Source organism: Salmonella sp. 32070601201500089SM (assembly GCF_017573605.1).
Taxonomy (GTDB): domain Bacteria; phylum Pseudomonadota; class Gammaproteobacteria; order Enterobacterales; family Enterobacteriaceae; genus Salmonella; species Salmonella enterica.
This window is the reverse complement of sequence record NZ_JAGETK010000017.1, coordinates 1-54693: the sequence shown is the minus strand read 5'-3', so window position 1 is coordinate 54693 and position 54693 is coordinate 1. Positions and strand designations below refer to the sequence as shown.

Here is a 54693-nt window from a genome sequence, read left to right as displayed (position 1 = left end):
CCTTCCACGCTGGCTTACCCTACATCTCAGGAATGGAGAGCTGAACCAGTAACCGACACAGAGACACCACGCCCACATACGGAACATCATGTTAACAGCATCCCGGCCCGCCCGGCTCCCACACAGCAGGAACCTTCTTCTGCCCCCGCTCCGACGGCAGTGACGGAAGAACAACACGTTCAGGCCGCTGAGGCCCGCCGTAATCTGGCCACAGTACTTAAACGCAACGCAGACCGGGGGATGTTCACCATTAACCTGTCCACTGGTCATGAACGCACGCTGTACGCCTTCCTTGACCCCGCATGCATCAACTGCCGTCTGCTGGAACCCGCGCTTAAGCAACTGGCCCGGGAATTCAGCGTGGTGATTTATCCGGTCTCCGTGATTGGCGGGGAGTCCAGTACAAAGCGGACTGCTCCGCTGCTGTGTGAACCGGACTCACAAAAACGGGCGACCGGATGGCATCAGCTGTATTCCGCTGACAGTGGTATGGCCCCCACCGGCGATGCACCGGCCGCACAGGATGGACAGTGTCTGACCGCCGCACGTGCTGCCATCGATGTCAATAACCAGGCTTTCCGCCAGTTCGGTTTTGGCGGAACCCCCTGGGTGTTATCAGATACCGGCTGGCACCTGCCGTCCGGTATCCTGAAAGACGCCACTTCCGTTCGCCTCTTCCTGAAAGCAACAGATAGCGAGGAGTATCACAATGAGCCAGCACCACGTTAATCCTGACCTCATACACCGCACGGCCTGGGGAAACCCGTTGTGGAATGCACTGCATAACCTGAACATCACTGGTCTGTGTCTGGCCGGCAGTATCATTACGGCGCTGATATGGCCACTGGCCCTTCCTGTCTGCCTGCTGTTCACCCTGGTCACCTCCGTGATATTCATGCTGCAACGCTGGCGATGCCCCCTGCGTATGCCCATGACACTCAGCCTTGATGACCCCTCCCAGGACAGAAAGGTCAGGAGAAGCCTCTTCAGCTTCTGGCCCACCCTGTTTCAGTATGAAGCGGATGAAACATTCCCCGCCCGGGGGATTTTTTATGTCGGTTACCGCCGTATCAACGATATCGGTCGTGAGCTCTGGCTGAGCATGGATGACCTCACCCGGCATGTCATGTTTTTTGCCACCACCGGTGGCGGTAAAACAGAAACCACCTTTGCCTGGCTGCTCAACCCGCTCTGCTGGGGAAGAGGCTTTACCTTTGTTGACGGAAAGGCACAGAACGATACCACGAGGACAATCTGGTATCTCTCCCGACGTTTTGGCAGGGAGGATGATATCGAAGTCATCAACTTCATGAACGGCGGAAAATCCCGCAGTGAAATCATTCAGAGCGGCGAAAAATCCCGCCCACAGTCAAACACCTGGAACCCGTTCGCATTCAGCACCGAAGCCTTCACCGCCGAAACCATGCAGTCCATGCTGCCCCAGAACGTTCAGGGCGGTGAATGGCAGTCACGGGCGATAGCCATGAACAAGGCCCTGGTCTTTGGCACAAAATTCTGGTGCGTCCGGGAAGGTAAAACCATGTCCCTGCAGATGTTACGGGAACATATGACGCTGGAAGGGATGGCAAAACTCTATTGCCGTGGCCTTGATGACCAGTGGCCGGAAGAAGCTATCGCACCACTGCGAAACTACCTGCAGGATGTCCCGGGATTCGATATGTCACTGGTGAGAACGCCGTCAGCCTGGACTGAGGAGCCCCGTAAACAGCATGCTTATCTCTCCGGTCAGTTCTCGGAAACGTTCACAACCTTTGCCGAAACCTTCGGGGACGTCTTTGCGGCAGATGCCGGCGACATCGATATTCGCGACAGTATTCACAGCGACCGCATTCTGATTGTGATGATCCCTGCACTGGACACATCGGCTCATACCACGTCGGCACTCGGTCGTATGTTCGTCACCCAGCAGAGCATGCTCCTCGCCCGTGACCTGGGCTACCGGCTGGAAGGCACAGATGCACAGACCCTGGAAGTCAAAAAATACAAAGGCAGCTTCCCCTATATCTGTATCCTTGACGAAGTCGGTGCCTACTACACAGACCGCATTGCTGTGGAGGCCACCCAGGTACGTTCACTGGAGTTTTCCCTGATAATGACGGCGCAGGATCAGGAGCGAATTGAAGGGCAGACCTCCGCCACCAACACCGCCACACTGATGCAGAACGCCGGCACCAAATTCGCCGGACGCATTGTCAGTGACGACAAAACGGCAAGAACGGTGAAAAATGCCGCCGGTGAAGAGGCACGGGCCAGAATGGGCAGCCTGCAGCGCCACGATGGTGTGATGGGTGAGTCCTGGGTGGACGGTAACCAGATCACCATCCAGATGGAAAGCAAAATCGACGTGCAGGATTTGATCAGACTGAATGCCGGTGAGTTCTTTACCGTTTTCCAGGGGGATGTGGTGCCGTCAGCCTCTGTGTATATTCCGGACAGCGAGAAAAGTTGCGACAGTGATCCGGTGGTCATCAACCGCTATATTTCCGTTGAAGCCCCCCGGCTGGAGCGTCTCCGCCGTCTCGTCCCCAGGACAGTGCAGCGCAGGCTCCCCACACCGGAGCATGTCAGCAGCATCATCGGTGTACTGACAGCAAAACCATCCCGTAAACGTCGTAAAAACCGTACAGAGCCTTACCGTATCATTGATACATTCCAGCGCCGGTTGGCAACAGCGCAGACATCACTGGATCTGCTTCCGCAATATGATACAGATATCGAATCCCGGGCAAACGAACTGTGGAAAAAGGCTGTGCACACTATCAATAACACAACCAGGGAAGAACGCCGGGTATGTTATATCACACTGAATCGTCCGGAAGAGGAACACTCTGGTCCTGAAGATATACCTTCAGTGAAGGCGATTCTGAATACTCTGCTCCCCCTGGAGATGCTGTTACCTGTACCGGATCTAACTGCATCCCCGCCCCATAAAAAAAATGTCGCTCAGACACCATCAGGTGGAAAACAAGAGAGTCGTAAAAAAAGATTCTGATAACACCTGTATGGCTGATTTTAATAACAACCTTTACGCGATTATTAATCTCCTCCGCTCACCATAGTAAGCGGAGGATTCAGGATTTCAATCCATCACCAGAGGTACAATAAATGTGTATTAGTAGCCCGGAAGAAAACTCATGGTCTGTTATTTATCGTAAAAATTCCGGAGAAGATATCAATATCACTTCCCTGACGTTTAAAAATAGTCTTCTGGCAGCCCGGACACTGATGGTGCCCGAAAACTATATGATATGCATACTCAGAAACGGGGAGAGGGTCAGACGATGGGACAGAGAAATACTTGCAGGCTCAAACAGATGGTACAAGTGTTCTCCCGATAATTTCGAAATACTGGGTAAGCTCCCCATAATAAATAAAGTCACAACACTGATAAAATCATAATCTACGGATTTTAATCAGTTAAGCTAAATCAGGATGAACGCTTTGATTATGAATTATACATGAAAACAAATATGGGCAGCACAAAAAATGGTGCCAGGGTTCCCCACGTTCGTAATAGATTCACTTCTATGGATATTGGTATGAATTCCCAGATCCTGCCAGACATGCTGATTAATTTTGCCCTTATTAACATCACAGACAGAAAGAACGAGGGTACCAATACCATTGATGGTAACTGGCAGGCCGATGAAGGACGCCGTTACCGGGATAATGTAAGAATCTATTTTTGAGTATGTCAACATAACCTGAGGCAAAGTACCTCAGGTTCCAGTGTAGTAATCAGCCAACCTGACAGTCTTCTGTTAGCCCTACAGATATGTCGTGGAGCTAACCGCGCATGTCAAAGCCGGATTTTTGAAAATCTCTATAAACTTCCGGATTGTTGAAGGCCGGAAATTTAGCTTTATGGGCTGCTGACTTTATCGCTTCGCAATAGGCTTTATCGCCATTACTGGTTGATATTTTTAACGCCGTGCCATCCCGGGAGAATTCCATATGCAACCTGCATTTTTTCCTTTTCCATTTTTGCGGATCATCAAGTTTAGCATTAATTGCATCCCTGATTCCCCGTGCCTGCTCCCCCCATTCATCCTGATCATCCCAACGTCCTGAACTGCAACTACCCAGGGCTGTAGTTTTATGGCAATTTGAAGGATGTAATGGCGCACATCCCGCCACAAAGCTGACTAAAATAGCCAGCATAACGATTTTCTTTACCCCCATATATTGCTCCTCAATCCATATAGATCTCAGTACCATAGCTCTGTCAGAGCAAAGAAAATCTTAACTAATACAAGTTAAGATTTTTAATATCCACTCCTCATCCCTACATTCCAGGTGATGGTGGCGTCCACTCATTATCCTGAACTGGAGCATAAGATGCGCCATGCCCCCCGGATATGCTTTTCTGTTGCCTGATATATTCGTGGTAGTACTGTTCACTACGCTGACGATGTAAATCCACATCCGGGCGGCTGATTACAAAGTGTCCATTTCCGGTTATTCCAGCTGCATTATGCCAGGCCACCATTTCCGCAAATACATCATTAAACTGTTGATATGAGCCTTCCGGTTCAAAACCCATTCCTGGCTCACGATCAAACAATACAGGAGCAATCAGATTCAGCTTATCCACCAGTTCATTTCTGTCCTGATGATGGTAGAACACCACACGGTCCCCATAATCCACACAGACTAACTCGCCATTCCTCCGATCACGAAAACGCACACTGCCATCTTTCTGCAGACGGGCTTCGAGAACGCCAGTGTCTTCATAAAGTGGAGTTCCTCCCGGTTCACAGAGAATCACGCAGCGGTCGGCATTCGTTGTTCGTCGCTTGTCTTTGCGACGATCACGATAATCCCAGCCACGTAACTGTGATAATGCAGCTCTGTCTCCCTGTACCGCCTGTTGCTCCACCCACTGCCGGTAGGACAAAGGATACCACTTACCCTCCGCAATCAGTGACAACCGCTCTTCCTTCACACTCTCCTTCAGCCTGATCAGCGCCTGCATACGCTGCACTTCCGCAATATGGTAATGCAGCTTACGCAATTGTGGATCCCGGAACTGCACACGGATATACGCCTTGCGCCGACGGCAGGCAGCATGAATTTCCCGTAACCGTTCTCCGTAACGTAAGTCGGGTTTACGCCAGTGCTCCTTCCATGCAAGATAACGCGCGCGCAAATCTTCCCGCGCAGCTGCACGGGCTTCACGGCGTTCACGACGCAGTACAGGATCGCGCCGGAAGCCGGGTTCCACTTCATCGCTGGCAGCAAGTTCCGGATTGTAGCGACATTCAGGCTTCACCCGTTCAAATATATCTGCACCTGCAATCTCAAATGGCCCTGCCTGCAGCTCAGCCCTGGATAACGTCAAATCCGGGTGGATACTGCTGGCCTTCACTGGTGTGAGCTCATGATTAAACGCATCCACAATCACAAGACCATGATGCTGTTTCTGCAACATAAGCCCTTTACGCGCAAACATCTCATGGCACGCCTGCCAGCTGAAATTCCCGCCCGCGATCATATCTTCAATCAACGACTCACACTGAACAGTCGTGTACCCCCACAGACTTTCCTTATCAGAAAACAGTTCGCGCTTTATTGCTCCCTGTGGACCTGTCCCCATCCGCATACGATACCATTCGTAATCACTGACAGCCTGAGTACCAAGATTACGTCCCCGGAATCGTTCTCCGGGTATAACCTGAGTAAAAATATCCTTCGGTACAGGCTGCCATCCACCATCCAGATCCTGCATATAATCCAGCGTCATTAACGGCCACACACTGTCTGCACGTACTGGTGTCTGTTGTTTATCAAATCCATCATGCAGTACCAGATGCCCGTGCTGGATCCCCATCCATAATCCAGCCTTTGCCAGAGTTCTGTGCACATCCAGGCAACTTTCCAGCTCACCATTTCTCGCCATTTCCGGTAAGCGTTCGGCAAAATAACGGCAGGCGTACTGTTTCAGACTCTCCGTTTCTGCCACTTTTTCCGGCCGGATATCAACGTTTATGGCTTCCGGATCATAACGACCGGGTGTCCCCACCTGACTGAAAATATCTGTCGGTACAGGCTGATATTCCCCCAGTTTCCGCCCCAGTTTTTCAGCTGTCCATGACGGTCCGAACGAACTGAGTGCAACACCTTCCCGCGCTCTGTCCCAGCCATCCTTCACCACCAGTTCCCCTTCCTGCATCGTGATATACAGACCATCACTGGCCAGCCGTTTATGCAAAGATAACCAGTCCTGTGCTGGCTCTTCACGCAGCCCGGCAATCGACATCTGCGCAATATATTCCCTGAACGTCTGCTTTTTCCCGCGTCGCCAGGCATTACGGCGCTCACGTACCAGCGCTGTTTTGCGCACAATACGGTTGCCGGGTGCATGCACAAAGCAGCCATTATCAGGCGCGAATCCGTGCTTAAGTTCAAGTTCACGACATGCACGGCTGAGTTTTTCCTGGCTCCAGGAAAGCCAGTTAATATAACCAGTTTCAGGATGTACACGATTCACGGCAACATGCACATGCAGATTATCCGTGTCCGTATGAACGGCAGCCACGTACTGATGTTTTGAGAGTTCAAGAGATTTCAGTGTGTGACGCACACAGTCAAAAAGCTGCTCAGGACGCGGGCTTTCATGCGCAGGCCAGGAAAGAATGTAGTGGAAAACGGGGTCTGTATCATTACGGGAAAAAACAGCTTTGTCCGCCTTGTACTGCATCTCTTCAGCAGCTGTTTCCAGTGAATTGCAGTTATGGAAACAGGTTACGCCATAGAAATTTACCCACTGACTGCCGTCTTTCATCACATCAATCAGGGAGACAAATTTTTCGTTACGCAGGCGTGTTGCATAATCAACAAGCCGTCTGAAACGGTTGCGGTGAGGGACATCACTCTTGATTTCGCTGTCTTCTGTGAGCTCATTTTCCTGCACATCATCCCGCACAGACGTGTACGCAATCAGGTCTTCAAAGGAAGACCTGCCGTCACGTCTTTTGTGCGGAATAATGGCATTCATCAGCAGTTATCTCAGCGTCCCATTAAGTCTCTTCGCAGAGCATTGACATATTCAGTAATGGCAACAAGAACCTCTGCATACTCCTTATCACCAGTGCGTTTTCCCTCCACAAACAGATGCTTCTGAAGGCGGCCAAGACGCATAATCTCATCAATCATACGGTCGTCAGTACGGCAGTTAACCACCTTATCCAGTGAAGAGCTTCGTATAAATGTTGAAACCGTCTGTCCACTTGACTCCGCTTTTTCTCTTACGATTTCAGCCTCATCCTCCGTGAATCTCGCCGTGAATTTTACAATTCTCTTCCTGTTCTCACTGCCCGTTCGGGTTTTCTTCTCACTCATGGTCTGCTCCTTACCGGGGTGTCGGGGCAAAGCCCTGACCAGGTGGGGAATGTCTGAGTGCGCGTGCGCGGTCCGACATTCCCACATCCTGTCCCGTTTTTCAGGCCATTATAGCCTGTTATTTTTGTGCATCATAGTCTTATGCAGACGGCAGAGGCAGGGCGCAGCCCTGCCAGGAGTCAGTTTTTGATGATAAAATCAGACTTCAACATGAAACGGAGAGACAGTGCCAATGGCTTCTAAAAAATTTTACTCAGATGATGACATCCAGCTGGCAAAAGCTGCCTTATCGGAATTGCCGGACCTCACCGCTCAACGGAAAACATTGCGTGATTTTCTTGATGCCATTCGTGATGACATCATTATCCTGGTAAGGACAAAGGGTTATACACTGACAGATGTTCGTGACACGCTCAAAAATGCAGGGTATGAAGTAGGAGAGAAAGCACTTCGTGACATTATTCGGGAAGCAGAATCGAAAAAACCATCCCGCCGTTCTTCCTCTAAAACAGCACCTAAAAAGACAGATTCAGGCAGGAAAGATGGCATCGATATGAACAACAATTGATGTGACAATGTCACATTGTGTTCTGAGATTATGATGATTACAGAAAAAAAAGCCCCGGCATAAATACCTGGGCTTTTCTGTTTAATCAGACTCGTGGCGGCAATGCACCAGGATAATGCCGTGCAATAATATCATTCAGTTTTTCAACAAGGTCAGGACGCTTAAAGACAATGTGTACGGTCCCTTTCTGGTAGCCACGCACCGTAAAATATTCCCCTTCTAACAGCTTACCGACATTGTCACCGTTCCCGAGAAATTCACCATACTGCGCCCCGATGCTGCTCCGGAAGTCAGGAACGTTGCGCCCCTCCAGCAGATAAAAAGGACGTACAAGGTCATCCAGTGCCTCCCGTCCGCTGCAGTCCAGCGTCACACGCCCGTTACTCCAGCGGTACAGCAGGTTTTCAATAATGATTTTCTTGCCCAGACGGCAGGGATTATTGGTTCTGTAATCCCATGACAATTTCCGGTAGACATCAATCAGTCCCTGTTCAAATGTCTGCATCTTGCTGGCATTCAGATGGCGAAAAGTTGCCAGTACATTGTCCAGGGTGATTTCAGGACAGGTGTCGCTCATCAGCTGGCTGTTCCACTCATCACGCTGGCATGAACTCATGAAGGTGTACATCCCCGTATCCGCCATCAGGCGGTCCCAGATTTTACGGTCGGCAAGACGGGTGATATTCCTTTTCGCTTCTTCCGGTTTATCCATGCATCGAACGGAGTCAGTCACACAGTCTTCAAACCCGTAGAGAAAAATGTCACCGGAAGCATCGAGCAGAATCCTGCGCGCTGTCGCCAGGCATTCCATCGCCTGCATGAACAGTGCAATACCTTCGTTACGCTGCGCGATGATGCGGTCGATAGCTACAGACGGAATAACATCTGTCGTGCCGGCAGTATTCAGGTCAGCAGTGGGTAAAGTCTGATTCATCACATTGTCTCCTCATCGTCACGACTGCCGGGTCAGCCAGGTCATTTCCCGGAGGAGCGAAGCTCCTTCTGCCGTCCGGGTCTTCGGGGATTTCCCCGCAGTGGACCTTTCCGACGGGGGATGCTCACCACGTCACGGGGCAGTTGTCCGGGGGCAGACGCAAAAGTTTTTGACGCCTGCGGCAAAAAGTTTTGTGGCTGGTACATCTCTCCCCTGGATAACTGAAACGGGATGTGGTCGTGTATGTTCCCCGGAAAGTCCGTCTGCGGAGAACAGGCCGCAGTGCGGCGGCAGACAGGCAGAGATAGCAGCGCCATCAGGCGCAGTGGCCTTACACACCGTCAGGTGTGCAGGGAGCGCCGCATCCGGCGCGACCGGAGAAAACCGACGGCACAACAACGGCATGCGGTGGTCACTGGTACACCACTCCCGCACAGGTGAAAACAGAGAAAACAGCACGACATCAACAATCAAAAAAAGTGAAATTTCTTCACTTTTTCACACTTATTTTTCGCGCTGATTTGGTGATTATGGTGATAAAATAAAGTGAAGTTTTTTCACTTTTTCAAAGGTATTTTATGACCGGCTGGGAACTGCGAATCTGGCGAAAAAGCATGCTCTGGTCACGCGAAAAAGCGGCCAGAGAATTTGGCGTGACACAGAGAACATGGCACGCCTGGGAAAATGCGGAGCAGGTGGATGTCACCGTCTGGAGGACCACCCAGGCACTTTCAGTCCGTGACCTGCTGCCTCACATGCAGGGGATGCACAAGGCAGATATCATCAGGCGACTGGAAAATGAACTGGGGGAAACGGCAGAGGATGTGTGAGCGTAATTCACAGCCTGGCTGAATGCCAGGCTACTGCTCATCAGGAAACAGTTTTTTCAGTTCTTCACCGGAAAGTCCCGTGACCTCCTGAATCCGTTCCGGCGGCCAGCCTATATCCCGAAGCCGGCAGGCTATTTCCCGCGCCACTTCAAGAGCCCCTTGTTTAAAACCCTCGTCGAAACCTTTCTGTATAAGACGTTCTGCAATCGTCATGCTGTTTGCTCTGCTCCTGCTGACCACAAAGCCCGGCATTTTGCCGGGCTTTGTGGTTCTCATCAGTGAGTGATTTTCTTCAGTTCGTCATCGGAAAGTCCGGTAGCCTGCTTAATCTGCTCCGGCGTCATCCCCATTTTCTGAAGCTGGCACGCAATAGCCAGGGCTTTTTCAAGCGCTCCTTCCATGCGTCCTTCCATCCTGCCTTCCTGGCGACCTTTTTGCTCAAGACGTTCAGCGATAGTCATCAGTTTATCCTCATGCTGCGGCAGACGCTCAGCCAGCGCCCGCATAAATTCCGGTGATACAGAGTCCCCTGCGTTAACGATGTAATGAATCAGAACACGCACCTGCTCATCTGAAATTTCCACCATGACCTGCGGGAGTTTGTCCAGCAGCTCCATCATGTCACGATGGCGGATATGCTTCATCAGCAGCGTCAGTGCGGCCATCCGGCGATGGTTCATGATTTCATTGTCATCAACGACAGTGATATCAACCAGCGGAAACGGCTTTGTGTATATTTTAGCCGCAAGTGCCGGATTCTCAAAACAGTCCAGCCAGTTCATGCTGTACGGGTACGGGCTGCGCTCACCATGATAGAACAGTACAGGAATCACCAGTGGCAACGTTTTGTGCTGCTCCAGATGTCTCTGCATCGCCGCCACACTGTAACGTAACATGCGGAAAGGCATGTACAGATTTTCGGTGCTCTGGTGCTCGATGAGCGTATAAACATAGCCATCTTCACCCCCGGTGGTTTTCACGCTCCAGAGGATATCGCTGGCGTACTGATGCAGGTCCGGCTCAACAAAGGTGGCGGGTTCCAGCTTCAGCGTGGACAGGTCGCACAACTGCCGGTACTCCGCCGGAAGATGCAGTTCCAGAAAATCTCTGGCGACGTCGGGATTCGCCAGGAACGACCGGAACGCAGCATCATGCGGCGTGGGCGTCGTGGTGTTTTTCTTCTTACTCACGGTTCCTCCATCAAATCAGCAGCATCGCAGCAATCATCGCCCAAATCCCCACAACCGAGAGGACAGCAATTGCGTTCAAAGCCATGACAACAATAGCCGCGTTCTGAGTCACGGCGTATTTCTTCAGCAATCTCTTCTGCGGAAAGGTAATCAAACTCCTCACGGGCCAGTTCCAGGACCAGTAGATGTTGTTCTGTCGGCAATGTGGCCACAAAATTATCAATAGCAGCACTCAAACGTCGCTGATATAGCTCATAAACAAGACCACAACGGGGCATTAGTTCTTCGGATAATAGTTCCAGTTTTGAGCGAATTCTGTCAGCGTTGAAAGTGACTTCATCAAAAGACATATGAAAAGCTTTGTCAGTATCAAAACAAGACTTCATTGTTATCTCCAGCCCTCCCGGGCCCTGAATGAAAGAGAATCTGTTTCCCTTTTCTGTTTTTTGTGGAGACACCATGCAACACAGACGTCGTGATGTTTTTCATCTTGCTCACGGTTCCTCCTGGTAAAGTACCTGAACACATCCTGCCACCTGCACAGGCAGACGGCAGGGGTTAATCAGTGACAGACCCGTTCAATTTCAAGCGCGCGGAGCAGGTGGCCCCATTCGCTGACTTTCATAGCGGGGATACGTACCCGCTTCTGCTCACTGCAGCGTCTGGCGATATGACCGCCCATCGCCAGGACGTCCGGGTTAATCTCATCCGGTGCCAGTTCCTGGCGTCTGAAGCGGGTATGGCGGTGCAGGGGTTTGTTCTCCCGCAGGCACTCTTCACGCAGACGCTTTACATACTCGGCGGTTGCGAAGATAATTGATGGTCTCATGGCATAATCTCCATAGATAGTGATTGAGATGCCGGGCTTCCTGGCGGGGAAGCGCCGGCGGAGAGAGGCAGGGTTTATCGCCCTGCTTTTTTTCATTCCGGACAGCGACGCAGTGCCAGCGCGAGCGCTTTCATCTTCCAGCCTTCCGGCGTGCGGTACATCACCTTCCAGTAGCCGTCGATGAACACATAATGGAAGCGCACCTCTTCAGTGCTTTCAGTGGCAATAGCCTCCCTGAAAGAACGGTACTCACGCGCCTCACTGTCCATCCGGAAACCACTGTCACGTCCGTAATAAGCCGTCACACCGTCCACCGGGTTCTGAAGCGTATGCCCGGCGGGTTTGTCGCAACGGGGACCAAGGCAACGGATATCACCGTGTTCAACCAGGGCTTCGGCCTGCTGACCGGTGGCATAGTGGGTATGCAGGATGCGACCGTTCCAGGTCGGCTCACCGTGCAGGTGGCAGTAAACGGTACGGAACACCCCGTCGCGGCAAAAAACGGAAATCGTGCTGCTGACTGTCATGAAAACGTCTCCTTCTGCTGAATCAGGTCGCCGGGCCGACCGGTTGCTCCCCCGGAGGGGCGAAAGCCCCTTCTGCCGTCCACTTCTTCGGGGTTTCTCCCCGCAGTGGACCTTTCCGATGGGGCAGCGACAGCCACGGCACGGGGCAGTTGTCCGGGGGCAGACGCAAAAGTTTTTGACGCTTGCGGCAAAAAGTTTTGTGGCTGGTACATCTCTCCCCTGGACGGCTGAAACGTGTTGTGGCCGCTTCAGCCCCCGGAAAGTCCACAGCGGGGAAACAGGCCGCAGGGGGGGCGGCGGAAGGGCAGACAACTGCGCCATCAGGCGCAGTTTCCTTACACACCGTCAGGTGTGCAGGGAGCGCAGGTCACGGCGCGACAGAGGCGGCGCGACCGGAACGGTCGCTGCAAGCCTGGTTTTTCAGACATCGGACCGTAGCGGCAGCCCGAAACCGCGCCAGCGGGTTCGGCGGAGACTGGCGGGTGCGCCAGCAGCTGCCTGTCGGAGTCGGGCCTGACGACCGGATGCCGCCAGGCAGCCGGGAGCCGAAGGTGTCCCCGCCTCCGGAAATCAGAACAACAGAAACGACATAACAGAAAAATGCCTCACACCATGACGGGCAGGAAGGGCAGCGCCGCAGGCGCGGCCCTCCTGCATTTCAGGCAGGCGTAAGCCTGCCAGGGTTTTCCGGCGGCCTGGCAGGCCATACCCCCGCCGGAGCGGGGGAGTAAATCACCGACGGAACACATGACCGTCAATAAAGGTGAAGGAGTCCAGGAATAAATCCCGCGCATACGCCTCATAGTCAAAATAGAGCGCCACCGTCTCCGGCACGTCAGCCAGCAGGCCGGTATCACTGGCGAACTCAACCGCAAAAGCCTCCTCACTGTCAGCCTCGCCCCACCAGGCATCGCGGAAGGTGTCAAAATCCGTCTCACCGGTATCATCCACCCAGAGACGATAAGCCTCTTCGCAGCCTTCATCCCGTGCCCGGCGGAAGCCTTCAACCCAGGCCCAGTTGATATGGCATTCAGAGGCCATATTCCCCGGGAATCCCTCATAATCCTGAAACATCAGTTCCGGGTCGGTTTCATCCTGGTGAAGGGCACGGCAGGCGGCGAAAAAGTCGCGTTCATCATCAAACGTTGTCAGGTCAAACCAGCGGCCAGCGATGCTTCCACAGTTGTATTTGTGCCAGGTTCCAACGTATACAGCAGGTGCAACAACAGACATTCCCGAATCCTCCATAGTCACATGTTCTGCGACACCGGGCGGTGCCGTGCCTCCATCTTTGCCGGGCCTGCAGGGTTGCAAGGGCGCAAGGGAAGCCGCAGCCTGACGCACACGGCTGGCGGGAGTTGGAGGGTGAGACCGCGAAATCTGAGCGGGTGAACGACCGGAAAATCACGGCAGACGGGAAGGAGGGACCGGGTGACCGCAGCGGTTCACCTTACCTTGCAACCCGCCCGCAGAAGCCCGGCTACGATGGAGGCACGGCACAGCCCGCACACGATGCTGAGGCCACATAACTGAAAACCCACAAGGCCATGCCCCGCATGGCCGGGTAAAAGCGGAGCCGGCGGCGACGTCCTTATTCCGGCGAGAGCAGGGAGCACACCGCATGATCTCCAGACCACCCCTGGAACGAAACGATCATGACCGGCATGTCCCTGCGTAAAATATACATGCCTGGTTCACCGGAGAATATCTGTGATATCCACAAGTTTTCTGTCGCGCAGCCAGTCCTGCGCTTCACGCACCACACAACTGTCCGGTTTCACCGCTTTCAGCGATGATGCCAGTCGCTTGATCAACATCACCAGTTCCCGTGTCTGTATGTCCGGCATTGTCTCTGGCGGAGCAGGGGGACTCTCATTTCCGACGCTCATCCCATGCGCTTCCAGTGTGGCACGGACAAACCAGGCGGCATCGACCAGTTGCTGTCTAATCCAGGCCAGATCGGCATTTCTGTCACGGGCTGCCATTCGCTCGCCCGACAGCGCCTTGCTGATATGGCTGCGCACCAGATTATCCAGGAGTGCCTGCGCTTCTTCCGGTGAAAAGCCACCTGGTATCTCTGTGCGCAACAGCCCTTTCCTGTACAGAAGCTGCAGCAGATCAACCTGCGACCGCACAGCAACTATCAGTACATAACGGACAACATTCGCACTGGCAGTGGTTTCTGTATCATTCAGCAGTTCTTCCGGATCGTTCCCCCCGGTGTTGCAGAGCAACGGCAACAGAGGTCGCATCCACGCGGGAACCTGGTATTTTTCGTCTGATTTCATCATATTACGTTCTCCAGCTTGTTCGGGATCATCCACTGCTCAAGTGCACGTACCTGTACCGGTGCACCACGACCGGCCTCACCGGCTTCAAAAATCAGCCGCCAGAGTGGTTCCTCCTGCCAGAAAAACCGGTCAAATGATGACAGTGATGGAAAACGCCCGCACCACCCCCAGAAAATCGTTTCCAGATCATGCTCCTCAACAACACCAGACCAGCGGGACAACCAGCTTCCGACCGTGGCGGGAGTATGAAACGCAAGGTCAATCTGCGCCTGAGCAAAACATGTCTGGTATTCCAGTTCCCGTCGTTCTGCCTCACGTTCCCGCTGGCGGCTGTATTTCTGCTCTGTCAGCGTGGTTTTCTGACGACGACGCTCACCTTCACGAAAAGGCACGGACGGGAACAGACGGTGCCCCGCATCGGATGGCAGGGGAAGAACACAGACTTCCCCAAAACTTTCAATCAGTTTATCCACGGCAGCCAGCCACAGGAGACGGTTGCCATGAAATTCCTCCTTCGTCAGCGCAGGGGCAAAAAAGCGGAGATCGGTCAGCGAAATCCGGCGACTGCCATTCAGGCAGCGAAAGAAAGCGGTGGCATAAGGCCATGCTGAAAGTGTGCGTCCCTGACGACGACGTTGTTCTGTGACAGCCACCGCCTGCATGGCGGCCTGTTGTTCTGCGCTGAGGGGGATCAGTGCCCGTGAACGTGCGCTCATGCCTGACCTCCTTCTGCCATCAGGATATGGATGATGTCGTTAACACTGTATCCCTGCGCATCCAGTGTCGCGGCAAGCGCCAGCGTGTGACTGATCGCGACAGGCGTGAAGATATGTTGCACCTGAACGACGGCGAAAGGCTGTCCACCACCATTCACCAGAACCAGCATCCAGAGCTGAGAGACGTCTCCCGGCGAACATAATGCCAGGTGGAAACGTTCGTGGGCTGGCGTGAAACGAACCTGGACGGGGAAAAAGCCCCCGAACTCGCTGCCATACTCTCCGTTCATCATCCAGTTAGCCGGTGCGTCCACTTCACGCATCACCTCGTGAGTGAGATTACGGCGCATATCGCTTCCCGCAGCACGGATTTCTTCATATTCCTGGGCATTCATGGACTGCAGGGCATTCAGTGTCAGTTCGGTATTCATCATCGTATTTCTCCCTCTGCCGCCCCGTCTCCGGCGGGGCGGTGTGGTTGTTCATCAGGCGGCATCAGCCAGGTTATCGGCGCGTTCAGTGGCATCCGTCTGTGGACGTGGTGAACACATCCAGCCAGGCACCCAGCGGTTGTCTTTCATATGGAACTCTGCATGTTCAGCCGCATCGCCTTTCTTCATCTTCTCCGCGTCCCGTGCGGCACCGGACAGCCCTGCCTCATTCAGGGCTGCGATAATCTGCGGCTTTTTCAGGTGTCCGAAGAAGTTTGCTTTTGTCGGCTGCCACCAGTCACGCATGTGAAAGCCGATGGCGGTTTCCAGCGTGTCAAGCGGACTGCGTGACGTGTGACCACACTCTCGGGTCTGGACACCGTTAAGACTGCACGCGGTACAGAAGCTGAGCAGGGATAACAGCACCTCCTGGCTGAGTGACAGGAACGTCGTCATATCCCGTTCCCATCCTTCCGGCAGCAGGGCAGCAAAACGAGAGTGTTCTGCCATCAGCGCCATGAATGCGGCACCTTCCTTCCCCGACGGTGCATCGCTGGTCAGCGCATAATGCTCACATGCCAGGCGAATTCTGGCGGGACTACTGTGCGCTTTGCTGTCAAACACATTCAGGCAGAGCGTCCATGCCAGCAGTGCCAGGGATTTGTCCGGTTGCTGCATCAGTGCTGCCTGGACTGCCAGCGTGCGCTCTGAGGTCAGTTTAGTCAGCAACGGCAGACTGATTTCCTCCACTGACGCGCTCTCCAGCCCCTGTTCCGTGCGGTCAGCGTCGTCAGCCACATCATCCTCACTGCGCAACTGCACACCACGCTGGATACACACATTACCGTAACGCTAGGACACCACCACGCCACTTCCGGCACGCATCTCCGGCGTCCACGCCCTGACCTTCGCCATGCAGTCAATCAGCTTCATTTCTGCTGCCAGCAGGTCAGATTCCTCACACTGGTTTTCCAGCGCGTCGTAACGTGCCATCAGTTCGTTCAGGTGTTCTTCTTCCGCCTCCGTCAGCACCGCTTCCGGCTCCGGCAGGTTGCGGTATGCCCGGGCATCTTCACGGCATTCACCGACAGGCTCCATGCGTCCGGCGCACCATCCCCAGCCCTCGGCTTCCCGAAGGAACTCTGCGACAGCCTGGAGTTTTTCCAGCAGAGCAGCATCGAGCGCCACGCGGTCGACATAACCGTCCCCGTCATCGCTGAACAAATCGGTGCGCAGTTCGTCTGGCGAGAAGGCATCAGCCCCCACGAAGCGGAATTTACTGTTCCCCGCCACCGCCACTTCACTTTCGGTCACCAGACGACGAATGGTCTGTACTTCCGGTTTACCGCCCCATCCCGACTGACAGGCGGCTTCAAACACCTGCACCTGACGCGCGGTGTCGTTCTCCAGCGCCAGCGCCTGACAGTGTTCGGTGGTGATGCGGTCTTCTGCCAGCGCATCGAGGATGACAGGCGCAAGGTCAGCCAGTTTCAGTATTCGCTGGACATGGCGGGGTGAATAGCCCAGCAAATCACCGATTTGTGCTGGCGTTTTGCCTTCCTGCGCCATTGCGCGGAATCCGGCAATCTGTTCGGCAGGGTGCATATCCCGACGATGACCGTTCTCGGTCATCGATGCGGCAGTCGCCAGCTCCTGCGGAATGACCTTCACACGGACAGGCCAGTCAGCCTGAATGATGTCACGCTCTGCCAGCATGTTGAGTGCTGCCAGTCGGCGACCACCTGCGGCGACACCGTAACGGTCACCTGGCAGGGCATGAACAACCAGATTCTGCAGCAGGCCGACTCCCTTAATGGAATCAGCCAGTTCACTGACGGACTCCGCAGAATACGGCACCGTGCGCACATTCAGCGGTGATTTAATCAGTGAATCCAGCGGCACGCTCACTTCCTCCGTCTGCGCCAGCAGGGCAGACAGTGCAGTTTCCTGCGTTTTTACAGATTTACGGCTTGCTTTGCGGGTGGTTTCTGGTTCACACTTCGTTACAGGCATAATCATCCCCTTATAATTGCTTATGTCCTGCCGGACGTTCGCGCGTCCGGCACCTCTCTTACTTAAGAATCCCGAAATCCCTGATGTACTGGTTCATCCAGTACCCGGCACCGTCCTCAAAATTCCAGGAGCGCCAGATCAACGTGCCATCCTGACGGACAACCAGGCGAAAATGCGTTCCCTGATCATCCTCGATAAAGACGTTCCGGTACTGTGCGGCAACGGCTTCCGCCTGTTCGCGGGTAAAGGAGCCGTCCGGCAGTCCCTGAAGTATTCTGAAATATTCGCTCATCCTCATATCTCCGGTGATGCCCCGCACAGGGCGGGGCGGTTGTCACAGTCAGCCCGATCAGAACGGGATGTCGTCTGAAAACCCGTAATCCTCCCCCTCCGGCGGTTGCGGCTGAGGCTCTGGCTGCGCGGCCTTACGTCCACGGCCTTTCGTTTTCGCGCCACCTTTTTTCGTCGCGTCAGCACTCTGTGGCTGCCCATTCTGCTGAGGCTTCGGTTGCGCCTGAGCGTTCTGCTGTGGTGCACGTCCCAGCATCTGCACGGTGCCCGTGGTCTTAACAAGAATTTCAGTGACGTAACGGGTGATACCGTTATCTTCCCAGCTACGGGTGCGAAGCTGACCTTCGATGTAGACCTGCGCACCCTTGCGCAGATATTCACCTGCCACTTCCGCGAGCTTGCCGAACAGCACCACGCGGTGCCATTCCGTCTGCTCCCGCACCTCCCCCGTCTGTTTGTCACGCCAGCTTTCTGACGTGGCCACCTGCAGGTTTGCCACTGCGCCCCCGTTTGGGATGTAACGGACTTCCGGATCTTTTCCCAGACGCCCGACGAGGATGACCTTGTTGATACCACGTGCACTCATAAGAACCTCCTGACTGAAAGATGTGAGATAAACCGGATACCGGCGACGGGACGTTCATGTCCCCCTTCAGAGGAGCGAAAGCTCCTCCTGCCGTCCACTTCACAGGGTTTTCTCCCCGCAGTGGACCTTTCCGATGGGGGCCCGTTTACCGCCTCACGGGACAGCTGTCCGGGGGCGGACGCAAAATTTTTTGCCGGGTTCATGGCTAAAAATTTTGTGGCCGGTGCATCTCACCCTGGACAGATGGAACGGGAGGGGGTTACGTCTGCCCCCCGGAAAGTCCACAGCGGGAAACAGGCCGCAGAGGTGGCGGCAGGAGGGAAGACTGCTGCGCCATCAGGCGCAGTTTCCTCACACACCGTCAGGTGTGCAGGGAGCGCAGGTCACGGCGCGACAGGGGCGGCGCGACCGGAACGGTCGCTGCAAGCCGGGTTTTCACGCATCGGACCGTAGCGGCAGCCCGAAACCGCGCCAGCGGGTTCGGCGGAGACTGGCGGGTGCGCCAGCAGCTGCCTGTCGGAGTCGGGCCTGACGACCGGATGCCGCCAGGCAGCCGGGAGCCGAAGTGGGCGCAATAAAAGACAGCCAGAAACGGTGACAGTGTCACGGAATATCACACCTGTTCCCTGCATACAGCCATACACTACCTTCTGACCGGAAAGCCGGGCCGGCAGCGCCGCAGGCGCTGCACCCCGCATTTCCGGCAGGCGCCAGCCTGCCAGGGGTTTTCGCGCGGGCTGACAGGCGGCCTCCACCGCCTGCCCTGTATCACCTGTTTCTGCTGCCCTGAAGGATATAGTGACCGCCGAGGAAAACCGCCTGCTGATTCACCACAAAATCGCAGATTTCATCAACAATCTGCGCGGTGGTGAGCGGTTTCTGCCCCATTTCACGACGCCGCGCATTAATCACGGCCCTGTAATTACGCAGAATTTCGCGGGTTTCCGTGTTGATATTCATGACATGTGCTCCCCGTCCAGCGCCTGTAACACAACGTCCATTGCTTCGCGTTCTTCCCTGACGAACGCATCACCGTCGCCCCCGTTCTCACTCCCGACGGCATACAGGCGCTTCATTTCACTGCCTGCCAGCGCCATCACTTTTTCCAGCATCACCGCCGGGACTGTCACCTGACGGCTGGCGTGCTTTTCCTCCATCAGTTCACGAACAACGTCGTGAACAACGCTGACATCCGCACCATGCTCAAAGGCATCGTCCAGCCGCTGCATGACGGTTTCCAGCTCATCGTCTGACAGGCTCCAGTCCTGGGCTATGTGACGCACATCCCCACGGGTCAGCACTACGGCAAAAACGCATTCACTGTCCGGCACGTCTGTATCCAGCACTTCGCGGATAATTTCTTTAACAGTACAGTACATGTTCTCGTCTCCTTTACAGAGGCGGCATTGCCGCCCCGTCCGTTAATCAGTCCAGCGCCGCGTAAATCGCGTTGCATTCAGGGTGAAATTCGATGTGGCTCCACAACTGCGCATCACGCATCCTGTACAGGTGTGTCAGCCCTGCATCCCCGCTGTCGTGGTACAGCCACAACTGGCGGTTAATCACAAGGGAGGTAAGGATGATGCCTGCGGCATCAGCACTGACCGTGCGGTCAAACCAGTTTTCACCGTTCACCATGTGGAAACGGTCGCCATCCGGCATCATGTAACCGCCACCGTCCGGCAGGCGGATGAAGTGCCAGAATCCGCCTTCATATTCCGGCATCATTTTTTTCGCCAGCGCGCACACAGACGCTTCGACATACAGAAAATCCTGGCCAAACAGGTAAGGCAGAAAAAACAGACGGTCGCACTCTTCAACATTCAGAGTGACAGGTTTCGCATACTGCATGGGATTTCCTCCGTTGTTCACATATTCCGCGACACCGGGCGGTGCCGTGCCTCCATCTTTGCCGGGCCTGCAGGGTTGCAAGGGCGCAAGGGAAGCCGCAGCCTGACGCACACGGCTGGCGGGAGTTGGAGGGTGAGACCGCGAAATCTGAGCGGGTGAACGACCGGAAAATCACGGCAGACGGGAAGGAGGGACCGGGTGACCGCAGCGGTTCACCTTACCTTGCAACCCGCCCGCAGAAGCCCGGCTACGATGGAGGCACGGCACAGCCCGCACACGACGCTGAGGCCACATAACTGAAAACCCACAAGGCCATGCCCCGCATGGCCGGGTAAAGCGGAGCCTGCGGCGACATCCTTTTGCTCTTTCCGGGGACCGGCTGGAAAAGGCGGAGATTTTTCCCCGCCAGCGTCATCATTTCCGGATTTTCGCCAGTGCATCCGCCATGCTGCGGATTTCAGTCCGGGCTTCCAGGACCACCTCCCGCAGAATATCCCGGTCAAACCAGCGACGGGACGGTTCATCAGGTATACGCAGCACATCGCAGGCCAGCCCACTGGACAGGATATGCTCCACACACTCACTGACCAGATACATTTCCACCGACGAAAAACGAGCGCCCCGGTTCAGGATGGCATCGAGCACCACGGGCAGGTTTTCGTCGTCTTCATCGAGCCAGCAGGGGTGATCGCTTTCCTTCACAACCAGGCGAAAGCGGCGCGTCTGGCGGGTCAGCAACGTCTGACCGGTTGTGGTCAGCGCCGCCCTGATACGCCGCGCATCTTCTGCCACCCGGCAACTGACACTGCGTACCGCATCGTGCACCGCATCAAGAACTGCCCTGATTTCGTCTTCGGTCAGCCATTCTCCGGCATACGGGAAAGACACCTGCGTTCCGTCTGCCGGAAGTACCGGCAGCGACTGCCACTGACTGCCGGACAGAACAAGTTCCGCCCCGGTTCCGGTCAGTTTCTGAATGGCAGAGGCCAGGAGCGGCGGCAGTACGCCGCCGTGACGGTTGATAAGTAACGTCGCCAGCCGGGGCGCATCCAGCAGAACATAAATGCTGATCCAGCCCGGATACTTCGGGTTACGCTGGTCAACATCCGTCTCTTCCGGCCAGCCCTGCGCCAGCAGCAGGTTACGGGCGTGGCGACAAATCAGTGCATTCAGCGTTTCGTTCATGATTCATGGTCTCCCTGAATCGCCGCCCGCAGGCGGCGATAACATCAGTCGTTTTCGCGTGTGTTGTTTTTCAGCAGGGCGCGGGCCTGATTAACCACCGCCTGTCGGCGGGTGACGCATTCCGGGACGGCGAGGCCGTTATCACGGGCGGCCCACTCACGTTTCCACAGTGCCTGTTCGGCGGTCTGAATCAGGGACGCCAGCAGTTCAGCAGGGACGGTCACCTGGCGGTTTTCTCTCACGTTATTGATGATCTCCATCGCCGCACCGGAAGAAATACCGGATTCAGTCCGCTGGTCTTCCGGGATGTCCTCCAGGCGCGCCAGGACAGTCCTGATTTCATGATCGGACAGGGAAATATCCATTCCGTCAGCGAGGGCCTGAATTTCTTCCGGGGACCAGATAACCAGCATCAGCGGCGTATCTCCCGGATACTTTGCTGCCAGCGCCCGGCAGAGCGTTTCGCATGTTCCGTACATTCTCGTCTCCTTCTCAATCTTTGAAGCAGGAATCCAGTTCCAGAATTTCGGTATACGCTTCCATGAACAGGCGATTGGCGCGATACAGCGTCTGGCGTGTCAGGCGTTCAACAAGCACATCGGAATCAAAGCGACAGCGATGCTCCATATCGTTCAGCCTGGCCCGAAGGTCACACATGGTGTTGGCCACCTCCGCCACGTCGGCGCGAAGTTTTTCGTGTCCGGCATAGTTCATTTACGCAGCCTCCGGTTCAAACCAGTTATCATTCGCGGCCCCCTGCTGCATGGCCCGTTGCACGGCGGTCAGTCGTTGCTGTCCGGCACGGTGATACTGTTCAAGCAGCTCGATACCGATATACCGGCGTCCGGACTGAAGAGCGGCCACGCAGGTTGATCCGCTGCCTGCAAACGGGTCCAGCACAATCGCGTTCGGATGTGTGAAGCTCTCAATCAGTGGTTGCAGGCTGGTAACGGGCTTTTCCGTCGGGTGATGGCGATTGCCCGAATATTTCCAGCCCAGCACGTCCGGCAGCGGGTTTTGTGGCAGACGTGGACGGCCTTTTGCCAGGATGTAGGCACATTCGTGGCGATAGCCCACATATGCGGCCTTCGATGTGTAGTTTTTGGTGAAGACCAGGTGACCAACAACGCTGAATCCCGCATTTTTCCAGGCAGACATAAAACGATCGACGCGATTCCAGCCATAGAAGCTCACCATTAACGCGTCTTTTTTGAGTACGCGGTACATCTCATTACAGGCCGGTTGCAGCCATTCATCGGTTTTATCGCCGGCAATGGTACGCCCCTGACGGTCACGAAAACCGACGAGGTACGGCGGGTCGGTGAGGATGAAATCAATGGCGTTATCAGGGATACGGGCCATAACATCGATGCAGTTACCGAGGACAAAACGGGACATACCAAACTCCTTCTCTTACAGAGGGCACCGGGAGGGCACCCCTGTGGTGCCCGTTCCCCGCTGCCTGTGGGCTGTTCACCGCGTCCGGTAACGGGTCAGGCCGACCGTGGAATACCGCAGCCGTCGTCTTTTTGACGGCAAGGCTATGCCGCGAAAGCGGCTTGAAGGGCGTTCATCAGAAAAGGGCGACGGGCTGGCGTACACTGTCACCGACGCCAGCCGGGAGCGGTAAAAGCGCCCGTCCCGTGCCCGGCCGGACGCGGGACACTGACCACAGGCAGCGTTTATGCCGCGCCGCGTCAGCCGGCGCAGTAAAAAGAGGAGCACGGCGACATCCTTTGTCGGAAAAGAAACGGGCGGTTGCCCGCCCGTCTCCGTCATACTTCATCCGCCATAATGCGCCACATTGTCGATTATCCACGCAGGTCCGGTGACTTCCGGCAGCTCATCATCATCTGTCGGGGAAGACCATTCCAGTTCCCCCCACAGCACATCAACGAGCTCTCCGCGCTCATACAACTGCCAGCCACAGAAATTGCAGCCCTGTTCGGCGTACCAGTGCTCCAGCGTGCAGCCGAAACGGCGGCTTAATTCTGCAACAACGTCGCTTTCCGGCTGACACCACGGCGTGTCGAAATCTACCTGAATGAAGTTTTCCCCCTGACTGCTGATATTCAGGTCATACCCACAAGGCCACTTCACGCCATACCGTTCTGTATACCAGTGATATGCAGAAGGAACACCGTTCAGAACACCGCCGTTAAAGCCATTCACTTCAATATCCAGGCGGGTCGGCAAAACCGTCAGCAGGTCAAACGGCATGGTTTTTTCCGGCAGTACGTTGTCACACAGACGGTTCCACCACACCGATACATCCTCGTTACCCCAGATGTCACACCAGTCACCTCTTTTTGCGGTGAAATGCACAGTGATAGTTTCCCTGACATCATCCGGTAACTCTTCCCAGCGACGCTGTCCAGTACCGCTCTGCAGCCAGAGTTCATGCAGCATCAGGCAGTTTTGCTCATCCAGCAGTACACCGTTCTGCAGGTGTGTCAGCCAGCGGGTGAACGCGATATTTTCCGGTGATACAGCACCACGTCCGGCAGCCGTCACTCCGGGGCACTGCTCAGAGCGGATATTTTCAGTGATCTGCAGAAGTCCGGCACTTCCGGCCAGAAACAGCTGAATACCTTCATTTGTGGCGCGGCGATAAAGCGGTGTAACTGCACCGCTGGCCAGTCGTTTAATCTCAGCGATCTGTGCCGGTTCACCAGAAAAATACATACGATTCGAGCACCAGTTTGGCATGGGAATTCTCCTCTCACATGCGGCCTCCATCAGGCCGTGCCGCACCTGTTACCGGGCGACCGCATACGAATGCAGGTGCGGCCCCGAAGCCGCAGCGCGTGGAGGAGGAACGACGAAACGTGACCGGGTGAGGAGGCCGGCGACAGCGACACACTTGCATCGGATGCAGCCCGGTTAACGTGCCGGCACGGCCTGGGTAACCAGGTATTTTGTCCACAGAACCGTGCACAAAATGCTGTGGATAAGCTGGACACAGCAGCCCACAGCAGGCATACAGCCACACACTCAGAGAATTGAGCGTTTTTTAGTCACAACAATGACATTTGACTGTGTGCGGATTCAGTTATTAGAATACTGTATAAACATACAGCATAAAGAAAAGGGAGATGAGAACATGATCCGCATTGAAATTCTTTTCGACCGCCAGAGCACAAAAAACCTCAAATCAGGCACACTTCAGGCGCTACAGAATGAAATCGAACAACGTCTGAAACCACACTACCCGGAAATCTGGCTGCGTATAGACCAGGGCAGCGCCCCGTCTGTATCTGTCACAGGAGCCCGCAACGACAAGGATAAAGAACGTATCCTGTCTCTGCTGGAAGAAATCTGGCAGGACGACAGCTGGCTGCCTGCAGCATGAGTACCGTTTATCACCGTCCGGCTGACCCTTCAGGCGATGACAGTTACGTGCGACCGTTGTTTGCCGATCGTTGCCAGGCTGGTTTTCCTTCGCCTGCCACTGATTATGCTGAGCAGGAACTGGATCTGAACAGCTATTGCATCAGCAGACCTGCAGCCACCTTCTTTCTGCGCGCCAGCGGTGAATCGATGAACCAGGCTGGCGTGCAGAATGGTGATCTGCTGGTAGTGGACAGGGCCGAAAAACCACAACACGGGGACATCGTTATCGCTGAGATCGACGGTGAGTTCACCGTCAAACGACTGCTGTTGCGCCCACGCCCGGCACTGGAGCCGGTTTCAGACAGCCCGGAGTTCCGCACACTGTATCCGGAAAACATCTGTATTTTTGGTGTTGTCACTCACGTGATACACAGGACGCGGGAGTTACGCTGATGTTTGCACTGGCTGATATCAACAGTTTCTACGCCTCATGTGAAAAAGTTTTCCGCCCGGACCTTCGCAACGAACCGGTCATCGTACTCAGCAATAACGATGGCTGTGTGATCGCGCGCAGCCCGGAGGCAAAAGCCCTTGGCATCAGAATGGGGCAGCCCTGGTTTCAGGTGAGACAGATGCGCCTGGAGAAGAAAATACATGTATTTTCCAGCAATTATGCGCTGTACCACAGCATGAGCCAACGGGTCATGGCTGTTCTGGAGTCGCTTTCTCCCGCAGTTGAGCCCTACTCAATTGATGAAATGTTTATTGATTTGCGGGGGATAAATCATTGCATCTCTCCGGAGTTTTTTGGTCATCAGCTCAGGGAACAGGTAAAGAGCTGGACAGGACTCACCATGGGGGTGGGCATTGCGCCTACAAAAACGCTGGCAAAAAGTGCACAGTGGGCAACAAAGCAATGGCCACAGTTTTCCGGTGTGGTCGCGCTGACGGCAGAAAACCGTAATCGGATCTTGAAGCTACTGGGACTGCAGCCAGTTGGTGAGGTCTGGGGAGTAGGACGCAGACTGACGGAAAAGCTGAATGCGCTGGGTATTAACACAGCACTGCAGCTGGCGCAGGCTAACACGGCATTCATCCGGAAAAACTTCAGCGTCATTCTTGAGCGTACGGTACGCGAACTCAACGGCGAGTCCTGCATATCCCTGGAAGAAGCACCACCGGCAAAACAGCAGATTGTCTGTAGTCGCAGTTTTGGTGAACGAATCACAGACAAAGATGCCATGCACCAGGCTGTTGTTCAGTATGCAGAGCGGGCCGCAGAGAAACTACGTGGGGAGCGTCAGTATTGCCGGCAGGTGACGACATTTGTACGGACATCCCCCTTTGCAGTAAAAGAACCCTGTTACAGCAATGCCGCTGTGGAAAAGCTTCCATTACCCACACAGGACAGCCGGGACATTATTGCCGCAGCATGCAGAGCGTTAAACCATGTCTGGCGTGAAGGGTACCGCTATATGAAGGCAGGAGTCATGCTGGCTGATTTCACACCATCGGGTATAGCGCAGCCGGGATTATTTGATGAGATCCAGCCCCGTAAAAACAGCGAAAAGTTAATGAAAACACTCGATGAACTGAACCAGTCTGGAAAAGGGAAAGTGTGGTTTGCGGGGCGAGGAACCGCCCCTGAATGGCAAATGAAACGGGAAATGCTCTCGCCTTCGTATACAACACAATGGACTGAGATCCCCATTGCTTCATTCTGATATATCAGAATAATTTTTGCATTTTAAGGCGCACATCATTCATTGCCTCCTGCACCGAATCAGTAGCAGAAGGAGGCATTTTTTCAGCAGATTGCAAAGCACCGAGTTCAGTCAACACAGCTCTGATATCGGCCTGAGAAGGCTTCCATCCTGTCGTCTGACTGAGTAAGGTTACAACCTGATCTGCTGAAAACTCCTCGCTCAAAATGGCAGTCAGCAATACAGGCAGGCGAGGATCAAGTTGGTGTAACGCCATTCCAGAAATAAATGCATTCCGGAACAGCTCACCACGCTCAGAACGCGGAACGGACTCTATCGCTTCCAAAGTTTGAAAGTCTGCAGCTTTTTCCGGATGCAGATAAAGTGTGAATTTTTTCCTTTTCCGTTCATCGTCCACAATATTACTCCTCTTTGAAAGCCGCGATAGCTTCAACCAGTGCTGTCTGTGGCGACTCCATCATCACTACTTTTTGCCCAAGATGGTGCCATGCCGTTTTTATCGAATCATAGATCAACGGGGCCCCACCACCGACAACATAAACACGATTCACATGATGAAAATCACCGAGCTCATTGACTACTTGCTCCCCCAGACTGGCAATAGCCCCCTCAATGGTATTAAGGACCAGATCAGTTTTTGTTTCGTCATTTATAACCTGCCGAACAAAGTCCGGGTCATTACGACGTTTAATCAATTCATCTGCAACGAGGAAACTGGTATCACTGGATGCCATGCGCAATGCACTCATTGCAGCTTTCGTAACTGAAGACACACCAATGCCAGAATTACCATGAATGGCACTTACAGAGTCAAATTGACCAACGATAACACCAACATCAAGCGTAGTGCCGCCAATATCAACTACCAGCGATTTTTCGAACTGACCAACTTTATCCATGACCAGACGAGAAAACACAGCTGGCAATGATTCAGGCATCACATCAACGTGTTCAATGGTGAAAACATCGCCTTTATTAAGACGAATCGGCCTCATTAAATTCTCAATTTTACGCTGAATGTTGAGTTCATTTTTTTGACACTCTTTCGTGTAGAACTCACTGATAGGCAAAGTCACAGTCAATGATACAGGCTGAGGCGCTAATCCACTATTCAGTAAAGCGTGATGCACAGCTAACAGGTTAACATCCGTATATTGATACTCAATATGAGTCGTAAGAATAGATTGGTTGCTAACTTCATCATACGTGTATTTTTTACCATCCAGTTCATAGTTAAATGTCTGGCGAATCCCTAACCCGTCAACCTTCCATCCATAACGAAATGAGTTTTGCGACAACGACTTACAGATTTTCCCATTGTCATTCCATGCCAACTTGATTGTTGTTGAACCATCATCGCAGTATACGTTCATCTATAGCCCCTTAAATACTCAATCTGAGTAAATCACTGTTTCTGGTTGCAAGGTAATACTCAATTTGAGCACTATCATAGTTATGAAATCACAAAACACAAGTAATATTTATTACATCATATGACATACTTCATATTTCATACTTCACAAATATGAATACATGTTGACACATCAGGTTACCGTGTCAAAATATCATCATACTTCACACATCACATTTATGAGGTTGCAATGATTACTGTAGTTGGTGGGAACAAAGGTGGTTCAGGGAAAACTACCATTGCATCAAACCTGGCTATTGCTCTCGCAAATAAAGGAAGGGAAGTCTGCCTGTTAAACGGAGATCTACAACGAACAGCCGCAAAACATCATGCAGAACGAGAAGCTGCAGGACTGTTACCAGCAATAACCCTTGTTGAGAAATTTGATAACCTGACACAAACACTACAGGCTCTGAATGAAAAGTTCGATGATGTAATAGTGGATGTCGCAGGAAGAAACTCAAAGGAATTCATAACGAGTGGAGTTGTCGCACATCAAATAATTGCGCCACTACAGTGTTCTCAACCAGATCTGGATACTCTTACAGAACTAGAACAACAGATAGACGCAATGCGTAACCTTAACCCGGAACTTAAGGTTTATTGTTTACAAAGTATGGCAACAACCAATCCGGTTTTGAGGGGAAATGAGAGAAAAGAATTCCTTGAATATCTTGAAGAATTCCCAACAATTCAAGTCCTGGATTCAGTTATTTGTTTCAGAAAAGTCTATCGCGATTGCATGAGCAACGGCACCGGTGTAGTAGAAACGAACAATACAGCAGCCAGAGCAGAAATTGAACATTTAATGAATGAGGTATTTGGCCCATGGTGAAGAAACCCAGCCAGCAAGCATTAAACAGAGCTGCAGTTACGGTAGAACAAGCAGAGGCTCTGGCTCAGCGCCTTGCGGATAAACCATACGGCGCGCCGGAAAAACCCGAACCAGAAAAACAATGTCGGACGACAATCTCTCTTGGTGAAAGCATGCTTGTCACAATAGAAGATCTGGCATTGAGGAATAAACGCAATGGTAAAGATCCAAAAAATGTAAGTGCCATCGTCAGAGTAGCCCTTGAGCAATACTTAAAAACACTAACGTAATAATCAAGAAGTTATTACTTATGAAATCACACTTGTGAATTCACACTGTTTAAGCACCCTTGCATACAAGAGATCACATATTGCAGTGGTCTCTTCTTTTATAGAATAAATCACAATTCATAATTATGATTTGTGACTTATGCGTGTCTGTTTTTCAGCATTGTGACAGCATCGGACTCAGGCATCGAAAACTGCACCCGGTGCCGTGCAGCCACATCCAGCGCAAACACCTTCGTGTAGACCTCTGTTGAGCTGATGGACTTATGCCCCATCAGGCTCTGCAGGACCTTCAGCGGTATACCGGCATACAGCATGTGCATCGCATAGGAATGGCGGAACGTATGTGGCGTGACCGGGACAGAGAACGTCACACCGTCAGCGGCAGCGGCGGCAACCGCCTGCCCAATCCAGGTCCTGACCGTTCTGTCCGTCACTTCCCAGATCCGCGCTTTCTCTGTCCTGCCTGTTCGTTTATTACGCCGTTCCATGGGGATTTTCAGTGTGGCCACCATCGTCTGCAGCTGGCTGACGAACCAGGCGTCGGAGAGCGGAACCAGCCGGTGAGTCTGCTGACCGGCGGGCATTCTTCCTGCCGTCCTGGCGGCTTTTTCCGTCCGTTGTTTCAGGGTCGCAAGCTGCACAAACGGATACGGAGGCGCAAGCGAAAAATCCCCCCTTGTCAGCGCCAGCGCTTCGTTAATTCGCGCGCCCGTGTTCCAGAGCGTCGCCAGCAGCATCTTGCGGTGAAGATCCGGCACGTAGTGGAGCAGGGCGCTGACTTCCGGCGCCAGCAGGTATTTCGGGAGTTCATCCTGAACGAGAGCCATCTGGCGAAGTGCCAGCGCTGCTGGGTAGTCTATGGCGACAGGTAATGATGTGTTGCTTACTGGTATACAGTTAGCGGGAAGCGAAGTCATCGACATATCCCTCAGTGAAGACGCTTATGGATGGTGTCGCTGCGGTAATTTCAGAATATGCCATCATCCGTCCTGTATAGTGCATCTTCCTGCAGAAGGGTTTCAGCCGCCACGGTAATAAATGCTCGTACCGTGCAGATAGCATTCTGCACACTCCCCGAACTGATATACACGGGTTCAAGAGATTCGGTAACTCCATTACGGTGTACCAGTGCGTTTCGGATCTTGATTACACCCTTAATCTCCTCCAATGGCCACTCATGTGGCGTTGTCAGCATCCTTGAAAAATACCAACCTATCACTTTGTGGCTCTGAAATGTCTTCTTCGCTACAAGAGACTGAGCTCGCCAGGTATAAACCTTCTCAGGAGTGTCTTTATCCGGCTCCTGCTCGACCCATTTGGAAGCAAGTAATTTTCTTCTGTCTTCCTTATTAGGAACCAACGAATCAGCCTCGTGCAGGAACTTCTGTAAATGCGGGGGATGACTAAGAAGTGCTCTTGCGCTGTACATCAGAAAGCTGTCCAGTACACTCACGCAATGAACGTAAGCCATCCGCTCTACGATCCTGGGTTGGTTGAACTGCATCAGGCTCTCTAACTCATCCAGTTCAGCCTTTGCATCCTGCAGGCGGTCAGGAATACTGGCAAGCGAAGCCTCAAAATATTGCTGCTCAGCCGCCTCTTCCATCCAGTCCTGAAACCAGCTGTATTCCTGCGCTGCCGCATCCCATTCAGGAGTTCCTTCCTCAGCATCCGGATAATTTTCCGCAATCCATTCGTCACGCCGTTCCTCCTGCATTTCAAACAGCAGTTCTTTCATACTTCCCATTTAAACCTCGCCATCAATGATGTAATCCCGCCATCAATTACTCCTCTGACCTTCAGGGGGCGATAATGTAATAGCCTTTAAAATAGTCATCTATCTGACAGGATTGCCAGGGCGGAGCACAATGTTGGAACAGCGGTTTTTTGTAGTCACCAACCAGTTGCCATGAGTCCGAGTTATCCATTCGTTCTGCAACCATTCTTCCGTTACGTTTCAGGATTTTTGGCGATTTCCAGTTATGTCTGGCGTTAATCATTTCTGTTGGCGTTGCGTATGCCGCTCCTGAATACAGCCATAGCTCTTTATGGCCATATACATCCTCAAGCTCCCGGACCACATCGTAAAATGATCTAAATGTTGGTTTACCCATACCTCGCCTCAAAAATAGTATCCGGTTCAATAGTCACGCAGAGTAATGATGACGCGCAGCACAACCCTGCTTCTGTCACACGGATGATTTTCCCATGACGTCATCATTTCAAGGCTGATAATAAGCAGCCACATAACCACGCCGTTAAATTACCGGAGAGCCGTTTTCGTCAGATCCGACTTTCCTGAATATCACAACTTTCCGGAAGTGTACCACGCTGAGGAAATAATCATATCGCTGTTTTCCGCCCCTGCGCGGCGCATCACAGGTCAGGGAGATGACACAACATATAGTGTCAAGAGCAGCTGAATTCAGCACTACATGTTGTGCTTACAGGGTGTGGCGCTGTGCGGAGGGGGAGGAAGATCCGTAACAATGAGTTTTCGGATCTCAGTGGAAACAGACAAAATAAAACCGCATTCTTACTGGACGCGTACGGGTTTAACCCGTACATTTACAGTTTGTGAACGTACACGAATGTAATAAAACCAGATAAACGAAACCAAGTGAGGCCCCCGTGGACATGAAAGACCAACGTATTGAACTCCGTCTTCCTCAGCAGCAACTTGATGAGCTGGATAATTTCATTAACAACATTGACGGTCAGTATAAGCCGTCCCGCTCGGATGTTCTGCGTTCGTTTATAGCGCAGGGTGTTCGCGGGAAATTTACTCCGGCCAGCCAGGAAGCGGAGATGTTTCCCCTGTCAGCGCGCCTGAACATCTTTTTCCAGCTCTGCCAGTTGCTGCGTATGGAGTGCGGTAAAGACGGACGTTCTGTCCAGCCTATCAACCCCACTTATGGCTATAACAATCGTGTCGCCAGTACTGTCACAGCAGAAGCTCTGGTGCGTCAGGTTTATCTGCAACGCATGACATGGTTCTTTGAGCTCGATGCCGTGCACCTGCAAGCCATTAACCCTAACCTGGGCCAGGACATGATTGTATCCCTGATGAATCCGCAGCCCAGTCCGGTGATCTGTAATACCCTGGACAGCGTGATAGCGCTTCGTGACATGTTCTCGAATATCAGGATGGTACTTGCCTCGGCCGAGAAAACAGTGAACGATTGGAATGACCAGAAGACCCGCGACGCGCTGGCCCGCATTCAGGGCTATGTAGAAGACAACGGACTGCAGTTAACTTTCAAGGGGTATCCTGACACAGAAGACTATGCGCTGCAGATTGACATGTGGTCGCTGCTTAACTGGATTGATAACGGACAAGGTGATCACCGCATCGGCGATTACGGTCTGCGTAATGACAAGGATCTGACAGATAAGTACGCCGTCATGCTTGAGGTGTACCAGAATATCCGCAGTAACCATCAGTTCGATCTTAACGGACTCGAACAGATGGTGAAGAGCCGTCAGTTCCACATGATCTGAAAATGAGAGCGGCTTGATTCTGCATCAGAACGGAAAATCGTCATGACCAGAGGCGGTGTCCCATAACTGAGTTATAGTACCGGCTGGTTCTGAAGTCCGCGGAGTATAGTGGTATGTGCTCCGCCTGACGGCATCAGTGGAGTATTCAAACCGGGCTGCCCGTATACCGTGAACGCTGACAGAATCGAGATCTATCTCCAGAGCAGGCTCCCGTGGGTCGTCGGGAAGTGAAAGGTCAGACAGATCATGCCTGGCTGGAGGAGGGTCTTCCTGAGCAGAGATAACCTCTGTCACACAGATATCAGTCTCCCATTCGTCTTCGGCATACTGATGGCCATATCTGATCATGCAGTCATCCTTTGCCGGTAGCGTCATAAAGGCGACACGGGAGGCTTTATGGAACAACACAACGTTGTACCGTTCCTCCTGATCCGCCCCCGGCAACTGCACGGACGGATACAGGATACCGTCAAGATTAAAGCGGAGAGGATCTGCCAGGTATTCAGCGATGACCTGAGTTGGTATATAGCTGAAATCTTCTTCGCCAGGCAGAACCGGCTCGACAATCCGGCTGGTAAATGTGGACAGGAATGCGGCCTGCTCACGTCTTTTTATGTAGTCCGGATCAAGCAGACTTCCGCTCTCCAGAACACTTTCAAGCGCCGGCAGGTTCAGGAGACGGAGCGACCGGATAAGACTGAACTTCGCGCACACCACTTTGCAGCCTACTGGTGGACGTATCTCAGATATAGCCGTATCGACTGAACTGGCACCATAGAATACCGAAATGCCCTTTGCACTCATACGGTTAGAGCCGCTGAACTGATGCGGCGGCGGACCTAATTCTTTGTCCGGCGTCACAAGTATTTGCTCCAGCTCATGATGATTCCGGCACCACCGGGCACGGTACAGTGACGGGATAGCTGTACCTGGTCCAGCGTCAATGATCACAGGTTCTTTTCCACGGGCGCGCATTGTCTCTACCCCCTGGAATATACCGTCCAGGGTGGAGCTCACGGCATTATTGATGAAGCGTGATTCTGTTTTCAGGGAGGTAACAAAATTTATCCACATGGAATCGAGACGGCCGGTACTGATCTGTTTGCGTTCTGCGTAACAGGACTCGCGGGCAAACTCGGTCTCAAGTCCCATCACATCGGAATCAAAATCTGAATGTCTGTATTCGAGCAGCTGCTGAATATCGTCTGCGAGTGCACGACGAGACTGGAGCAAATCTTCAATGAGCTGCACTACATTCTCCCCCTCACGGAACCACTCATAACCGTCAATATGACGAAGACTGGCATACTCCATATCGTTCGGTTCAGTGTCAGTCCGGTAAAAATGAGCTTCAATAGCCTTTTCTGTCAGGTCGCATACCTCCTCCAGGGAAAAACAGGTGTGAATCTCATCGCAGTAATCACAGGTTTGTATACGTCCTTCTTTCTCGACCTTGTGGCGTAAAAATTCTTCGCCAATACAACAAGCACAAACCCAGCGCTGCTCTGACTCTTCCACATTCATAAAAGGCTTTCTCCGAGATAATACTCTACTCAGGAAGTGTACCAGACGTAACCTGACTTATATTTCCGAATTCGCCGGAAACCGGATCTGCGCGGCAGAAAAGACGCAAATAATATGATAATAAAAAACACACACAAAATCATATCAGATATGATTTTCATCATTGATGAAAAAACCATATCTGATATTATCAGAAATCAGGAGCACACAAATCATGCAGGATATGATTTTTACCTGTCAGAACATTATCAGATGGAGCGTGCAGGATGGATGAAGAAAGGGTGTTTTCACTCAGCTATGAGCAGTTGACCCGAATAGCGGAAAAAAATATCCGTGAATGTGGGCTGGACAGCCAGAGCGCCAGGTGCCTCAATGAACTGAGGGCCTCAGCTCTGCTGTGGTTGTGGTATGAACTGGCCATTCATGGTGCGCCACAGAACAATCACGCACAGGCCCGGGAACGCATCGATACCGATTATCAGCGCCTCAAAAAACTCATCTGGTCGGAGGGTGACAGTTAATGACTCAGAGCCGCCGACCGTCGCCACTGCAGCGGAGAGTGCTGATTGTGCTGGCTGCCCTTGATGAAAAACGGCCGGGACCCGTGCTGACGCGGGACATAGAACGGGTGCTGGAGCGAAGCGGGGAAGCCCCGGTCTACGGGCCAAACCTGCGCGCCTCCTGCCGTCGTCTGGAGGATGCCGGCTGGCTGCGTACCCTGCGCGCTCCGAACCTGCAGCTGGCAGTGGAGCTGACGGACGCCGGCCGGGCCGTGGCACAGCCTCTGCTGCTGGCAGAACAGGACCGCCTCCGGGCAGAACAGCGTGCGGCAGAAGTCGTCGTACTGCCGCTGGTCCCGGCAGCAGGTCTGCCCGCAGACGGCACTTCTGCCACTGATCTGGCGGTGGAGCTGAACGGCATAACGTATCAGGCCTGCCGTGGGGATTTTGTGGTGCGTCTCGACGGCAGCACCTGTCTGCAGTTATGGAATAAAGAAGGCAGGGTGGTACGCCTGGAGGGCGATCCGCTGGAAGTGGCGCAGTGGCTGCAGGCCTGTCATGACGCAGGAATAGAGGTTCGCGTACAGATAAATGAAAGTAGCGTCCCGTAAAGGGGGCCTGAGTAAAGCGGCGCGGATGGCTGATTATTTCCAAGAATAATCGTCAGTTCAGGTATCGTGGATACCTGTAACAGCCTCCTGTGTACGAGCTAAATCCACACATCTTCTGCCGTAGCCAGGAACCTACTGGCTGAGTATTTCTGGTGGCAGAGCTACGTAAGTAGCCGTACCTGTATAGTAATCAGATATCCAGAGAAAACGTAATGAAAGATACAATTACTCCACTAAATTACACTAAGGAAGCCATAAAAGACCTGTCTGTCATGGAAAAAGGATTAAGGTCAAATGCACCTCTTACATCATATATTATGCGTCAGGTCATTGATATGCTGGACAGTAGTGTTAAGTTCATCTTACCGAACTGCTGCGATATTATTGAACCAGAAGAATACCGCCAGACACATTTCGATTTGGCACGATTACCATATCCAGTTGTAACATTTGAAATACCATGGTTCAAAGACAATGTAGAAACCCAAATAGGTGATTTTAATATATCACCATCATCCAGAAGAATTGCCCTGTGCTGGGAGGCCAGACAGAGTTTTGAACCCATCCCGGGATGTAATTCAATCCTTAACACTTATATTGATGGCGGAGTGTTTATCCTTCCTGTTTCATGGTCTGATGATTTAAAAATATGGATTCTTGGTGTCGGTGGAATGTTTTTCCCATATAACAACAAACTCACTAAATACGAACCTGACAGGACATTGCCTGCATCCAGGCTTGTAATCGACACATTAAAAGAGAATGGAGTAGCCAAATATAATGCAGCACACTTCAAAGCAGAGCCTTTTATAACAAGCATGGAATTTAAAGATGATTTGATAAAGCAGGTGGGAAGTATTGAAAGATTATATGCGCAAATTATTATGGATACTCGCGATGAACTACAGGCTTTCATACAGGCATGTAGCGTGTTAAATTGCGAAAATGTGTGTCCTGTCACACTTAGCACTAAACCAGAAAGAAAATTCATAAATGGTCGTAAAGTTCAGCCACCTGAAAAAAACAAGCGCCCTTCATATACTTATAAAGTATTGCAACTGTCTGAAACTAAGGTGCAAAGTAATCATACTGGAACAGGAAAATCCGGTGGGACGAAAAGGATGCACTTACGCAGAGGACATATTCGCAGGAAAAATAACAAACTAATATGGATCAGACCAGCAATGATTAATGCAAACAGTAGAGCAGGCATTGTTGATAAGGATTACCAGATAAATATAAGAAAAGAAGAAAACAAACCTTAGTAAATCTTACTGTGTAAGTAACAATCCGTTGTATCCTGCTATAAACGTTCCTGATTCACATAGCAGGGTACAGAGTCATCTTCGTAAATTATCAAGGGATATTACATAACAGAAAGTTTATTAAATTTTGAACTATGATATTATAAGGAAGTAGAACAACATAGCCGAGGTATTTATGGGAAAATATCAGGAAGAAAGGAAAACTCCGGTCATTGTGGTGAAAAAACGTCGTACTTTTTCGCCACCGTCCTTATCCGAAAAAACAGATATTATCGCACCTGTATTTACTGAACAGACGGCAGAATCAGCCCCCGCCGGAATAAATTCATCTGCCGTCGAAACACATATCCCCGAAGCGCCAGCCAGGAAGAAGAAAAAGAAAAGACACCGTTTTCCACGTCCCTCCCACTGGACCCGTGAGTATACTCACGAGTGCGTGGAAAAAATAAAGGCCCTGTTTCCTCATCTTCGTGCTGAAGGTGGTGGATTTATTCCCCTGAAAATTGGCATAAACAATGATATTTCGGCATTTCTGGCAGAACACCCGGAGACAGAACTGACCATGGACGAATGGCTCTGTGCAGTGTCCTGCATCACATCCCGCCGCGTATATCTGCAGCGGACAGCTGTCGCCGGCGTCCCACGTTATGGCCTGGATGGTCACCCCAAAGGGCAGGTCTCAGACTCTGAAGCACAGAGTGCCGGTCGCAGACTGGCGACATTAGAACAAAAGTGGCTCAGGATGCAGGCACAGCAGGAGAATATTTCTGGGCAATAAACACTCCTGATAACAGGTGGACAAAAAAAGGAAGCACTTGATAACATCAGGAATTTTATTGATAAACAGCAGTTAACGAATAGTGATACTCCGAAGAAAAGCACGGTCCCAAATGAAGATAAAAAAGGCATAAGATGATGATCACAGGAAATGGAATAAACACTGTAACTGTCAATGGAAAAGTGAAACACATCACAGAACTGGATGATATAACACTTTGTTTAGAGTGGACAAAACTACGAGAGGAAAACAATCGTCTTTATGAAATTAATAACCAGGCAAACAGAGGATGGCGTGGTTTCATCCTAAGATTGATAGGGGTTAACCTGCCAGATAAAAGGACTGAGTTTACACAACGTCTCTTATTGACGCGCAAAATTTCGGGTTCGGTCATGAAAAAGTAACATATTCTATGCTGGAACAGACTAATTTTGCATTCGCCGTCCAGGAGTTTGAGGGGAAAGTAGTCAGTGTTTACGCTCAGTCAGGGAAAGTGTGCAATGATAAACAACACGAAAGGAATCGTAGTACATGGGCACCGCGATTCAATATTCAAGGAAAACACAATACAGCAATGTACTTGTACTGTTTCTATTATTCTGGCGATTTCAATAAAGGCACTTGCTCGCGCTCTGTCATTTTCTGAAACTCTTCATGCTGCATTTCGATTTTCCTTCTAAGATCATAACTCGCATACCTGTTCTTTTTATGTATATCTATATCTATTTTTGTGACGAGTTCAAACCACAATGTTCGCACTCCCCAGGCAGCGTTATGAAACATTTCCGCAACGGCTATAGAGTCTGTATTAACTGCTTCGGTCATGTAGTCGCTAATACGTTCAGCGGTAATTTTCGTTATTTCATCGTAATTCATTTTATCTCCTACAAGATTATTTAATGGAATGAAAAATATCTGGCCTGATAATAATGTTCCAGAATTAATATCTGCAGGCTATGTTAAGTTCTGATGAATCCCCTAATGATTTTGATAAAAATCATTAGGGGATTCATCAGTGTTAAGTTGTCCCCACACACAATCTACCTGTTTTCTCGTGTGTGCCACAGGCGCAATACATAAATAGTCTGGCCATTAAGTTCGTAACGGATTTCGTACTCGCCAGCAAAAATCCGTCTGACCTCCCTGGGTTCAAACTGAAACAACTGTTCTCCCATACGTGGATGAGTTAACAGAATGACCGGTGCCTGTGTCAGGGATTGCACCGTTCTGGCGGCCGCAGGTTTACTGGCCAGCACCAGAAAATCATATAACCGCGCCAAATCAGAAAGCGCCTTACTGGTCCACTTCAGTTCCATCAGCGTGGCACCGGTAACGGATTGTCAGTACTGAGGCTGTCCGCCCAGGCCTGTACAGCCTGATGGTCGATAACCTGTCCGGATGTCACATCGTCCAGGGCTTCCAGCGTCAGGCGATTACGCTCCTCCTCCTGAGCAAGCCATGCAGAAAGCGCCTGTTTGATAATCCAGCCCCGGGAGCGTTCCAGTCTGGCGGCCATCTGGTCGACTTTATCAGCCATAGGTAATGGCACATGCGCGGTAATTACTTTTGTTGCCTGTGCGGTATTGTTTTTCATTTGCATATCCGATTAGCTGTTAATCATATTTAATCATAGTGATTACTTTCAGACGAAACAAGGCAAATAATGCGCGTCAGCGCATGTAAGGCGGCACTCCGTTGTTACATATGGCACAGAAACAAAACCGCCGAAGCCCGGCGTCAGCCGGTACTGATTGATAGATTTCACCTTACCCATCCCCAGCCCTGCTAAGCCATACCCGTTTTCAGCCATGACAGAGCTTCTGTGCGCGGTCGGAGTGGTCCCGACGAGGGTTTACCCGAAGTCGGGGCGTATCTCCGCGTTAGCGGGCCGAGAGGGCCGCTTACGAGCGTGTATTCAGTACGTCCAGCCAGAAGACTGACAGCGATGATGCTGCTTAGTTACAACATTCATAATTAAAAGCGATGTTGTTCCCGCCCTTTGGGCGGGGGCGGCCTCGCTTTTCAGTTATGAGGGGTAGGCACGGTGCTGCGTTTGTGTGGTGTTTTTATTCCTGATGTCTTTTTGCTGTGGTTTCAGAACGGTGAGGTTCGGGGCCCGCGCGTCAGCGTGGGAGGTGCATATCAGTCTGTCCACAGGACAGGCATTGAACAGGTTTTCTTTTTAAATGGAAGTAATTAAGTAGTTTAAAGGAAATACAGTACTGGAGTTTAAAAGAAACATTGCACCCTGTAACGCCTGCGGCTGGCGCTTTATAGCATTAACGGTTGTAACCTTATGGAGAAGTCCCTTGCAGTTAAATGTGGATAAACAGAATTACCCGTCTGTGAGACGTGTTTTGCGTGAAAAACAGGGGGAGCATGATGAGCCGGAAGGCAGATGATGAGGCTGTTTTTTGTGTGCTGTGCTGCTTTTTTGTGCGTCGCCGGGCTTCAGACGTGCGGAAGCCTCCGGCGCAGGCCGGATTATTCAGATGAGGTCAAACTCAGGGTGAGGCAGTGGCCAGCCGTGTGTAGTTGTTGTTCCGCGACATTATCATGCGTTCCTTCACGCGACGGTCGATTTCGCGCTTCACGGCCTCCAGGCTTCCGCGGAAACGCCCTTCCGCGATTTCACGTGTCAGCTGCCGTTTCACCAGGGTGACAATGTCCTGACGGGTCCTGCCTGCATCGCGGCGCGCACGGGCACGTTTCATGCCGTGGGACTTAAGCTCTGCCTGATAACTGCGGAAACGCTCGCGCACAAAACGCCAGGCCCTCGCTATCAGTTCATCCATACCCAGCGCATCCATCCCCTGCTTTTTGCGCAGCCTGTTTTCCCATTCCACGCGGCTGCGGCGTGCGGAAGCCACTGCCTCTTCTGAGATATCGAGTGAGTCAAACAGTGCCGGCGTGAACGTGATGTCGGTCGGGATGTTACAGCCAATTGTCGGGTCGTATTCCGTCTGGTAGGTTATCAGCCCCAGCTCAGACAGGAACTTCAGGGCACGGGTGGCACGGGTGATGGAAAGTTTCCCGGCCTCAGACTCCGTCGCCAGTCCGCACTCAATGGCCAGCGTGGTGATGGAGCACTGCACGCGGTTGGCCAGCGGGTCATAGTGGAAACACAGCCCCTGCAGCAGCGCATCAATCGCCCGGCGGCGCAGCACCGGCGGCATACGCCGGCGCAGGCCGCGCGAACGGGCATACGCCACATGCGCGGCAAAATCAAAACGGGAGGTGAAGCCCACGGCCTTTTCCATCAGTTTTTCGCAGAACTTCAGCGTTCCGGCATCTTCACGGGGTGTGAACACCGGATTCGGGTTCTTTACCTGACGGTATGTGCTTTCAGTGAATGAGGTCTGGTTCAGGGCCGCCACAAGCTGTCGCTTATGGCGGGAACAGATTGCCGTGCGTTAATGCACTGCGAAGGGTTGAATCTCTGACACGGTTTCATATATACTTATCCCGTATTCTGTGAGGCCCCCATTATCTTTCAGTGATTCCGCCAAGTTTCGATGAAAGATTATGGGGGTTTTCCTTTATGGTCTTCTGAAACTTTTTTCAGCCTTCCGGCCCCGGCAAACAGCCGTCGTTTCTGCCATACATCCTGAATGCCTTATGGCGCATCCTGCCGTTTTCTGACTTTCCGGATCGTGAGGATCCCAAAAGTCACTGCATAACGATCCGCAATATACCCCTTTTCCACCGCTTTGAAAAGCCGACACGATTTCTCTGATTTACCTGGCCTCTCATTAACCACCTAAAAAGCGTCGTTTTTTTGAACTGTGTCAAAAAAATGAACAATTTCACAAACGATCTTTTATGCTGCTTTTTTCTTCTTTTCCAGTAGAAGAGATCGCCGAATTTTTTTAAACGATCTAATATCCCGCACACAATATCAAATATAGAATAATATTCTGTCTTATCAGATATAACGATCTATTCAACTGCTTATCTTCGCTCTTGCCACAGATACATCCTTATGTAATATATTTTCCAGCCATTAATCCTGTTTGCAGGAGTTGTCGGTTTTCGCCCGCCTCGAAACCGTCCACAAGGCTTACAAGAGTGCGTAAATCATGTGCCTGTCAGAACTGCAGGCCAGGCTGAACGTGGGTCAGCCGCTGTTTCCGACACATGCTTTATGTATTCGCCGTTCACAACAACATCGAAGCCCCCCTGCGGGGATCGATTTTCGCGGAGCGTTCCGGATTTTGAATATCAGTGAATTACATCAACGCAACTGGTATCTGGCACAGTACATCCCTACCGGCAAAAACCGCGAACATCTCTTTTCCTGGCTTTCCGAACAACACGTCCTTCCCTGGACACCCCTGATACTGAAAAAGGTCCGCCGCACGGATAAAGTCTGTGGTTACCGTCGACATATACACGCCGTGTTTCCCGGTTACTTTTTCCTGAAAGCAGACCCCGAAAGCCACAGCTTCACTCACCTTCGCCGTCACAGTGCCTTTCTGGACTTCGTGAAAATGGCCGGTGAAATCAAAACCGTCAGGGAGGATATCGTTCAGTCTTTGATGAAAGTGTACCCGGATCCTGCGCTCAATCCGGCAGCCAGGGAGGAGCTGGATGCTGCCTCCACCCTCTGGCTGACAAAAGCGCGTTACCAGTACCTCCTCCGGCTTGATGCCCAGCCTCTGCCGGAGTCGAGGATCGCCCTGCTCCTGCACCTGGTATCTGATGACGGAGCGTTGACATGAAAATTGCTGTCTTCATTTGACGACTTTCCCGGCCTTTATGGCCGGGCTTTTTTTCCCCATCTTTTCCCCAATGCCCGGCACCGGTGACACCTGCGTGTACGGAGAGCGGCTGCCGGGCATTTTTTTTCAGGACATCGTTATGACCATTCAATCCCCGGAAAACCCTGTCATTCAGTTACTGGAGAATATGCTTGAAGCGCTCTCCACCTCCCCGGACAGCATCAACAATGAACGACGTCGCCGGCGCTTCCTGCTGAACTGGCTTGATTCCGCCCGACAGATGAGTGAGTTCAGGGGGATGCCTGAAGAGTTCACCGCCCTGCGCAAACTGCTGGCCACCAATACGGACATACCGGTAGAGAACACGCTGAAATCACTGCTGGAAAGTGGCCACAACGCAGCACTGTATGACCTGTACCGCTTCCGCTCGGCTCTTGCCACGTGCAGGAGTCTGGGATGGCAGATTGGCACGTGCGCATGGAATGACCAGTTACTGAGTGAGACACTTTCCCGCGCACAGACCGGGAAACGTCATATCCTGCAGCTGAACAGCACCGGGGACACCTTTTCCACCACGGGCAGAATGATCAGACCGGTGGCATTTTCATTAATCCATCCGGCCACCATCAACACGTCTGAGGTTGAAGAGATATTCCGGGATGAAGGTTTTATGCTCGCACACGGGCGCGAATGCAGTCTGAACGGCAGCGGCAGAAATATGCTGTCACGCATTCTTCATGTGGGCCATTCAGGTTTAGCGGAAGAGGAATGGGGCATGGACAACAGTCTGCTTTTACACTGAAATACCGGGACAGCCACAACGGCAGCCACTCTCCGCTGACTTTTTTTCGCAAATCGCGGTTTGCTGATGTGGATGTCCCATTTTTGATTATCCGTCCTCTCCGGTTGTCATAAGGCGCATTCCGGCGTGAGGCTTCTGTTGTTATCATCCCCTCCTGCAGACATCCCCTTGTCTTCTGATGACTGACGATATGCTTCTTCTGACAATTAAAGAAGCGGAAGCTTCACGCCATAATGTTGTTTGACTGACCTGCCACAGGAGGAAAAATGACACTGACGTTACTTACCGCGTATAACGCACCCTATCTGGCAGCCCTGACACGTCCACTGGTCATGCCTGCCCCGGAAAAGGTTCCGGATGTCAGCGAACCGGTAATCGCTCCGGATAACTCAGAACCACAACAGGTTTAATCCCCGTGCCGGAATTTTTCCGGCATCTTTTTCACAAAGAATGCCCTCACGGGATATTCTGGTTTAAAGGAGGATTGAAAATGTCCGCAGAAAAATTCAGAGTTGTCATATACACCAATACATGTGAAAAGAAAGTCAGTTATATTTCTGCAACAGAAGATATAAACATCGCTATAATGCCATTTCAGACGGCAGACAATGGCTTAATTATTGTGTGTCAGAACTCCCGTATAATACGACGCAAAGAGCGTATCCCCGGAAGCAGCTGTGAATGGAAAGATGTGACATTAGCACCAAAATCCAGAAACCGCGTTCAGTTATAGCCTGACAGCCTGCTTCTCATCTCCCATAAAAGGGGATAAAAATTAAATATTTCACAACCGCGATATTTTTCAGGAATGCAGATTATTTTCTGTTATGACCAATGGAGAAACAGGCATGAGAACAATCACAACACGTGAACAATTATTAATTAATGGGAGAGTCCACGAAAGAATCGCCACACATATAGTTACAGGAGCTCATGGGTATGAAACGCTTTGCACAAATGGCTATAACGTCAGATACAACAAGGCGCAGCAACTGGTTGAAAGCTGCGAAAAAATAGCTGAAGGTAAACTACCTGTTACCTGTCCTGTCTGTTTCACCATATGGCAGGATGTACACAGATTCACCCACGTTGACTTTGACACACAATCGGGGAAAAGTGATTTTATTGATACCTGCCATTCGGAGATCATAACCGGCATGTTTCAATAACAGGCAAGAAATAAAATAATGTTCAAGTTCTGAAAAACAATATCACTTGTTTTCTGGAAACTATCATTTGCAGCAGGACGTTTTTCTTTTTATATTTCCGGAACCGGAATGTTTTAGTTTTCATAATCACCCCGAACATGAATGTTCATCATCAATATCCTGATGAAATTATATTTATCTGAAGACCTGTTACCAGCCACCTGTCTTATACCGTAACCCGATACATACCGGATTTATTCTATGAAAAAGAAATCACTTACACTCCTTCTGCCGTCATTACTCAGCGGCTGTACGGCATTTAATGCCACGCCTGTTCCTGACACCACGCCTCCGGCTCTGGTGTTCGTCGACGGACAAATTCGCGAAAGCGCTGCCATTATCGCCCATACGCAAAAACGTCTGCTTCCGCCACCGGTGACCCGCCCTGTGACGCCGCCCCGCCCGACAACAACAGCGACGCCCACAACCGCAGTCAGCAGCCAGAGTACCGCACTGCCTCCCCGTCCGCTCCTTCAGGCCACACAGCTGCCCGCACTGGTTATGACCGGTAAACCCGGTCAGTCATCCGTCGTTTATTTACGTGAGGCACATCAGCGCTCCGTCAGTGACTGGATACGCCAGTTGCTACCACCCGGCTGGCAGTTCCGGCAACAGAACGCTGCCATACCGGCACTGAACAAACGCCTCCCCGTCTGGTCCGTTAATGACCAGTGGCACCGGGCACTGAATGCGCTGCTGGCCGGCCAGCAGCTTTACGGACATATGGACTGGAACAGGAAAATACTGACTGTCACGACCTCTGCAACACCGCCGGTCGACGTCACGGCACCGCAGGGTTCACAGAAAGCTGCTGATACACCGCGTAATCCGTTCAGGGGCAGCACCGCAACGCCGGCAGGCCCGACACCAGTGACACCTGCCGTCAGCGTTTCCCGGGCTCAGACCACCACCGGGACATCCGGAACTCCAGAGAGCAGAACAACCACGCCAGCCCCGGTGGCCACGAAACCGGTAGTGCCACCACAGCAGAAGGTCATACCGCCACGGCAGTGGAAAATGGAAAAGGGGACCACCCTGAAAGACGGACTGGCCCGCTGGACATCATCCGAAAAATGCCCGCACGGCACATGGACACTGCGCTGGGAAACACCTGTCAACTACAGCATCGATGCCCCTCTGGTTTTCACCGGCAGTTTCCGCCAGGCGCTGGAGCAGCTCTTTGCACTCTATACCCCGGCTGAAAAACCGCTGTATGCCCGGACCAGCACTGCACAATGCCTGCTCCGTGTGACAGACCGCCCGCAGGAATAACCTATGGGATGGGTTACGGGTTTCATTATGGTCATTATGGCCATTGGTAATTTCTGGTTCCACAGTCACCTCAGCCGTACTGTGCACCATCAGCAGACCGCTGAAATCACACAGCAGGCTGCAGACTTTATTCGTTATATGAATGCCATCAACGATTACCTGTATCAGCACCCTGAACGACGTGCTGCCGGTGGTCAGCTCACGTCAGCACAGCTCGGTCTGCCCGCCACGAAAAACGTCAGCCACCTCATCAGTCAGCAGCGCGTTTTTGTCTGGGCAAAAGAAAAACCCGGCCTTATGGGTGCCCTCCTGGAACAAAGTGGTGATTCGGCCCTGCTTGCCAGAGTGGAAAACGGTCGCCTCCTGGACACCCGTGGGCGGCGTATTTCCATCACGCTCCCTGCTGTGATCCCCGATCAGGTCATCATCTGGATGAATTAGGCCGGACTCTGAATAACTCACGGATTTATCTATGAACAAAAAACTTCTTGCTATTATGATTGCAGCCACTCTGCTGCAGGGCTGTACCAGTTTCCGACAGGCAGAGAACACCAGAAAAGACGCCGTTGCTGAACAACAACGGGCCCGGGAAATGATCGCTGAGCTGCGAAACCGGACACCGGTTGTAAAGGAATCCCCACGTCAGTGGATCAATCCCCGTCCGGTCACGGATAAAAACCCCGGTAATGCGGTGCCCGGCTGTCCGATTATCATTAACACCCGGCAGAGCATCACCCTTCAGCAGGTGGCCCAGCGGATCTCGGAAAACTGTCATATTCCTGTAAGGATCACCCCTGATGTACAGGCGTATCTGAGCGTGACCACCTCCGGCAGTACGCAGCAAATCCAGGGCACAGTACCACCGCCGGATACCGGCGGTATGGTTCCACTGGCCGCCATAGGCAGTTCTGACACGACACTTCCCCGCCTGCAGGGAAATACGGCGTCACTTCCTGAACTGAAGGCTTCAGGACTGACATCACTGCTGAATGCGGTCGCTTCCCGTCTCGGGATTTCCTGGCGTTATGATGGTTCACATATCACGTTCTATTATCTTGATACCCGGACCTTCCCGGTGACCTATATGGACAGCCAGGTTGCCTATAATGCCACCGTGGTCAGCGGTACCATGTCATCAAATGGCTCATCAGGTGGAACAGCATCGGATGCCATTTCCGGTGATGCCAGTAATACCCAGACCACCACCGTGGATATGAAATCTGCGCTGTATCAGGATGTGAAAAATGCTGTCTCATCAATGCTGACGCCGGGTATTGGTCGCATGTTCATGTCGACGGGCTTTATCACCGTCACGGACACCCCACAGGTACTGGAAACGGTCCGGACGTTCATTGAAAAACGCAATGAAGAAATGAAGCGCCAGGTGGTGCTGAATGTGGAAATTCTGAGTATCCGGAAAACCCGTAATGAGCAGGCAGGTATCGACTGGAACGCAGTCTTCAGCGACAGAACGCTGGGACTGAGCCTCGGCAGCACATTCACCAGTGCAGCCAGCGATACCGTCACTGGTGGTGTTTCCATTGTGAACGGGAAACTCACCGGTTCAAAAGCCTTCCTGAAAGCACTCTCTTCCCAGGGAGATGTCAGTGTGGTAACCCGGAATTCCGCCGTGACCAAAAACCTGACCCCGGTACCGATGCAGATTGCCAATCAGCAGAGCTACATTGAGAGTGTGACGACGGATACCACCGCCAATGTCGGCTCATCCACCTCCCTGAATGCGGCCACCATCACCACCGGTTTTAATATGACCCTTCTGCCGTTCATTCTCCCGGACTCACAGACACTGCAGCTGCTCTATTCCATGAGTCTCTCCGACAAACCGGTTATTGAGAATTACGAGAGTGGTGGAAGCAAAGCCCAGCTGCCGAATGTGGATCTGAAAACCATCAACCAGACAGTGGACCTGAAATCCGGGCAGACAGTCATTATCAGTGGCTTCCAGCAGTCAGGGCGTCGCAGTGGAAAACAGGGTGTCGGCACACCGGGATTCTTCGGTCTTGGCGGTGGGATCAACAGTGAAAACGACGACACCATTCTCGTGGTGCTGATCACGCCCAATATCATCTGATTTGCAGAAGGAGGACTATCGTGACGGATATTTCACCGACAGAGCGACAGGTGTTTCCGCTGACGGCAGGACGGAATGTATTTCTTGCCGGAATGGACTGGAAAACACTGCCCGCAAGCCATAAAAACCCCCGGACGTTTGCCCGCAGTCTGGGGGCAGTACGCTATATTTCCTGTGAGTATCTCAGTACGGAAGATACCGATCGTCACATCATGGTTGCAGCCGTCAGCCAGAATACACTCCCCAAAGGCAGCCGCAGGTATTTCTCTCTCGCCATGCTTATCCTGCCCCTGCTCGAGCCAGGAGGATACGCTATCGTTGAACTGTCACAGGCAAACGATACAGAACTTTATGGTTTTGTTTCTGCTGTTGACGGCATCCTGGTCAGTGACCTGGTGGGAACCCGGGAGGAAATCAGGGAGGCCCGGGAAATATTCCTCACCATTAACAGCGCGCCTGAACACGGCTGGACATGTTATGAACCGCCCTCGTTTAACGGGCCTGACGGCAGAGGTCCCCTGCCACTGGAAACCCTGACAGGTGCAGGGAAATATCCGGCAGAAGCACGCCTTCACCCCGTATCCCGTGGGCCACAGCTTATTCCGGTATTACTCATACTCACCCTTCTGGGTACTGCATGGTATGGCTGGCAGTACTATGAACGCCTGAAGGCAGAAAAAGCAGCACTTGCTGAAGCGGCACAAAAAGCCGCAGAGGAACGGATCACACCACCGTGGCTGAGTATGCCGGAAACCGGAGATTTTATCCGGGGATGCAGTGACGTATGGTCACGCCTGCCGGTGTCGGTCGCCGGCTGGCGATATTCACTCGCCGAGTGTGCTGCCACCGGGAACAGCGGCAATCTGCGTGCATCATATACAAACATCGCCGGGACGACAGTGACCGCATTCAGCCAGCGGGTCAGGGAAATTTTCAGCATCCGGCCGTTTATGGTTATGCCGGACGGGAATAGCGGTGGTTTTGCCCTGCCGGTCACCTTCAGTATGCCTGAAACTCCCGTTGCCGTTGAGGCATTACCGGAAAACACCCTCCTGCAGGAACGGCTGACCACACTCGCCCGGTCGATGCAGCTGAAAATGGACTGGCAGGAAGTCAGCAACAGCTTCACCGATGAAGACGGAAATACCATCCAGCCCCCCTGGAAGGAGTATGACCTGCAGATACTGACGACACTTCCGGCGCACCAGGTGGCAGAGCATTTCAGTGAACCCTCCGTCCGTTTTATCTCCGTAACAAGGCAACTGGAAGAGGGTCGTTTCCGTTATCAATTCACAGGTAAATATTATGTCCAGTAAAACAAAAGCTCTTCTGCTTTCCGTCCTGATCCTGCCGACAACGGTCGCGGCCAGCACCATCAGCAACATGCAACAGAATAACCGGCAACTCCAGGTGGAACAGATTCAGGAAGAAACTGCACTGTATGAAGCCATGCTGGCAAGAGAAAAGGTGCGACATGAACTCAGAACCCTGGAGCAGGGAGAACCAGCTGAGCCTGTGCATTCACAGGAAAGCAGTTCAGCCGTCACGACAGATACCCCTGCCCCCATTACCGGTATTCCCCGGCTGACAGAGATATCCGGAGTTCAGCCCCAGATAACCGCCAGGATACAACTGCCGGGCGGACAAACTGCTGATGTAAAAGAAGGGCAACACATTCCCGGCACCACATTCCGCGTGGAAAAGATCACCACTGACAGTGTTGTCCTTGAACAAAATGGTATCAGAACAACACTACAACCCTGACTCAGTGCCGCCATTTACAGCCGGCTGTCGGAACAGATTATTCCCCCGGCCCTTAATCACAAAAAAAATCGTTTCCGGGTACCGCTGCCCGTAAGGAGATTTTATGCTGGCACCTGCAGACCAGCCACCTGATGACATTCTGGATTACGTGGTTGTTGATACAGATAAAACAGGACAAATTCGTGTCAGAGTGGTGGAAGGAAAAAAACACCTTCGTGCCGTCCAGGATTATCTGACCCGCCTGTGCTCCCGCTATCCGGGTAAAGTATCCCCGTTTGAGTTCACCACACTTGATGTGATCGCCCGACTCCGGCAGGAGACGGTCATTTCCGGGGTGGAAAACGGAATTAACCCCGTACAGCAAAAAATGCTCGGGTATATCAGCCATGCGGCCACCCTCAGCGCCTCAGATCTTCACATCACGCCGGGGCGTGACAGTACGGATTTCACGTATCTGGAGGCCCGTGTCCACGGAGAGCTGGAGCTGCTCGATATCGTCAGAAAAGATGAGGGGCTGGAATTACTGGGGGCCACCTATTCCGGAATGACTGATGTCATAAAGGGAACACAGTTTGATCCCGGTGTCCCCCAGGATGCCCGTCTGGCTGAAAGATTCCTGAAACTGGCCGGACTGTTTGGTGCGCGCTACTCCCACTATCCGTGTGTGGGCGGACTCTATGCCGTACTGCGTCTGATCAAGGATGACAGTCAGCATATACCGACATTCAGTATGCTGGGGTATCACCCTGAGCAGGAGCGCGCTGTCCGAAGGATGCTGCAGCGACCGGAGGGCATCGTGATCCTCTCTGGCCCCACCGGTTCCGGAAAATCCACCACGCTGAGGACGGCTTCTGCCGCCTATCTGGAACAGTATGGCTTCAACGATACCGGAGGGATCCTGCTCCCCCGGCGACGTCTGTTCACAATAGAATCACCACCAGAGGGGCGTATCCCCGGTGCAATTCAGACGGCCGTTATGGATACCGCTCAGGGCTGGGTCGATTCTGTTAAGTCCGCCCTGCGCCTTGATCCTGACGCTATCCTGAACGGGGAGATACGTGACCATGCCTCCGCCATCACGGCGATAAAAGCCGCCATGACCGGTCACCTGATGCTGACCACCCTTCATGCTAACGACCCGATAAATATTCTTGAGCGTCTGGAAATGGAGGGCGTTCAGGCAAGGATGATTGCAGATCCGCAGTTATTTATCGGCCTGCTCAGCCAGCGTCTGGTTCAGGTGATATGTCCCCACTGCCGCCTCCCCTGGCATGAGGTGGAGAGCTCCCGGACGGATGAAGAACGACGCCTGGTGGAAAACTTCTGCCAGCCCGATGCCGTGTATCTTCGTAACCATAACGGCTGCCCACACTGCTGGCGTGGAGTGAACGGCCGGACCGTCATTGCAGAAGTGATTTCCCCGGATGCGAAGTTTTTCCAGATTTACCGGGAAAAAGGCCGGATTGAGGCAAAAACCTACTGGCACCGGGAGCTCGGCGGTATGACACGAAATCAGCACCTGCTGGGCAAAATCAACAGTGGTCAGGTCGATCCGCTGGCTGCGCATTACATATCCCCTGTAGACGAGGACAGCTATACGCTGCTGCACTGATATGAAAATTCTGGAAAGACTCAACAATACGGAACTGGAACTGTCCGGCCTTAACCGATGGCTGGGCAAAAAGACGTTCAGGCGGACTACGTTTTACGAGTCCCTTGCAGGCATGATCCGGGACGGCACACCGGTTATGCGGGCACTGGAGTTCATCTGCGATGTGGAAACGGATTTTGGTAAAAAGAAAGGGCAGTCCGGCCTGTATTTTCTGGCGACAGACTGTATCGCCAGCATACGAAGCAGTGGTCAGCTCTCTCCGGCCCTGAAGGACTGGGTACCCAAAGATGAAATTGCCCTGATCCGTAACGGTGAAGAGCGCGGTGATATCGCTGAAGCCATGTTTCAGGTTGTCAAAACGGCAAAAGGACGACAGGAGATGATTAGCAGTCTGGTGAGTGTCTGCCTCTATCCGCTCATCCTGCTGACGCTCTGTGTGGTGAATATGTATAACGTTCATACCCGGGTTATTCCGATGATCAGCGCCTTTGCACCGGAAGAACGCTGGTCAGTGCAAATGATCATTCTGGCCAAATCCTCCGAGCTGGTTATCGGTTATGGTTTGTGGCTGCTGGCTGGACTGCTTCTGCTGGCAATTCTCATCAGGATGTCATTCAGTCTGTATAAAGGTCCCCGACGACGGTATCTTGATCGCATCCCGCCGTGGTCCCTGTATCAGACATTCCATGGCGTGAATTACCTTTTTAATATTTCATCCATGCTGCAGATAAATATTCCTTTATCTCATGCCCTTACCAGAATAGAAAAACATGCAGAACATAACCGATGGTTAAAATCACGAATAAGTGCTATCAGAAAAAATGTCTTATCCGGTCAGTCACTGGCACTGGCCATGAAAAACAGTGGTTATGACTTTCCGTCAAAATCCTGTGTGAATAATCTTCTTTTAAATTCAGAAAGGGAGGACAGTGTTGCCAGTATGGCGCTTTATGCAGACCGCTGGCTGGAAGAAGCAAAAAAGAGTGTCAGAAAAAGCGGCATTATTATTACTGCTATATCAGGTCTGCTGGTATTTCTCTTCATCATCAATATGGTCAGTGCCATTTACGGCATCAGTGACATGCTGAAGCAGTAAACACAGCATCCTTTATATTCCCCTCGATCCAAATTCTGTTTTACCAATCTCAGGAGCTAATATGAGCGTCATAACCTGTTCGTATTCAGAACATAATATTCGTCACCTTCAGAACGATGATAAAGGCATGACCCTGCTGGAAGTCCTCGGTGTTCTGGTCGTCGCTGCCATTGTTATTGGTGCCGTGATGGGACTTATGTCCGATACCCTGTCCTCTTCAGACAACCAGAAGGAACTCAAAAACCTGCAGACAATCGCCACCAAAATGAAAGCCCAGAAATTCCAGGGGCAGTATACAGGTACTGACTACGTCAAAATCCTGACCGAAAGTGGTGGCCTGCCTGCCGATATGATCGCCGGTGGTAATAAGGCGAAAAATGCCTGGGGTGGTGCGGTAACCATCAAAGTCAGTTCAGATAAATACTCCTACGTTATTGAATCCAGCAATGTGCCGAAGAAAAACTGTATTGATCTGGTCACCAGCCTGCGCAGTTCATCCATGTTTACAAAAATCAACGGCAATGTGACGAATAAAGTTGACCCGTCTACAGTATGTAACGCAGATAAAACTACTATCAAACTGGAAACCAACAGTTAATCATTCATCAGCGCCCGCCTGGGCGCTTTATTTAAGGTCACTGTATGAACAGGTTATTTATCCTGACAGTGATTTTTTCACTGTTATGCTCACTTCCTTCCGCACAGGCATCCCCACAGGACAAACAATATGATCGTTGTTTTATTACCGCCGGAAAACGTTATTCCATTGATCCAGGATTACTCAAAATTATTGCCCGCAGGGAAAGCAGTCTGAATCCCCGGGCCATTAATCATAACAGGAATGACAGAGGAAAAATTATCAGTACCGATTACGGGATAATGCAGATTAACTCCACACATATTCCCGGGCTGAAAAAAATGGGCATTATCCGGAGTGAGAAAGATCTGTTGAATAATGTCTGCCTGAATATTCAGACCGGAGCATGGATCCTCGCCCGGCATTTTCAGCGATGCGGCGTAAACTGGGAATGCCTCGGCAGTTATAACGCCGGCTTCAGTAAAAGTAACACTCACCGCCGGATGAAATACGCCCGGCAGATTTACAGCGCTTACATGCAGGGACGTTAGTCCGGGAGAACTGCCATGCTCCAGATGATCCCGGCACTGCTGGTCGCAATAACCGTGGTAATACAGTGTCTGGCCGTTCAGATGAGTCGCTATCGACTCTCCCGGATGAATGCCAGCCCCCCTCACCATGGGCTTGCGCTGATGAGCGGGATGCTTGCAGCTGCCGCCATTATCCTGCGTCTTTATCAGAATGACAGTGCTGTCGGGGTGCTGTTTATGACGATAATGACCGGATGTATGACACTGATGACCCTGACGGATGCTGCATCCTGCCGTCTTCCCCGGCCCTTCACCATCATGTATCTGATAAGCGGCAGCGCATTTCGTCTCTGGCAGGGAGACTGGCTGACAGGCCTGTGCAGTGCAGGGTTCTGGTTCCTGCTGTTGCTTCTGTTCAGGCAATACACCTCTTACCGCAGGAAAACAGAAACCATAGGCCTGGGCGATGTTTTTCTGATTGCCGGTATTGCCATCTGGTCCCCGCCGGGAGACATCCCCTGGATTGTCGCAACGGCAGCAGGCGGAGCCTTACTTTATCTGCGGTGTAACAGACAACGACGCATTACCAGAGAACTTCCCTTTGGGCCGTTTCTCTGCGCGTCACAGTACGCATTTACTTTTTATCCCGGTGGCCTTTGGTAATACCGGAGGGAACGACTATGCAAAAAGACAACGATAAAGGTTTTGCACTTCTTGAAATTCTGGGAGGACTGGTTGTCATCAGCCTGCTCATGCCGCTGTTCTGGTCTTACATTGAAGACTACCTGAATGAAATGCGCAACCAGAGCGCCGCATTTCATGCAGATGCCTACAATACTGCAGCCAGGACCTACATCGCCGATAACAATGCCCGCCTGCATAGCGGAACGCTTCCTGCCACCTTCACGGCGGATGAGTTAATCCGGAAAGGATATCTGAAGGGTCTTAACCGCTCGCCCTTTGGGCAGAGTTATACCACCGGCATCCGTCGTAACACGAGTACCGGTCGTCTGGAGGCCCTGACCTGCTCCACCGGAGGGGAGAATATCAAAGACGATGCCCTGCGCAGTATCGCCAGCCTGCTCCCCGGTCTGGGCGGATTTATAGGAAAAAATGGCACAGCAACCGGTGTTTTTGGTGGATGGACAGATAAACCCGGCGACTATGGACTCAGCTGCAATGGCGGGCACATCGCCATCGTAATGATGGGTGATGACCTGCAGGAAAGCGATCGCCTGTATCGCTTTCAGGTACCGGGACGACCGGAGCTGAACCAGATGAACACGGCCATCAATATGGGAGGGAACAACCTGAACAATGCAGGAAACGTCAATGGACAAAGTGCAACACTGAAAGGTGATGTTACAAGCGAAAACGGCTGGTTAATCACCAAAAATGATAAAGGCTGGAAGAACATCACCTATGGTGGCGGTTTTACGATGACAGACAGCCAGTGGATACGCGCAGTCGGTGGTAAAGGAATTATAACCTCAGGGGAAATCAAAGGAGGAAAAGTCAGTGGGGGAACAGTCCGGTCTGACGGTCGCCTTTCCACAGGTGAGTATTTACAGCTGGATAAAACAGCCGTAGCAAATACAAAGTGTTCACCAGATGGACTTGTAGGCCGTGACAGCAAAGGGGCAATACTTTCGTGCCAATCCGGT

The 54693-nt window shown here is 52.1% G+C and carries 69 protein-coding genes and 1 pseudogene (1 of these 70 only partly in view); 34 read left to right on the top strand and 36 right to left on the bottom strand.

Going from position 1 to position 54693, the window contains the following annotated elements; genetic code table 11:
* The 3 genes from J4728_RS21040 to J4728_RS21030 form a co-directional block, all read left to right on the top strand.
* Positions 1 to 729 carry the 3' portion of a DsbC family protein gene (locus J4728_RS21040; RefSeq protein ID WP_000152387.1) on the top strand. It extends 396 nt beyond the left edge of the window, so the window shows 729 of its 1125 coding nt (coding positions 397-1125); its start codon lies beyond the left edge, outside the window; the stop codon is at positions 727 to 729.
* Positions 710 to 3013 carry an F-type conjugative transfer protein TrbC gene (trbC, locus tag J4728_RS21035; RefSeq protein ID WP_000077664.1) on the top strand — a complete coding sequence of 768 codons (2304 nt, stop codon included), beginning with the start codon at positions 710 to 712 and terminating at the stop codon, positions 3011 to 3013. Before J4728_RS21040 ends, trbC begins: the two co-directional genes overlap by 20 nt.
* A 466-nt stretch (positions 3014 to 3479) precedes the next feature.
* Complete coding sequence (locus J4728_RS21030) at positions 3480 to 3710, top strand: hypothetical protein (RefSeq protein ID WP_071591569.1); 231 nt, start codon at positions 3480 to 3482, stop codon at positions 3708 to 3710.
* Positions 3711 to 3807: 97 nt separating this feature from the next.
* Here J4728_RS21030 and J4728_RS21025 read toward each other — a convergent pair whose 3' ends face one another.
* From J4728_RS21025 to mobA, 3 genes are all read right to left on the bottom strand, one after another.
* Entirely contained in the window at positions 3808 to 4239 is a 432-nt protein-coding gene (locus tag J4728_RS21025; protein ID WP_001335086.1) for a cell envelope integrity TolA C-terminal domain-containing protein, read from the bottom strand.
* Positions 4240 to 4306: 67 nt separating this feature from the next.
* Positions 4307 to 7018, bottom strand: a complete 2712-nt coding sequence (locus J4728_RS21020; RefSeq protein WP_000991387.1) for a relaxase/mobilization nuclease domain-containing protein — start codon at positions 7016 to 7018, stop codon at positions 4307 to 4309.
* An 11-nt stretch (positions 7019 to 7029) separates the two neighbouring features.
* Entirely contained in the window at positions 7030 to 7362 is a 333-nt protein-coding gene (gene mobA, locus J4728_RS21015) for a plasmid mobilization protein MobA (RefSeq protein WP_001291058.1), read from the bottom strand.
* A gap of 232 nt (positions 7363 to 7594) precedes the next feature.
* Between mobA and J4728_RS21010 the strand changes: the two genes are divergently transcribed.
* Positions 7595 to 7930 carry a molybdopterin-guanine dinucleotide biosynthesis protein MobC gene (locus J4728_RS21010; protein ID WP_000157083.1) on the top strand — a complete coding sequence of 112 codons (336 nt, stop codon included), beginning with the start codon at positions 7595 to 7597 and terminating at the stop codon, positions 7928 to 7930.
* Positions 7931 to 8015: 85 nt separating this feature from the next.
* On the opposite strand, the gene J4728_RS21005 is transcribed toward J4728_RS21010, so the two are convergent.
* Positions 8016 to 8864, bottom strand: a complete 849-nt coding sequence (locus J4728_RS21005) for a DUF4942 domain-containing protein (RefSeq protein WP_001077044.1) — start codon at positions 8862 to 8864, stop codon at positions 8016 to 8018.
* Positions 8865 to 9211: 347 nt separating this feature from the next.
* On the opposite strand from J4728_RS21005, the gene J4728_RS24215 reads away from it, so the two are divergent.
* Positions 9212 to 9409 (top strand): hypothetical protein, encoded by a 198-nt coding sequence (locus tag J4728_RS24215; protein ID WP_024189120.1) that lies wholly within the window; start codon positions 9212 to 9214, stop codon positions 9407 to 9409.
* 33 nt (positions 9410 to 9442) lie between these two features.
* Entirely contained in the window at positions 9443 to 9694 is a 252-nt protein-coding gene (locus J4728_RS20995; protein WP_000148280.1) for a helix-turn-helix transcriptional regulator, read from the top strand.
* Between the two features lie 30 nt (positions 9695 to 9724).
* Here J4728_RS20995 and J4728_RS20990 read toward each other — a convergent pair whose 3' ends face one another.
* The 21 genes and pseudogenes from J4728_RS20990 to J4728_RS20890 all read right to left on the bottom strand — a co-directional run bounded on the left by J4728_RS20990 (position 9725) and on the right by J4728_RS20890 (position 23290).
* Positions 9725 to 9970, bottom strand: a complete 246-nt coding sequence (locus tag J4728_RS20990) for a hypothetical protein (protein ID WP_021577253.1) — start codon at positions 9968 to 9970, stop codon at positions 9725 to 9727.
* Positions 9970 to 10884: an Rpn family recombination-promoting nuclease/putative transposase gene (locus tag J4728_RS20985; RefSeq protein ID WP_000038334.1), complete on the bottom strand. Its 915-nt coding sequence runs from the start codon at positions 10882 to 10884 to the stop codon at positions 9970 to 9972. Before J4728_RS20985 ends, J4728_RS20990 begins: the two co-directional genes overlap by 1 nt.
* Positions 10881 to 11270 carry a hypothetical protein gene (locus tag J4728_RS20980; RefSeq protein WP_000833767.1) on the bottom strand — a complete coding sequence of 130 codons (390 nt, stop codon included), beginning with the start codon at positions 11268 to 11270 and terminating at the stop codon, positions 10881 to 10883. Before J4728_RS20980 ends, J4728_RS20985 begins: the two co-directional genes overlap by 4 nt.
* Positions 11271 to 11446: 176 nt before the next feature.
* Positions 11447 to 11713 (bottom strand): hypothetical protein, encoded by a 267-nt coding sequence (locus J4728_RS20975; RefSeq protein ID WP_001247860.1) that lies wholly within the window; start codon positions 11711 to 11713, stop codon positions 11447 to 11449.
* Between the two features lie 92 nt (positions 11714 to 11805).
* Positions 11806 to 12240 carry a hypothetical protein gene (locus tag J4728_RS20970; RefSeq protein WP_000218862.1) on the bottom strand — a complete coding sequence of 145 codons (435 nt, stop codon included), beginning with the start codon at positions 12238 to 12240 and terminating at the stop codon, positions 11806 to 11808.
* Positions 12241 to 12972: 732 nt separating this feature from the next.
* The gene (locus J4728_RS20965; RefSeq protein WP_014065718.1) at positions 12973 to 13473 is read right to left on the bottom strand and encodes an antirestriction protein ArdA; all 501 of its coding nucleotides are present in this window, start codon (positions 13471 to 13473) and stop codon (positions 12973 to 12975) included.
* 461 nt (positions 13474 to 13934) lie between these two features.
* Complete coding sequence (locus J4728_RS20960; RefSeq protein WP_000977998.1) at positions 13935 to 14531, bottom strand: hypothetical protein; 597 nt, start codon at positions 14529 to 14531, stop codon at positions 13935 to 13937.
* The gene (locus tag J4728_RS20955) at positions 14528 to 15247 is read right to left on the bottom strand and encodes a plasmid SOS inhibition protein A (RefSeq protein WP_001276270.1); all 720 of its coding nucleotides are present in this window, start codon (positions 15245 to 15247) and stop codon (positions 14528 to 14530) included. The genes J4728_RS20960 and J4728_RS20955 overlap by 4 nt, the downstream gene beginning before the upstream one ends.
* Entirely contained in the window at positions 15244 to 15678 is a 435-nt protein-coding gene (psiB, locus tag J4728_RS20950) for a conjugation system SOS inhibitor PsiB (protein WP_001578018.1), read from the bottom strand. Before psiB ends, J4728_RS20955 begins: the two co-directional genes overlap by 4 nt.
* 54 nt (positions 15679 to 15732) lie before the next feature.
* Positions 15733 to 17691: pseudogene (locus J4728_RS20945) on the bottom strand (ParB/RepB/Spo0J family partition protein).
* Positions 17692 to 17749: 58 nt separating this feature from the next.
* Positions 17750 to 17983: a DUF905 domain-containing protein gene (locus J4728_RS20940; RefSeq protein WP_000006024.1), complete on the bottom strand. Its 234-nt coding sequence runs from the start codon at positions 17981 to 17983 to the stop codon at positions 17750 to 17752.
* Between the two features lie 57 nt (positions 17984 to 18040).
* Positions 18041 to 18568, bottom strand: coding sequence for a single-stranded DNA-binding protein (locus J4728_RS20935; RefSeq protein WP_021532391.1), 528 nt, complete (start codon positions 18566 to 18568; stop codon positions 18041 to 18043).
* 383 nt (positions 18569 to 18951) lie between these two features.
* Positions 18952 to 19323 carry a hypothetical protein gene (locus J4728_RS20930; protein ID WP_072105516.1) on the bottom strand — a complete coding sequence of 124 codons (372 nt, stop codon included), beginning with the start codon at positions 19321 to 19323 and terminating at the stop codon, positions 18952 to 18954.
* 13 nt (positions 19324 to 19336) lie between these two features.
* Positions 19337 to 19528, bottom strand: a complete 192-nt coding sequence (locus J4728_RS20925; protein WP_001024838.1) for a hypothetical protein — start codon at positions 19526 to 19528, stop codon at positions 19337 to 19339.
* Entirely contained in the window at positions 19525 to 19947 is a 423-nt protein-coding gene (locus J4728_RS20920) for a DUF1380 family protein (RefSeq protein ID WP_000271732.1), read from the bottom strand. Before J4728_RS20920 ends, J4728_RS20925 begins: the two co-directional genes overlap by 4 nt.
* A gap of 46 nt (positions 19948 to 19993) precedes the next feature.
* The gene (locus tag J4728_RS20915) at positions 19994 to 20419 is read right to left on the bottom strand and encodes an antirestriction protein (protein WP_001198882.1); all 426 of its coding nucleotides are present in this window, start codon (positions 20417 to 20419) and stop codon (positions 19994 to 19996) included.
* Positions 20420 to 20833: 414 nt separating this feature from the next.
* The gene (locus J4728_RS20910) at positions 20834 to 21604 is read right to left on the bottom strand and encodes a hypothetical protein (protein ID WP_001006204.1); all 771 of its coding nucleotides are present in this window, start codon (positions 21602 to 21604) and stop codon (positions 20834 to 20836) included.
* Positions 21605 to 21648: 44 nt separating this feature from the next.
* Positions 21649 to 22167 carry a DUF1380 family protein gene (locus J4728_RS20905; protein WP_223168556.1) on the bottom strand — a complete coding sequence of 173 codons (519 nt, stop codon included), beginning with the start codon at positions 22165 to 22167 and terminating at the stop codon, positions 21649 to 21651.
* The gene (locus J4728_RS20900) at positions 22097 to 22318 is read right to left on the bottom strand and encodes a hypothetical protein (RefSeq protein ID WP_001104873.1); all 222 of its coding nucleotides are present in this window, start codon (positions 22316 to 22318) and stop codon (positions 22097 to 22099) included. The genes J4728_RS20905 and J4728_RS20900 overlap by 71 nt, the downstream gene beginning before the upstream one ends.
* The gene (locus J4728_RS20895) at positions 22319 to 23002 is read right to left on the bottom strand and encodes a DNA methylase (RefSeq protein WP_000086137.1); all 684 of its coding nucleotides are present in this window, start codon (positions 23000 to 23002) and stop codon (positions 22319 to 22321) included.
* Between the two features lie 75 nt (positions 23003 to 23077).
* Positions 23078 to 23290, bottom strand: coding sequence for a hypothetical protein (locus J4728_RS20890; protein ID WP_077793698.1), 213 nt, complete (start codon positions 23288 to 23290; stop codon positions 23078 to 23080).
* Between J4728_RS20890 and J4728_RS24210 the strand changes: the two genes are divergently transcribed.
* Complete coding sequence (locus J4728_RS24210) at positions 23206 to 23436, top strand: arginase (RefSeq protein ID WP_306234079.1); 231 nt, start codon at positions 23206 to 23208, stop codon at positions 23434 to 23436. The genes J4728_RS20890 and J4728_RS24210 overlap by 85 nt on opposite strands.
* Here J4728_RS24210 and J4728_RS20885 read toward each other — a convergent pair.
* Complete coding sequence (locus J4728_RS20885) at positions 23387 to 24289, bottom strand: DUF1281 domain-containing protein (RefSeq protein ID WP_001330417.1); 903 nt, start codon at positions 24287 to 24289, stop codon at positions 23387 to 23389. The two genes, J4728_RS24210 and J4728_RS20885, sit on opposite strands and share 50 nt — an antisense overlap.
* A gap of 418 nt (positions 24290 to 24707) precedes the next feature.
* Between J4728_RS20885 and J4728_RS20880 the strand changes: the two genes are divergently transcribed.
* Genes J4728_RS20880 through J4728_RS20870 form a run of 3 tightly spaced genes read left to right on the top strand, consistent with a single transcriptional unit; the run spans position 24708 to position 26661 of the window.
* Positions 24708 to 24956, top strand: a complete 249-nt coding sequence (locus J4728_RS20880) for a DinI-like family protein (protein WP_000618110.1) — start codon at positions 24708 to 24710, stop codon at positions 24954 to 24956.
* Positions 24953 to 25390: a translesion error-prone DNA polymerase V autoproteolytic subunit gene (umuD, locus tag J4728_RS20875; RefSeq protein ID WP_000109071.1), complete on the top strand. Its 438-nt coding sequence runs from the start codon at positions 24953 to 24955 to the stop codon at positions 25388 to 25390. Before J4728_RS20880 ends, umuD begins: the two co-directional genes overlap by 4 nt.
* Positions 25390 to 26661: a Y-family DNA polymerase gene (locus tag J4728_RS20870; protein WP_000457496.1), complete on the top strand. Its 1272-nt coding sequence runs from the start codon at positions 25390 to 25392 to the stop codon at positions 26659 to 26661. Before umuD ends, J4728_RS20870 begins: the two co-directional genes overlap by 1 nt.
* Before the next feature lie 4 nt (positions 26662 to 26665).
* On the opposite strand, the gene J4728_RS20865 is transcribed toward J4728_RS20870, so the two are convergent.
* Together J4728_RS20865 and parM are read right to left on the bottom strand one after the other, a co-directional pair.
* Positions 26666 to 27058 (bottom strand): plasmid partitioning/stability family protein, encoded by a 393-nt coding sequence (locus tag J4728_RS20865; RefSeq protein ID WP_000340829.1) that lies wholly within the window; start codon positions 27056 to 27058, stop codon positions 26666 to 26668.
* A 4-nt stretch (positions 27059 to 27062) separates the two neighbouring features.
* Positions 27063 to 28034, bottom strand: a complete 972-nt coding sequence (gene parM / locus J4728_RS20860; RefSeq protein ID WP_063269679.1) for a plasmid segregation protein ParM domain-containing protein — start codon at positions 28032 to 28034, stop codon at positions 27063 to 27065.
* A 228-nt stretch (positions 28035 to 28262) separates the two neighbouring features.
* On the opposite strand from parM, the gene J4728_RS20855 reads away from it, so the two are divergent.
* Positions 28263 to 28907 (top strand): division plane positioning ATPase MipZ, encoded by a 645-nt coding sequence (locus J4728_RS20855; protein ID WP_000633913.1) that lies wholly within the window; start codon positions 28263 to 28265, stop codon positions 28905 to 28907.
* Complete coding sequence (locus J4728_RS20850; protein WP_000239529.1) at positions 28901 to 29176, top strand: hypothetical protein; 276 nt, start codon at positions 28901 to 28903, stop codon at positions 29174 to 29176. Before J4728_RS20855 ends, J4728_RS20850 begins: the two co-directional genes overlap by 7 nt.
* 137 nt (positions 29177 to 29313) lie before the next feature.
* Here the strand turns inward: J4728_RS20850 and J4728_RS20845 are convergent, their stop codons facing one another.
* The 3 genes from J4728_RS20845 to J4728_RS20835 are packed head-to-tail and all read right to left on the bottom strand — an operon-like array spanning position 29314 to position 31290.
* Positions 29314 to 30099 (bottom strand): site-specific integrase, encoded by a 786-nt coding sequence (locus J4728_RS20845; protein WP_077249540.1) that lies wholly within the window; start codon positions 30097 to 30099, stop codon positions 29314 to 29316.
* A 44-nt stretch (positions 30100 to 30143) separates the two neighbouring features.
* Entirely contained in the window at positions 30144 to 30923 is a 780-nt protein-coding gene (locus J4728_RS20840; RefSeq protein WP_000535297.1) for a hypothetical protein, read from the bottom strand.
* Between the two features lie 52 nt (positions 30924 to 30975).
* On the bottom strand, positions 30976 to 31290 hold the full coding sequence (locus tag J4728_RS20835; RefSeq protein ID WP_001302628.1) for a hypothetical protein: 315 nt from the start codon (positions 31288 to 31290) through the stop codon (positions 30976 to 30978).
* A 523-nt stretch (positions 31291 to 31813) separates the two neighbouring features.
* On the opposite strand from J4728_RS20835, the gene J4728_RS20830 reads away from it, so the two are divergent.
* On the top strand, positions 31814 to 32677 hold the full coding sequence (locus tag J4728_RS20830; RefSeq protein ID WP_000654832.1) for a hypothetical protein: 864 nt from the start codon (positions 31814 to 31816) through the stop codon (positions 32675 to 32677).
* A 24-nt stretch (positions 32678 to 32701) separates the two neighbouring features.
* Here the strand turns inward: J4728_RS20830 and J4728_RS20825 are convergent, their stop codons facing one another.
* Entirely contained in the window at positions 32702 to 34201 is a 1500-nt protein-coding gene (locus tag J4728_RS20825) for an RES family NAD+ phosphorylase (RefSeq protein WP_001542563.1), read from the bottom strand.
* A gap of 266 nt (positions 34202 to 34467) precedes the next feature.
* Between J4728_RS20825 and J4728_RS20820 the strand changes: the two genes are divergently transcribed.
* The 5 genes from J4728_RS20820 to J4728_RS20800 all read left to right on the top strand — a co-directional run bounded on the left by J4728_RS20820 (position 34468) and on the right by J4728_RS20800 (position 37759).
* Positions 34468 to 34722: a hypothetical protein gene (locus J4728_RS20820; protein WP_000343106.1), complete on the top strand. Its 255-nt coding sequence runs from the start codon at positions 34468 to 34470 to the stop codon at positions 34720 to 34722.
* On the top strand, positions 34722 to 35312 hold the full coding sequence (locus J4728_RS20815) for a hypothetical protein (protein ID WP_001401589.1): 591 nt from the start codon (positions 34722 to 34724) through the stop codon (positions 35310 to 35312). The genes J4728_RS20820 and J4728_RS20815 overlap by 1 nt, the downstream gene beginning before the upstream one ends.
* A gap of 212 nt (positions 35313 to 35524) precedes the next feature.
* Complete coding sequence (locus tag J4728_RS20810) at positions 35525 to 36577, top strand: hypothetical protein (RefSeq protein WP_000655519.1); 1053 nt, start codon at positions 35525 to 35527, stop codon at positions 36575 to 36577.
* Between the two features lie 175 nt (positions 36578 to 36752).
* On the top strand, positions 36753 to 37355 hold the full coding sequence (locus J4728_RS20805) for a ProQ/FINO family protein (protein ID WP_000521606.1): 603 nt from the start codon (positions 36753 to 36755) through the stop codon (positions 37353 to 37355).
* A 137-nt stretch (positions 37356 to 37492) separates the two neighbouring features.
* Positions 37493 to 37759 (top strand): hypothetical protein, encoded by a 267-nt coding sequence (locus J4728_RS20800; RefSeq protein ID WP_000627831.1) that lies wholly within the window; start codon positions 37493 to 37495, stop codon positions 37757 to 37759.
* Positions 37760 to 37949: 190 nt separating this feature from the next.
* Here the strand turns inward: J4728_RS20800 and J4728_RS20795 are convergent, their stop codons facing one another.
* The 4 genes from J4728_RS20795 to repA all read right to left on the bottom strand — a co-directional run bounded on the left by J4728_RS20795 (position 37950) and on the right by repA (position 40732).
* Entirely contained in the window at positions 37950 to 38231 is a 282-nt protein-coding gene (locus J4728_RS20795; RefSeq protein WP_001105066.1) for a hypothetical protein, read from the bottom strand.
* Positions 38232 to 38395: 164 nt separating this feature from the next.
* Positions 38396 to 38671: a type II toxin-antitoxin system RelE/ParE family toxin gene (locus J4728_RS20790; protein ID WP_000421257.1), complete on the bottom strand. Its 276-nt coding sequence runs from the start codon at positions 38669 to 38671 to the stop codon at positions 38396 to 38398.
* On the bottom strand, positions 38671 to 38955 hold the full coding sequence (locus J4728_RS20785) for a CopG family ribbon-helix-helix protein (RefSeq protein WP_001178087.1): 285 nt from the start codon (positions 38953 to 38955) through the stop codon (positions 38671 to 38673). Before J4728_RS20785 ends, J4728_RS20790 begins: the two co-directional genes overlap by 1 nt.
* 904 nt (positions 38956 to 39859) lie before the next feature.
* Complete coding sequence (repA, locus tag J4728_RS20780; protein WP_000729438.1) at positions 39860 to 40732, bottom strand: incFII family plasmid replication initiator RepA; 873 nt, start codon at positions 40730 to 40732, stop codon at positions 39860 to 39862.
* A gap of 837 nt (positions 40733 to 41569) precedes the next feature.
* On the opposite strand from repA, the gene J4728_RS20775 reads away from it, so the two are divergent.
* The 16 genes from J4728_RS20775 to pilV all read left to right on the top strand — a co-directional run.
* Positions 41570 to 42076: a transcription termination/antitermination NusG family protein gene (locus tag J4728_RS20775; RefSeq protein ID WP_005082529.1), complete on the top strand. Its 507-nt coding sequence runs from the start codon at positions 41570 to 41572 to the stop codon at positions 42074 to 42076.
* 139 nt (positions 42077 to 42215) lie between these two features.
* Positions 42216 to 42878 (top strand): traC, encoded by a 663-nt coding sequence (locus tag J4728_RS20770; RefSeq protein WP_146710907.1) that lies wholly within the window; start codon positions 42216 to 42218, stop codon positions 42876 to 42878.
* 266 nt (positions 42879 to 43144) lie between these two features.
* A complete protein-coding gene (locus J4728_RS20765; RefSeq protein WP_000176500.1) occupies positions 43145 to 43288 on the top strand; it encodes a hypothetical protein in 144 nt (47 codons plus the stop codon).
* 80 nt (positions 43289 to 43368) lie between these two features.
* Complete coding sequence (locus J4728_RS20760; protein ID WP_021515452.1) at positions 43369 to 43611, top strand: type IV pilus biogenesis protein PilI; 243 nt, start codon at positions 43369 to 43371, stop codon at positions 43609 to 43611.
* A 115-nt stretch (positions 43612 to 43726) separates the two neighbouring features.
* Entirely contained in the window at positions 43727 to 44047 is a 321-nt protein-coding gene (locus tag J4728_RS20755; protein ID WP_001447108.1) for a hypothetical protein, read from the top strand.
* Between the two features lie 240 nt (positions 44048 to 44287).
* Positions 44288 to 45358, top strand: coding sequence for a toxin co-regulated pilus biosynthesis Q family protein (locus tag J4728_RS20750; protein WP_000730430.1), 1071 nt, complete (start codon positions 44288 to 44290; stop codon positions 45356 to 45358).
* Between the two features lie 3 nt (positions 45359 to 45361).
* A complete protein-coding gene (gene pilM, locus J4728_RS20745) occupies positions 45362 to 45799 on the top strand; it encodes a type IV pilus biogenesis protein PilM (RefSeq protein ID WP_000539952.1) in 438 nt (145 codons plus the stop codon).
* Between the two features lie 31 nt (positions 45800 to 45830).
* Complete coding sequence (locus J4728_RS20740) at positions 45831 to 47450, top strand: PilN family type IVB pilus formation outer membrane protein (RefSeq protein ID WP_001035562.1); 1620 nt, start codon at positions 45831 to 45833, stop codon at positions 47448 to 47450.
* Positions 47451 to 47470: 20 nt separating this feature from the next.
* A complete protein-coding gene (gene pilO2, locus J4728_RS20735; protein ID WP_000129883.1) occupies positions 47471 to 48766 on the top strand; it encodes a type 4b pilus protein PilO2 in 1296 nt (431 codons plus the stop codon).
* Positions 48756 to 49214, top strand: coding sequence for a type IV pilus biogenesis protein PilP (gene pilP, locus J4728_RS20730; RefSeq protein WP_000095886.1), 459 nt, complete (start codon positions 48756 to 48758; stop codon positions 49212 to 49214). Before pilO2 ends, pilP begins: the two co-directional genes overlap by 11 nt.
* 103 nt (positions 49215 to 49317) lie before the next feature.
* Positions 49318 to 50826, top strand: coding sequence for a GspE/PulE family protein (locus tag J4728_RS20725; protein WP_000880806.1), 1509 nt, complete (start codon positions 49318 to 49320; stop codon positions 50824 to 50826).
* A gap of 1 nt (position 50827) precedes the next feature.
* Entirely contained in the window at positions 50828 to 51922 is a 1095-nt protein-coding gene (locus J4728_RS20720; RefSeq protein WP_032253914.1) for a type II secretion system F family protein, read from the top strand.
* Positions 51923 to 51983: 61 nt separating this feature from the next.
* Complete coding sequence (locus J4728_RS20715; protein WP_000111521.1) at positions 51984 to 52520, top strand: type 4 pilus major pilin; 537 nt, start codon at positions 51984 to 51986, stop codon at positions 52518 to 52520.
* 44 nt (positions 52521 to 52564) lie between these two features.
* Positions 52565 to 53050, top strand: a complete 486-nt coding sequence (locus tag J4728_RS20710; RefSeq protein WP_001080767.1) for a lytic transglycosylase domain-containing protein — start codon at positions 52565 to 52567, stop codon at positions 53048 to 53050.
* Positions 53051 to 53065: 15 nt separating this feature from the next.
* A complete protein-coding gene (locus tag J4728_RS20705; protein WP_013307883.1) occupies positions 53066 to 53692 on the top strand; it encodes a prepilin peptidase in 627 nt (208 codons plus the stop codon).
* Between the two features lie 17 nt (positions 53693 to 53709).
* The coding region (gene pilV / locus J4728_RS20700; protein WP_052971369.1) for a shufflon system plasmid conjugative transfer pilus tip adhesin PilV at positions 53710 to 54693 on the top strand (984 nt) is incomplete at its 3' end.

What these genes read in the sequence shown, in the direction of transcription:
- trbC (WP_000077664.1), top strand. Translation starts at nt 710, where the DNA reads ATGAGCCAGCACCACGTTAATCCTGACCTCATACACCGCACGGCCTGG.
- J4728_RS21030 (WP_071591569.1), top strand. Translation starts at nt 3,480, where the DNA reads ATGAAAACAAATATGGGCAGCACAAAAAATGGTGCCAGGGTTCCCCAC.
- J4728_RS21025 (WP_001335086.1), bottom strand. Translation starts at nt 4,239, where the DNA reads ATGGTACTGAGATCTATATGGATTGAGGAGCAATATATGGGGGTAAAG.
- J4728_RS21020 (WP_000991387.1), bottom strand. Translation starts at nt 7,018, where the DNA reads ATGAATGCCATTATTCCGCACAAAAGACGTGACGGCAGGTCTTCCTTT.
- mobA (WP_001291058.1), bottom strand. Translation starts at nt 7,362, where the DNA reads ATGAGTGAGAAGAAAACCCGAACGGGCAGTGAGAACAGGAAGAGAATT.
- J4728_RS21010 (WP_000157083.1), top strand. Translation starts at nt 7,595, where the DNA reads ATGGCTTCTAAAAAATTTTACTCAGATGATGACATCCAGCTGGCAAAA.
- J4728_RS21005 (WP_001077044.1), bottom strand. Translation starts at nt 8,864, where the DNA reads ATGAATCAGACTTTACCCACTGCTGACCTGAATACTGCCGGCACGACA.
- J4728_RS20995 (WP_000148280.1), top strand. Translation starts at nt 9,443, where the DNA reads ATGACCGGCTGGGAACTGCGAATCTGGCGAAAAAGCATGCTCTGGTCA.
- J4728_RS20990 (WP_021577253.1), bottom strand. Translation starts at nt 9,970, where the DNA reads ATGAGAACCACAAAGCCCGGCAAAATGCCGGGCTTTGTGGTCAGCAGG.
- J4728_RS20980 (WP_000833767.1), bottom strand. Translation starts at nt 11,270, where the DNA reads ATGAAGTCTTGTTTTGATACTGACAAAGCTTTTCATATGTCTTTTGAT.
- J4728_RS20975 (WP_001247860.1), bottom strand. Translation starts at nt 11,713, where the DNA reads ATGAGACCATCAATTATCTTCGCAACCGCCGAGTATGTAAAGCGTCTG.
- J4728_RS20970 (WP_000218862.1), bottom strand. Translation starts at nt 12,240, where the DNA reads ATGACAGTCAGCAGCACGATTTCCGTTTTTTGCCGCGACGGGGTGTTC.
- J4728_RS20965 (WP_014065718.1), bottom strand. Translation starts at nt 13,473, where the DNA reads ATGTCTGTTGTTGCACCTGCTGTATACGTTGGAACCTGGCACAAATAC.
- J4728_RS20960 (WP_000977998.1), bottom strand. Translation starts at nt 14,531, where the DNA reads ATGATGAAATCAGACGAAAAATACCAGGTTCCCGCGTGGATGCGACCT.
- J4728_RS20955 (WP_001276270.1), bottom strand. Translation starts at nt 15,247, where the DNA reads ATGAGCGCACGTTCACGGGCACTGATCCCCCTCAGCGCAGAACAACAG.
- psiB (WP_001578018.1), bottom strand. Translation starts at nt 15,678, where the DNA reads ATGAATACCGAACTGACACTGAATGCCCTGCAGTCCATGAATGCCCAG.
- J4728_RS20940 (WP_000006024.1), bottom strand. Translation starts at nt 17,983, where the DNA reads ATGAGCGAATATTTCAGAATACTTCAGGGACTGCCGGACGGCTCCTTT.
- J4728_RS20935 (WP_021532391.1), bottom strand. Translation starts at nt 18,568, where the DNA reads ATGAGTGCACGTGGTATCAACAAGGTCATCCTCGTCGGGCGTCTGGGA.
- J4728_RS20925 (WP_001024838.1), bottom strand. Translation starts at nt 19,528, where the DNA reads ATGAATATCAACACGGAAACCCGCGAAATTCTGCGTAATTACAGGGCC.
- J4728_RS20920 (WP_000271732.1), bottom strand. Translation starts at nt 19,947, where the DNA reads ATGTACTGTACTGTTAAAGAAATTATCCGCGAAGTGCTGGATACAGAC.
- J4728_RS20915 (WP_001198882.1), bottom strand. Translation starts at nt 20,419, where the DNA reads ATGCAGTATGCGAAACCTGTCACTCTGAATGTTGAAGAGTGCGACCGT.
- J4728_RS20910 (WP_001006204.1), bottom strand. Translation starts at nt 21,604, where the DNA reads ATGAACGAAACGCTGAATGCACTGATTTGTCGCCACGCCCGTAACCTG.
- J4728_RS20900 (WP_001104873.1), bottom strand. Translation starts at nt 22,318, where the DNA reads ATGAACTATGCCGGACACGAAAAACTTCGCGCCGACGTGGCGGAGGTG.
- J4728_RS20895 (WP_000086137.1), bottom strand. Translation starts at nt 23,002, where the DNA reads ATGTCCCGTTTTGTCCTCGGTAACTGCATCGATGTTATGGCCCGTATC.
- J4728_RS20885 (WP_001330417.1), bottom strand. Translation starts at nt 24,289, where the DNA reads ATGTATTTTTCTGGTGAACCGGCACAGATCGCTGAGATTAAACGACTG.
- J4728_RS20880 (WP_000618110.1), top strand. Translation starts at nt 24,708, where the DNA reads ATGATCCGCATTGAAATTCTTTTCGACCGCCAGAGCACAAAAAACCTC.
- umuD (WP_000109071.1), top strand. Translation starts at nt 24,953, where the DNA reads ATGAGTACCGTTTATCACCGTCCGGCTGACCCTTCAGGCGATGACAGT.
- J4728_RS20870 (WP_000457496.1), top strand. Translation starts at nt 25,390, where the DNA reads ATGTTTGCACTGGCTGATATCAACAGTTTCTACGCCTCATGTGAAAAA.
- parM (WP_063269679.1), bottom strand. Translation starts at nt 28,034, where the DNA reads ATGAACGTATACTGCGATGATGGTTCAACAACAATCAAGTTGGCATGG.
- J4728_RS20855 (WP_000633913.1), top strand. Translation starts at nt 28,263, where the DNA reads ATGATTACTGTAGTTGGTGGGAACAAAGGTGGTTCAGGGAAAACTACC.
- J4728_RS20850 (WP_000239529.1), top strand. Translation starts at nt 28,901, where the DNA reads ATGGTGAAGAAACCCAGCCAGCAAGCATTAAACAGAGCTGCAGTTACG.
- J4728_RS20845 (WP_077249540.1), bottom strand. Translation starts at nt 30,099, where the DNA reads ATGTCGATGACTTCGCTTCCCGCTAACTGTATACCAGTAAGCAACACA.
- J4728_RS20840 (WP_000535297.1), bottom strand. Translation starts at nt 30,923, where the DNA reads ATGGGAAGTATGAAAGAACTGCTGTTTGAAATGCAGGAGGAACGGCGT.
- J4728_RS20835 (WP_001302628.1), bottom strand. Translation starts at nt 31,290, where the DNA reads ATGGGTAAACCAACATTTAGATCATTTTACGATGTGGTCCGGGAGCTT.
- J4728_RS20830 (WP_000654832.1), top strand. Translation starts at nt 31,814, where the DNA reads ATGAAAGACCAACGTATTGAACTCCGTCTTCCTCAGCAGCAACTTGAT.
- J4728_RS20825 (WP_001542563.1), bottom strand. Translation starts at nt 34,201, where the DNA reads ATGAATGTGGAAGAGTCAGAGCAGCGCTGGGTTTGTGCTTGTTGTATT.
- J4728_RS20820 (WP_000343106.1), top strand. Translation starts at nt 34,468, where the DNA reads ATGGATGAAGAAAGGGTGTTTTCACTCAGCTATGAGCAGTTGACCCGA.
- J4728_RS20815 (WP_001401589.1), top strand. Translation starts at nt 34,722, where the DNA reads ATGACTCAGAGCCGCCGACCGTCGCCACTGCAGCGGAGAGTGCTGATT.
- J4728_RS20810 (WP_000655519.1), top strand. Translation starts at nt 35,525, where the DNA reads ATGAAAGATACAATTACTCCACTAAATTACACTAAGGAAGCCATAAAA.
- J4728_RS20805 (WP_000521606.1), top strand. Translation starts at nt 36,753, where the DNA reads ATGGGAAAATATCAGGAAGAAAGGAAAACTCCGGTCATTGTGGTGAAA.
- J4728_RS20800 (WP_000627831.1), top strand. Translation starts at nt 37,493, where the DNA reads ATGATCACAGGAAATGGAATAAACACTGTAACTGTCAATGGAAAAGTG.
- J4728_RS20795 (WP_001105066.1), bottom strand. Translation starts at nt 38,231, where the DNA reads ATGAATTACGATGAAATAACGAAAATTACCGCTGAACGTATTAGCGAC.
- J4728_RS20790 (WP_000421257.1), bottom strand. Translation starts at nt 38,671, where the DNA reads ATGGAACTGAAGTGGACCAGTAAGGCGCTTTCTGATTTGGCGCGGTTA.
- J4728_RS20785 (WP_001178087.1), bottom strand. Translation starts at nt 38,955, where the DNA reads ATGCAAATGAAAAACAATACCGCACAGGCAACAAAAGTAATTACCGCG.
- J4728_RS20770 (WP_146710907.1), top strand. Translation starts at nt 42,216, where the DNA reads ATGACCATTCAATCCCCGGAAAACCCTGTCATTCAGTTACTGGAGAAT.
- J4728_RS20765 (WP_000176500.1), top strand. Translation starts at nt 43,145, where the DNA reads ATGACACTGACGTTACTTACCGCGTATAACGCACCCTATCTGGCAGCC.
- J4728_RS20760 (WP_021515452.1), top strand. Translation starts at nt 43,369, where the DNA reads ATGTCCGCAGAAAAATTCAGAGTTGTCATATACACCAATACATGTGAA.
- J4728_RS20755 (WP_001447108.1), top strand. Translation starts at nt 43,727, where the DNA reads ATGAGAACAATCACAACACGTGAACAATTATTAATTAATGGGAGAGTC.
- J4728_RS20750 (WP_000730430.1), top strand. Translation starts at nt 44,288, where the DNA reads ATGAAAAAGAAATCACTTACACTCCTTCTGCCGTCATTACTCAGCGGC.
- pilM (WP_000539952.1), top strand. Translation starts at nt 45,362, where the DNA reads ATGGGATGGGTTACGGGTTTCATTATGGTCATTATGGCCATTGGTAAT.
- J4728_RS20740 (WP_001035562.1), top strand. Translation starts at nt 45,831, where the DNA reads ATGAACAAAAAACTTCTTGCTATTATGATTGCAGCCACTCTGCTGCAG.
- pilP (WP_000095886.1), top strand. Translation starts at nt 48,756, where the DNA reads ATGTCCAGTAAAACAAAAGCTCTTCTGCTTTCCGTCCTGATCCTGCCG.
- J4728_RS20725 (WP_000880806.1), top strand. Translation starts at nt 49,318, where the DNA reads ATGCTGGCACCTGCAGACCAGCCACCTGATGACATTCTGGATTACGTG.
- J4728_RS20720 (WP_032253914.1), top strand. Translation starts at nt 50,828, where the DNA reads ATGAAAATTCTGGAAAGACTCAACAATACGGAACTGGAACTGTCCGGC.
- J4728_RS20715 (WP_000111521.1), top strand. Translation starts at nt 51,984, where the DNA reads ATGAGCGTCATAACCTGTTCGTATTCAGAACATAATATTCGTCACCTT.
- J4728_RS20710 (WP_001080767.1), top strand. Translation starts at nt 52,565, where the DNA reads ATGAACAGGTTATTTATCCTGACAGTGATTTTTTCACTGTTATGCTCA.
- J4728_RS20705 (WP_013307883.1), top strand. Translation starts at nt 53,066, where the DNA reads ATGCTCCAGATGATCCCGGCACTGCTGGTCGCAATAACCGTGGTAATA.